The 55,077-nt window shown below is 60.8% G+C and carries 59 protein-coding genes (2 of these 59 only partly in view); 36 read left to right on the top strand and 23 right to left on the bottom strand.

Going from position 1 to position 55,077, the window contains the following annotated elements; all coding sequences use genetic code 11:
• The 4 genes from KGA98_RS02635 to pilG form a co-directional block, all read right to left on the bottom strand.
• Positions 1-1,507: the 5' portion of a methyl-accepting chemotaxis protein gene (locus KGA98_RS02635; RefSeq protein WP_411736653.1), read on the bottom strand. The gene continues 554 nt to the left of window position 1, outside the view; only the first 1,507 of its 2,061 coding nucleotides appear in the window; the start codon lies at positions 1,505-1,507; the stop codon falls past the left edge of the window.
• Positions 1,508-1,660: 153 nt separating this feature from the next.
• Entirely contained in the window at positions 1,661-2,200 is a 540-nt protein-coding gene (locus tag KGA98_RS02630; protein ID WP_223500842.1) for a chemotaxis protein CheW, read from the bottom strand.
• A gap of 10 nt (positions 2,201-2,210) precedes the next feature.
• On the bottom strand, positions 2,211-2,576 hold the full coding sequence (gene pilH, locus KGA98_RS02625; RefSeq protein WP_007897961.1) for a twitching motility response regulator PilH: 366 nt from the start codon (positions 2,574-2,576) through the stop codon (positions 2,211-2,213).
• 57 nt (positions 2,577-2,633) lie between these two features.
• On the bottom strand, positions 2,634-3,038 hold the full coding sequence (gene pilG / locus KGA98_RS02620) for a twitching motility response regulator PilG (RefSeq protein ID WP_090451937.1): 405 nt from the start codon (positions 3,036-3,038) through the stop codon (positions 2,634-2,636).
• Between the two features lie 348 nt (positions 3,039-3,386).
• Between pilG and gshB the strand changes: the two genes are divergently transcribed.
• The 7 genes from gshB to KGA98_RS02585 all read left to right on the top strand — a co-directional run bounded on the left by gshB (position 3,387) and on the right by KGA98_RS02585 (position 9,393).
• Positions 3,387-4,340, top strand: coding sequence for a glutathione synthase (gene gshB / locus KGA98_RS02615; RefSeq protein ID WP_150814825.1), 954 nt, complete (start codon positions 3,387-3,389; stop codon positions 4,338-4,340).
• A 64-nt stretch (positions 4,341-4,404) separates the two neighbouring features.
• Positions 4,405-5,304, top strand: coding sequence for an energy transducer TonB (locus tag KGA98_RS02610; protein ID WP_057712923.1), 900 nt, complete (start codon positions 4,405-4,407; stop codon positions 5,302-5,304).
• Positions 5,305-5,485: 181 nt separating this feature from the next.
• Positions 5,486-6,058, top strand: coding sequence for a YqgE/AlgH family protein (locus KGA98_RS02605; RefSeq protein WP_057712922.1), 573 nt, complete (start codon positions 5,486-5,488; stop codon positions 6,056-6,058).
• Entirely contained in the window at positions 6,058-6,495 is a 438-nt protein-coding gene (ruvX, locus tag KGA98_RS02600; protein WP_056726497.1) for a Holliday junction resolvase RuvX, read from the top strand. The genes KGA98_RS02605 and ruvX overlap by 1 nt, the downstream gene beginning before the upstream one ends.
• Positions 6,496-6,574: 79 nt before the next feature.
• Positions 6,575-7,078, top strand: a complete 504-nt coding sequence (gene pyrR, locus KGA98_RS02595; protein ID WP_057712921.1) for a bifunctional pyr operon transcriptional regulator/uracil phosphoribosyltransferase PyrR — start codon at positions 6,575-6,577, stop codon at positions 7,076-7,078.
• Between the two features lie 27 nt (positions 7,079-7,105).
• A complete protein-coding gene (locus KGA98_RS02590) occupies positions 7,106-8,125 on the top strand; it encodes an aspartate carbamoyltransferase catalytic subunit (RefSeq protein WP_046039254.1) in 1,020 nt (339 codons plus the stop codon).
• A complete protein-coding gene (locus KGA98_RS02585) occupies positions 8,122-9,393 on the top strand; it encodes a dihydroorotase (RefSeq protein ID WP_223500832.1) in 1,272 nt (423 codons plus the stop codon). The genes KGA98_RS02590 and KGA98_RS02585 overlap by 4 nt, the downstream gene beginning before the upstream one ends.
• 115 nt (positions 9,394-9,508) lie before the next feature.
• Here the strand turns inward: KGA98_RS02585 and KGA98_RS02580 are convergent, their stop codons facing one another.
• Complete coding sequence (locus KGA98_RS02580; protein ID WP_057712919.1) at positions 9,509-9,937, bottom strand: NINE protein; 429 nt, start codon at positions 9,935-9,937, stop codon at positions 9,509-9,511.
• Between the two features lie 251 nt (positions 9,938-10,188).
• Between KGA98_RS02580 and KGA98_RS02575 the strand changes: the two genes are divergently transcribed.
• Positions 10,189-10,809 carry a C40 family peptidase gene (locus KGA98_RS02575; protein ID WP_057712918.1) on the top strand — a complete coding sequence of 207 codons (621 nt, stop codon included), beginning with the start codon at positions 10,189-10,191 and terminating at the stop codon, positions 10,807-10,809.
• Positions 10,810-10,940: 131 nt separating this feature from the next.
• Here the strand turns inward: KGA98_RS02575 and KGA98_RS02570 are convergent, their stop codons facing one another.
• The gene (locus KGA98_RS02570; RefSeq protein ID WP_223500821.1) at positions 10,941-11,975 is read right to left on the bottom strand and encodes a type IV pilus twitching motility protein PilT; all 1,035 of its coding nucleotides are present in this window, start codon (positions 11,973-11,975) and stop codon (positions 10,941-10,943) included.
• A 56-nt stretch (positions 11,976-12,031) separates the two neighbouring features.
• Here KGA98_RS02570 and KGA98_RS02565 point away from each other — a divergent pair, with 56 nt between their 5' ends.
• From KGA98_RS02565 to KGA98_RS02520, 10 genes are all read left to right on the top strand, one after another.
• Positions 12,032-12,718, top strand: a complete 687-nt coding sequence (locus KGA98_RS02565; protein ID WP_057712916.1) for a YggS family pyridoxal phosphate-dependent enzyme — start codon at positions 12,032-12,034, stop codon at positions 12,716-12,718.
• Between the two features lie 35 nt (positions 12,719-12,753).
• Entirely contained in the window at positions 12,754-13,572 is an 819-nt protein-coding gene (gene proC / locus KGA98_RS02560) for a pyrroline-5-carboxylate reductase (RefSeq protein ID WP_090451947.1), read from the top strand.
• Between the two features lie 10 nt (positions 13,573-13,582).
• The gene (locus KGA98_RS02555) at positions 13,583-14,173 is read left to right on the top strand and encodes a YggT family protein (RefSeq protein WP_223500819.1); all 591 of its coding nucleotides are present in this window, start codon (positions 13,583-13,585) and stop codon (positions 14,171-14,173) included.
• Positions 14,174-14,177: 4 nt separating this feature from the next.
• Positions 14,178-14,474, top strand: coding sequence for a DUF167 domain-containing protein (locus KGA98_RS02550; protein WP_008046477.1), 297 nt, complete (start codon positions 14,178-14,180; stop codon positions 14,472-14,474).
• Positions 14,475-14,655: 181 nt separating this feature from the next.
• Positions 14,656-15,795, top strand: a complete 1,140-nt coding sequence (metX, locus tag KGA98_RS02545) for a homoserine O-succinyltransferase MetX (RefSeq protein ID WP_223500817.1) — start codon at positions 14,656-14,658, stop codon at positions 15,793-15,795.
• 7 nt (positions 15,796-15,802) lie between these two features.
• Positions 15,803-16,423, top strand: coding sequence for a methionine biosynthesis protein MetW (gene metW / locus KGA98_RS02540; protein WP_056726485.1), 621 nt, complete (start codon positions 15,803-15,805; stop codon positions 16,421-16,423).
• A gap of 26 nt (positions 16,424-16,449) precedes the next feature.
• Positions 16,450-16,884 (top strand): DUF4426 domain-containing protein, encoded by a 435-nt coding sequence (locus tag KGA98_RS02535; RefSeq protein ID WP_057712913.1) that lies wholly within the window; start codon positions 16,450-16,452, stop codon positions 16,882-16,884.
• Complete coding sequence (gene rdgB, locus KGA98_RS02530) at positions 16,881-17,477, top strand: RdgB/HAM1 family non-canonical purine NTP pyrophosphatase (protein ID WP_007987823.1); 597 nt, start codon at positions 16,881-16,883, stop codon at positions 17,475-17,477. The genes KGA98_RS02535 and rdgB overlap by 4 nt, the downstream gene beginning before the upstream one ends.
• The gene (gene hemW / locus KGA98_RS02525; RefSeq protein ID WP_223500811.1) at positions 17,474-18,679 is read left to right on the top strand and encodes a radical SAM family heme chaperone HemW; all 1,206 of its coding nucleotides are present in this window, start codon (positions 17,474-17,476) and stop codon (positions 18,677-18,679) included. The genes rdgB and hemW overlap by 4 nt, the downstream gene beginning before the upstream one ends.
• 9 nt (positions 18,680-18,688) lie before the next feature.
• Complete coding sequence (locus KGA98_RS02520; protein ID WP_007987827.1) at positions 18,689-19,012, top strand: DUF3392 domain-containing protein; 324 nt, start codon at positions 18,689-18,691, stop codon at positions 19,010-19,012.
• A 131-nt stretch (positions 19,013-19,143) separates the two neighbouring features.
• On the opposite strand, the gene trmB is transcribed toward KGA98_RS02520, so the two are convergent.
• The 4 genes from trmB to KGA98_RS02500 form a co-directional block, all read right to left on the bottom strand.
• Positions 19,144-19,869 carry a tRNA (guanosine(46)-N7)-methyltransferase TrmB gene (gene trmB, locus KGA98_RS02515; RefSeq protein WP_057712910.1) on the bottom strand — a complete coding sequence of 242 codons (726 nt, stop codon included), beginning with the start codon at positions 19,867-19,869 and terminating at the stop codon, positions 19,144-19,146.
• A gap of 9 nt (positions 19,870-19,878) precedes the next feature.
• Positions 19,879-20,673 (bottom strand): thiazole synthase, encoded by a 795-nt coding sequence (locus KGA98_RS02510; RefSeq protein WP_007975390.1) that lies wholly within the window; start codon positions 20,671-20,673, stop codon positions 19,879-19,881.
• A gap of 60 nt (positions 20,674-20,733) precedes the next feature.
• Positions 20,734-20,934 carry a sulfur carrier protein ThiS gene (thiS, locus tag KGA98_RS02505; protein ID WP_198530228.1) on the bottom strand — a complete coding sequence of 67 codons (201 nt, stop codon included), beginning with the start codon at positions 20,932-20,934 and terminating at the stop codon, positions 20,734-20,736.
• 71 nt (positions 20,935-21,005) lie between these two features.
• Positions 21,006-21,386 (bottom strand): DUF423 domain-containing protein, encoded by a 381-nt coding sequence (locus tag KGA98_RS02500; RefSeq protein ID WP_057712909.1) that lies wholly within the window; start codon positions 21,384-21,386, stop codon positions 21,006-21,008.
• Between the two features lie 74 nt (positions 21,387-21,460).
• Between KGA98_RS02500 and mtgA the strand changes: the two genes are divergently transcribed.
• Positions 21,461-22,183: a monofunctional biosynthetic peptidoglycan transglycosylase gene (mtgA, locus tag KGA98_RS02495; RefSeq protein WP_057712908.1), complete on the top strand. Its 723-nt coding sequence runs from the start codon at positions 21,461-21,463 to the stop codon at positions 22,181-22,183.
• A 162-nt stretch (positions 22,184-22,345) separates the two neighbouring features.
• On the opposite strand, the gene rpoH is transcribed toward mtgA, so the two are convergent.
• The 4 genes from rpoH to ftsY form a co-directional block, all read right to left on the bottom strand.
• Entirely contained in the window at positions 22,346-23,200 is an 855-nt protein-coding gene (rpoH, locus tag KGA98_RS02490) for an RNA polymerase sigma factor RpoH (RefSeq protein WP_007975386.1), read from the bottom strand.
• Positions 23,201-23,320: 120 nt separating this feature from the next.
• On the bottom strand, positions 23,321-24,343 hold the full coding sequence (gene ftsX, locus KGA98_RS02485) for a permease-like cell division protein FtsX (RefSeq protein WP_057712907.1): 1,023 nt from the start codon (positions 24,341-24,343) through the stop codon (positions 23,321-23,323).
• The gene (gene ftsE / locus KGA98_RS02480) at positions 24,340-25,011 is read right to left on the bottom strand and encodes a cell division ATP-binding protein FtsE (protein WP_007975383.1); all 672 of its coding nucleotides are present in this window, start codon (positions 25,009-25,011) and stop codon (positions 24,340-24,342) included. The genes ftsX and ftsE overlap by 4 nt, the downstream gene beginning before the upstream one ends.
• Entirely contained in the window at positions 25,008-26,549 is a 1,542-nt protein-coding gene (gene ftsY / locus KGA98_RS02475) for a signal recognition particle-docking protein FtsY (RefSeq protein WP_057712906.1), read from the bottom strand. Before ftsY ends, ftsE begins: the two co-directional genes overlap by 4 nt.
• Before the next feature lie 342 nt (positions 26,550-26,891).
• On the opposite strand from ftsY, the gene KGA98_RS02470 reads away from it, so the two are divergent.
• From KGA98_RS02470 to KGA98_RS02450, 5 genes are read left to right on the top strand one after another with little or no spacing between them, the layout of a single operon-like run.
• Entirely contained in the window at positions 26,892-28,247 is a 1,356-nt protein-coding gene (locus KGA98_RS02470) for a M16 family metallopeptidase (protein WP_057712905.1), read from the top strand.
• Positions 28,240-29,730: a M16 family metallopeptidase gene (locus KGA98_RS02465; protein ID WP_057712904.1), complete on the top strand. Its 1,491-nt coding sequence runs from the start codon at positions 28,240-28,242 to the stop codon at positions 29,728-29,730. Before KGA98_RS02470 ends, KGA98_RS02465 begins: the two co-directional genes overlap by 8 nt.
• A complete protein-coding gene (gene rsmD / locus KGA98_RS02460) occupies positions 29,730-30,341 on the top strand; it encodes a 16S rRNA (guanine(966)-N(2))-methyltransferase RsmD (RefSeq protein ID WP_057712903.1) in 612 nt (203 codons plus the stop codon). The genes KGA98_RS02465 and rsmD overlap by 1 nt, the downstream gene beginning before the upstream one ends.
• Before the next feature lie 56 nt (positions 30,342-30,397).
• Positions 30,398-31,396, top strand: coding sequence for a hydrolase (locus tag KGA98_RS02455; RefSeq protein WP_223500802.1), 999 nt, complete (start codon positions 30,398-30,400; stop codon positions 31,394-31,396).
• Positions 31,397-31,399: 3 nt separating this feature from the next.
• On the top strand, positions 31,400-32,239 hold the full coding sequence (locus tag KGA98_RS02450) for an AraC family transcriptional regulator (protein ID WP_223500792.1): 840 nt from the start codon (positions 31,400-31,402) through the stop codon (positions 32,237-32,239).
• A gap of 121 nt (positions 32,240-32,360) precedes the next feature.
• On the opposite strand, the gene KGA98_RS02445 is transcribed toward KGA98_RS02450, so the two are convergent.
• Together KGA98_RS02445 and KGA98_RS02440 are read right to left on the bottom strand one after the other, a co-directional pair.
• Entirely contained in the window at positions 32,361-33,215 is an 855-nt protein-coding gene (locus tag KGA98_RS02445; protein ID WP_090451962.1) for a sulfurtransferase, read from the bottom strand.
• 32 nt (positions 33,216-33,247) lie between these two features.
• Complete coding sequence (locus tag KGA98_RS02440; protein ID WP_223500790.1) at positions 33,248-33,919, bottom strand: TetR/AcrR family transcriptional regulator; 672 nt, start codon at positions 33,917-33,919, stop codon at positions 33,248-33,250.
• 145 nt (positions 33,920-34,064) lie between these two features.
• Between KGA98_RS02440 and KGA98_RS02435 the strand changes: the two genes are divergently transcribed.
• From KGA98_RS02435 to KGA98_RS02415, 5 genes are all read left to right on the top strand, one after another.
• The gene (locus KGA98_RS02435; protein ID WP_223500788.1) at positions 34,065-35,495 is read left to right on the top strand and encodes a coniferyl aldehyde dehydrogenase; all 1,431 of its coding nucleotides are present in this window, start codon (positions 34,065-34,067) and stop codon (positions 35,493-35,495) included.
• A gap of 28 nt (positions 35,496-35,523) precedes the next feature.
• On the top strand, positions 35,524-36,069 hold the full coding sequence (locus KGA98_RS02430) for a twin-arginine translocation pathway signal protein (RefSeq protein WP_150814813.1): 546 nt from the start codon (positions 35,524-35,526) through the stop codon (positions 36,067-36,069).
• 135 nt (positions 36,070-36,204) lie between these two features.
• Positions 36,205-37,800 (top strand): GMC family oxidoreductase, encoded by a 1,596-nt coding sequence (locus tag KGA98_RS02425; protein WP_223500785.1) that lies wholly within the window; start codon positions 36,205-36,207, stop codon positions 37,798-37,800.
• Positions 37,801-37,915: 115 nt separating this feature from the next.
• The gene (gene coaD, locus KGA98_RS02420; protein WP_046039203.1) at positions 37,916-38,395 is read left to right on the top strand and encodes a pantetheine-phosphate adenylyltransferase; all 480 of its coding nucleotides are present in this window, start codon (positions 37,916-37,918) and stop codon (positions 38,393-38,395) included.
• A gap of 171 nt (positions 38,396-38,566) precedes the next feature.
• Entirely contained in the window at positions 38,567-38,818 is a 252-nt protein-coding gene (locus tag KGA98_RS02415; protein ID WP_003195146.1) for a YfhL family 4Fe-4S dicluster ferredoxin, read from the top strand.
• Positions 38,819-38,944: 126 nt separating this feature from the next.
• Here KGA98_RS02415 and mutM read toward each other — a convergent pair whose 3' ends face one another.
• Both mutM and KGA98_RS02405 read right to left on the bottom strand, forming a co-directional pair.
• Positions 38,945-39,757 (bottom strand): bifunctional DNA-formamidopyrimidine glycosylase/DNA-(apurinic or apyrimidinic site) lyase, encoded by an 813-nt coding sequence (gene mutM, locus KGA98_RS02410; RefSeq protein WP_057712896.1) that lies wholly within the window; start codon positions 39,755-39,757, stop codon positions 38,945-38,947.
• Positions 39,758-39,799: 42 nt separating this feature from the next.
• Entirely contained in the window at positions 39,800-40,669 is an 870-nt protein-coding gene (locus KGA98_RS02405) for an HDOD domain-containing protein (RefSeq protein WP_218544051.1), read from the bottom strand.
• Between the two features lie 153 nt (positions 40,670-40,822).
• Between KGA98_RS02405 and KGA98_RS02400 the strand changes: the two genes are divergently transcribed.
• From KGA98_RS02400 to ilvD, 4 genes are all read left to right on the top strand, one after another.
• Positions 40,823-42,019, top strand: a complete 1,197-nt coding sequence (locus tag KGA98_RS02400; protein WP_057712894.1) for a class I SAM-dependent rRNA methyltransferase — start codon at positions 40,823-40,825, stop codon at positions 42,017-42,019.
• A 252-nt stretch (positions 42,020-42,271) separates the two neighbouring features.
• Positions 42,272-43,468, top strand: coding sequence for an MFS transporter (locus KGA98_RS02395; RefSeq protein ID WP_223500784.1), 1,197 nt, complete (start codon positions 42,272-42,274; stop codon positions 43,466-43,468).
• Between the two features lie 206 nt (positions 43,469-43,674).
• Positions 43,675-44,133, top strand: coding sequence for an REP-associated tyrosine transposase (locus KGA98_RS02390; protein WP_223500782.1), 459 nt, complete (start codon positions 43,675-43,677; stop codon positions 44,131-44,133).
• A 356-nt stretch (positions 44,134-44,489) separates the two neighbouring features.
• Positions 44,490-46,331: a dihydroxy-acid dehydratase gene (ilvD, locus tag KGA98_RS02385; RefSeq protein WP_057712890.1), complete on the top strand. Its 1,842-nt coding sequence runs from the start codon at positions 44,490-44,492 to the stop codon at positions 46,329-46,331.
• A gap of 180 nt (positions 46,332-46,511) precedes the next feature.
• Here the strand turns inward: ilvD and KGA98_RS02380 are convergent, their stop codons facing one another.
• Positions 46,512-46,799 (bottom strand): DUF6124 family protein, encoded by a 288-nt coding sequence (locus KGA98_RS02380; protein WP_057712889.1) that lies wholly within the window; start codon positions 46,797-46,799, stop codon positions 46,512-46,514.
• A 539-nt stretch (positions 46,800-47,338) separates the two neighbouring features.
• Positions 47,339-48,394, bottom strand: coding sequence for a phosphorylcholine phosphatase (locus KGA98_RS02375; RefSeq protein WP_090451974.1), 1,056 nt, complete (start codon positions 48,392-48,394; stop codon positions 47,339-47,341).
• 242 nt (positions 48,395-48,636) lie between these two features.
• Here KGA98_RS02375 and KGA98_RS02370 point away from each other — a divergent pair, with 242 nt between their 5' ends.
• On the top strand, positions 48,637-50,028 hold the full coding sequence (locus tag KGA98_RS02370; protein ID WP_223500780.1) for an L-cystine transporter: 1,392 nt from the start codon (positions 48,637-48,639) through the stop codon (positions 50,026-50,028).
• Between the two features lie 104 nt (positions 50,029-50,132).
• Here the strand turns inward: KGA98_RS02370 and KGA98_RS02365 are convergent, their stop codons facing one another.
• Positions 50,133-50,645, bottom strand: coding sequence for a dihydrofolate reductase (locus KGA98_RS02365; RefSeq protein WP_223500778.1), 513 nt, complete (start codon positions 50,643-50,645; stop codon positions 50,133-50,135).
• 85 nt (positions 50,646-50,730) lie between these two features.
• Here KGA98_RS02365 and KGA98_RS02360 point away from each other — a divergent pair, with 85 nt between their 5' ends.
• Together KGA98_RS02360 and KGA98_RS02355 are read left to right on the top strand one after the other, a co-directional pair.
• The gene (locus KGA98_RS02360; RefSeq protein ID WP_223500776.1) at positions 50,731-52,101 is read left to right on the top strand and encodes a DUF2868 domain-containing protein; all 1,371 of its coding nucleotides are present in this window, start codon (positions 50,731-50,733) and stop codon (positions 52,099-52,101) included.
• On the top strand, positions 52,094-53,458 hold the full coding sequence (locus tag KGA98_RS02355) for a GTPase/DUF3482 domain-containing protein (protein WP_223500774.1): 1,365 nt from the start codon (positions 52,094-52,096) through the stop codon (positions 53,456-53,458). Before KGA98_RS02360 ends, KGA98_RS02355 begins: the two co-directional genes overlap by 8 nt.
• A gap of 144 nt (positions 53,459-53,602) precedes the next feature.
• On the opposite strand, the gene KGA98_RS02350 is transcribed toward KGA98_RS02355, so the two are convergent.
• On the bottom strand, positions 53,603-54,160 hold the full coding sequence (locus tag KGA98_RS02350) for a phosphonate degradation HD-domain oxygenase (RefSeq protein WP_223500771.1): 558 nt from the start codon (positions 54,158-54,160) through the stop codon (positions 53,603-53,605).
• A protein-coding gene (locus tag KGA98_RS02345; RefSeq protein WP_223500769.1) for a TIGR03364 family FAD-dependent oxidoreductase crosses the window boundary here: on the bottom strand, positions 54,160-55,077 show its 3' portion. Its footprint extends 216 nt past the window's final position; only the last 918 of its 1,134 coding nucleotides appear in the window; its start codon lies off the right edge, out of view; it ends in the stop codon at positions 54,160-54,162. The genes KGA98_RS02350 and KGA98_RS02345 overlap by 1 nt, the downstream gene beginning before the upstream one ends.

The following is a 55,077-nucleotide window of genomic DNA, read 5'->3' as shown; positions in this document are numbered from 1 at the left end:
GAGAAGACTCGCCCAGGCGCTTGATGCGTTTGGCGGTGTCCTGAATCTGCTCGCGAATGTTGTCCATGCCGTGGATGGTGTTGTGCACCACCTCGTTGCCCTTGTTGGCGATTTCCACCGAGCGTTCGGCAACCGCCGAAGATTCCGCCGCGTTGGCCGACACCTGGTCGATGGACTCGGCCATGTCGTTGATCGCCATCGACGCTTCGCAAATCTGCTGGGCCTGGTGCTCCGACGCCTGGGCCAGGTGCATGGCAGTGGCCTGGGTTTCCTGCACGGCGGCGGCCACCTGGCCGGCGGTGAGGTTGATGGTCGCGACCAGATCGCGCAACTGGTCGACGGAGTAATTGATCGAGTCGGCGATGGTGCCGGTAAAGTCTTCGGTTACCGAGGCCGTCACGGTGAGGTCGCCGTCGGCCAGGTCTTCGATCTCGTCGAGCAAGCGCATGATCGCGTTCTGGTTACGCTCGTTTTTCTCGGCGGTTTCACGCAACTGACGATTGGTTTCGCGCACCATCACCAAACCGATCAGGATGATCGAAGCCAGCGCCAACAGGCCCAGCACATAGCCGCCAATGGTGTCGGTGGTTCGCCCGCCGACCATGTTTTCAAAACCGCTGGCCAGGTGTGAGGCTTCGTCGAGCAGGGTTTGCGACAGACTGAAAATGTTCGAGGCCGATTCGCGGACCTTGAACAGCTCCGGCGAGGTTTCGAGGATCTCGTCCACCGAGCCCGAGACGAACTCGAACAGCTCGGAGATTTCCGCGAGTCGCGCACGGGCGTCGCGGTCTTCGACCTGGCTGACCTTGAGCGCCGGGTCGCCCTGGAGCATGCCGTTGAGCACCTTGCCGAACTGCGTTGCGTCACGCCCGAACGCATCGGCGGCCTGCTGTGAATTTTCGTCGCCGGCCAACACCGTGTTGACCGCGCCGAGGATCCGCTCGGCCAGCAGCGATTGGCGCTGAGCCATGGCCACCTGAGCCGCCGGGGCGCCCCGCTGCAGGAGAGTCTCGACGACTTTCTCGTACTCGACCTGCAACTGCGGCACGGTTTCGGCCAGGGTCGCGGCGACCTGATGCAGCGACAGAACGGTTTGCTCGCTGGAGAGAATCGCATCGGTGTTCTTCAGCAGCCGCTCCCAGTCCTGTTGCACCGCGCGCATCTCCGGACGCACGGTGGCGGGGGCCGGCGGCAGGCCTGTGGCTGGGTCACCCTTCTTCAGAAAACCCCAGCGCCGGGCAAAATCGTTGCGCGCATCGCTAAGCAACTTGAACGCGGCAGCCTTGCCGGCGGCGGCTTCGGTGGCGTTCTTGGCGATACGCTGGGACAGCACGCGCAGTTCGCCAGCGTGGCCGATGTACTGCTTGTCGTAGATAGCCTGGGTGTTGAGGTACGCGAAGTTGGCGAACAGCAGCATGATGAAGACGATCAGCGCGATGAACAGCACGATAATCTGCGACCGGCTGCGCGACCCTTCCATTGGCTTGCCTGCTTTTGCTTTTATCATCGGTCCTCGCCTGTTAACCCACTTTTTGGCTTGCCCGCAAACCTGTGGGAGCGGGCTTGCTCGCGAAAGCGGTAGATCAGCCAATATCAATGTTGAATGGACTGCCGCCTTCGCGAGCAAGCCCGCTCCCACATTGGATCTCTGTTGTTTCTGTCACACCGCGACGTTCATGAACCCCTGAGACTGCGTCAATGCAAACGGGCTGAACACCTGCCAGCACTGCTCACGCTGAAACCGGCCTTTGACAAACGCCGCCATCGTCCCCTTCAGCTCATCTGCCGGCATCGGCTCCAGGCTGTCCTGGGCAAAGTGCTGGAGGCCGAAGACTTCATCGACCAGCAACCCGGCGAACACCTCTTCATGTTCCACCACCAACACCCGCCGCTGTCGGCGCACCGCCGAAAGCTCGTGCCCGAAAAAGCCGCACAAGTCCATGACCGGCAGCAAACGCCCGCGCAGGTTGGCGACTCCCTTGACCCAGGGTTTGACCCCCGGCAGCTGGGTGAGGCGCGGCTCATGCAAGACTTCGCTGACTTCGCTCATGGGGGCGACATACCAGTGCTCGCCCAGGCGAAAACCGATACCGCTCCAGCTGTCCCGCCGGGCCGGCTGGGACGGCAAGTCCGCCGCCAGCAACCGACAGCGCTGGTCGATTTGCAGCAGCAGTTCGAAGGCCGTCAGCGACTCGTTCATGGCCTGACGATCAACCGGCCAGCACGTTGTTCAGGGTCTTGATCAGGGTGTCTTCATCGACCGGCTTGGTCAGGTAGTCCTTGGCACCCTGGCGCGTGCCCCAGACTTTGTCGGTTTCCTGATCCTTGGTGGTGATGATGATCACCGGGATGTGCCCGGTTTCCGGGTCCTTGGTCAACTGGCGGGTGGCCTGGAAGCCATTGAGGCCTGGCATGACGATGTCCATCAGCACCGCATCGGGCTTTTCCTGGCGGGCCAGGGCCACGCCGTCGGCGCCGTTTTCGGCTTTCAACACTTCATGACCGTGCTTTTCCAGCATGCCGGTCAGTTTGTACATTTCGGTCGGCGAATCATCGACGATCAGAATACGTGCCATGGTCTTCCCCATTCTTGTCGACGCCTGGCCCGATGGCCGAGCGTCACTGTGCGTGTCCTACTGCGGCAAAACGGCGGCGAAGCCAGGAACATGGGCCTGGATCGCATCAAGCAATTCTTCCTTGCTGAAAGGCTTGGTCAAAAACTGGTCGGAGCCGACGATGCGCCCCTTGGCCTTGTCGAACAGCCCGTCCTTGGACGACAGCATAATCACTGGCGTGGACTTGAATGCGCTGTTGTTCTTGATCAGGGCGCAGGTCTGATAACCATCCAGGCGCGGCATCATGATGTCGACAAAGATGATGCCGGGATGGTTGTCGACAATCTTGGCCAGGGCATCAAAACCGTCGATGGCCGTGATGACCTCACAACCCACGTTCTTGAGCAGCGTTTCGGCGGTGCGACGGATCGTCTTCGAATCGTCGATTACCATGACCTTCAAGGCGCTGGGGTGCTGTTCCATAAAATGCTCTACCGTCGCCTTTGCGAAACAAATTGTCCGTTTGCCGGTTAACGCGGCTCGAAACCCTTGGTGCTCAAGGGCCGGCACGACATGGCAGCCTTTTTAGCACAGTCTCCAACACCAATCTATCGGCCGACCCGCAAGGTGGTTTTTCCTTGACCGGGAACACACTCAGCGCCACTCTGACGCCACTTTTATACGCTGATCTTTTGTAGGAGCGAGCTCGCTCGCGATGGCCGTCAACGATAACGCGTGCTGGCTGGATAAGCGTGTTGTTCTCGGGTTCATCGCGAGCGAGCTCGCTCCTACAGAGATCGACATAGCCCCCCAAATTTCGAGGAAACACCCATGAGCGTTCGCGTCGGGATTGTCATGGACCCTATCGCCAGCATTTCCTATAAAAAGGATAGCTCGCTGGCCATGCTGCTGGCCGCGCAAAAGCGTGGCTGGGAGCTGTTCTACATGGAACAGCGCGACCTGTATCAGGGCGAAGGCCAGGCCCGGGCCCGGATGCGCCCGCTGCAGGTTTTTGCCAACCCGGAAAAATGGTTCGAACTGGGGGCCGAAAGCGACGCGCTGCTGAGCGATCTGGACGTGATCCTGATGCGCAAGGATCCGCCGTTCGACCTGGAGTTCGTCTACTCCACCTATTTGCTGGAGCAGGCCGAGCGCGCCGGCGTGCTGGTGGTCAACAAGCCACAAAGCCTGCGCGACTGCAACGAGAAGCTGTTCGCCACGCTGTTCCCGCAGTGCACACCGCCGACCGTGGTCAGCCGCCGCGCCGACGTGTTGCGTGAGTTCGCCGCCAAACACGGCGATGTGATCCTCAAGCCCCTGGACGGCATGGGCGGCACGTCGATTTTCCGTCACCGCGCGGGCGATCCGAACCTGTCGGTTATCCTCGAAACCCTGACCGCCCTCGGCGCCCAGCAGATCATGGGCCAGGCCTACCTGCCGGCGATCAAGGATGGCGACAAGCGCATCCTGATGATCGATGGCGAGCCTGTGGATTATTGCCTGGCGCGGATTCCGGCCCAGGGCGAAACCCGTGGCAACCTCGCTGCCGGGGGGCGTGGCGAAGCCCGCCCGCTGACCGACAAGGACCGCTGGATCGCCGCGCAAGTCGGCCCGACCCTACGTGAAAAAGGCCTGCTGTTCGTTGGCCTGGACGTGATCGGCGAGCACCTGACCGAGATCAACGTCACCAGCCCGACCTGCATTCGCGAGATTGATAACGCGTTTGGCACCGACATCGGCGGCATGCTGATGGATGCCATCGATCAGAAGCTCAAGGCACGTTGATTAGCCAAACCAACATTGCGTTATCATGCGCGGCCTGTGAAAACGCGATGTTGGTTTCCTTGTCATGACACTCCCGTCCGATCTGCCTGCCGAACTCGCCCACCGTGGCGTGCGCCCGGTCGATCGCCTCGGTTTTACCCTGTTTCTGGCAGCGCTGATCCACCTGGCCTTGCTGTTGGGTGTCGGGTTTGCAGTGGTCGAGCCCAAGCAGATCAGCAAAACCCTGGAAATCACCCTCGCCACCTTCAAAAGCGAAAAAAAGCCCGAGAAAGCCGATTTCCTGGCCCAGGAGAATCAGCAAGGTAGCGGCACCCTGGATAAAAAGGCGATTCCCAAGACCACCGAGGTCGCGCCGTTCCAGGACAACAAGGTACAAAAAGTCACGCCACCGCCGGCTGCCAAGCCTGAAGTGCAGGAAGCCCCGCCCAAGGCTGCCGTGACCACCGTGGCGCCGAAGCCGAAAAAAGCCCCCGCCAAGACCGAGGAGCCCAAGACCGAGGTAAAAACCCAGGTCCAGGCGCCGACCTTCGACAGCGAGCAACTGTCCAGCGACATCGCCAGCCTGGAAGCGGAACTGGCCGCCGAACAACAGCTGTACGCCAAGCGCCCGCGCATTCACCGCTTGAGCGCGGCCTCGACCATGCGCGACAAGGGCGCCTGGTACAAGGACGAATGGCGCAAGAAAGTCGAGCGCATCGGCAACCTCAACTACCCCGACGAAGCGCGGCGCAAACAGATCTATGGCAACTTGCGCCTGATGGTGTCGATCAACCGTGATGGCTCGCTGTATGAAGTGCTGGTGCTGGAGTCTTCAGGCCAGCCGCTGCTGGACCAGGCGGCGCAACGGATCGTCCGGCTGGCGGCACCGTTTGCACCGTTTACCGGGGACTTGTCGGATATTGACCGGCTGGAGATCATCCGCACCTGGAAATTTGCCCGAGGGGATAGACTCTCAAGCAATTGATTCACAGCAAACCCCCTGTGGGAGCGGGCTTGCTCGCGAATGCGGTCGGTCAATCAATATAGATGTAGACTGACACGACGTCTTCGCGAGCAAGCCCGCTCCCACATTTGATCCGTGTCGACAGCCAAATTGCGGCATCCCCAGCTTGTCAGTTCGCCCCTCGAACGCCACACTAGCGGTCATGAAAAACGTCAGCCCCAGCTACCTCAAGCATCAATTCCTGATCGCCATGCCGCACATGGCCGACCCGAACTTTGCGCACACCTTGACCTACATCGTCGAGCACACGGCCAATGGCGCCATGGGGCTGGTGGTCAACCGTCCGCAAGATCTGAACCTGGCCGATATCCTTGAGCAATTGCGCCCGGAAATCGAACCTCCAGCGCTCTGCCAGCATGTACCGATCTTCATCGGTGGCCCGGTGCAGACCGATCGCGGTTTCGTCCTTCACCCCAAGGGCCAGAGCTTCCAGGCGACCGTTGATCTGGAAGACGAGTTGGCCCTGTCGACCTCCCAGGACGTGCTGTTCGCCATCGCTGACGGCGTCGGCCCGGCAAAAAGCCTGATCGCCCTCGGCTACGCCGGTTGGGAAGCCGGGCAACTGGAGGCCGAACTGGCGCAGAACGCCTGGCTGAACTGCCCATTCGACGCGGACATCCTGTTCAACACCAGCAGCGAACTGCGTCTGGAAGCGGCCGCCAAACACCTGGGCGTCAACCTCAGCCTGCTGACCAGCCAGGCGGGGCACGCCTGATGGCCCTGAAGCTGATTCTGGGTTTTGACTACGGCACCAAACAGATCGGCGTTGCGGTCGGCCAGGTGATTACCGGCCAGGCCCGCGAGCTGTGCACCCTGAAGGCGCAGAACGGCATTCCTGACTGGAACCAGGTCGAAGCCCTCATCAAAGAGTGGAAACCCGATGCCGTGGTGGTCGGCCTGCCGTTGAACATGGACGGTACGCCCAGCGACATGTGCGCCCGCGCGGAAAAGTTCGCCCGGCGCCTGAACGGCCGCTTCAACCTGCCCTTCTATACCCACGATGAACGTCTGACCACCTTCGAGGCCAAGGGCGAACGCCTGGCTCGTGGCGGCCAGAAAGGCAGTTACCGCGACAACCCGGTCGATGCCATCGCCGCCGCCCTGCTGCTGCAAGGCTGGCTCGACGAAAACACCGCACTGTTTGAATCCTGAAGAGCCGCTGTGCGTCTCTCTTAGCTACAACCCGAGCCACTTCCCGCACAGGCTGGCTCGGGCCCAAGAAGGAGCAACCATGAGCCTGCCCAATCCCGCCGAACTGATCAGCCAGATGGCGACCCGACTTGACGCCTATCTGGCCAAACGAGGCATCAGCGACCCGCGTTTCATCGGCATCCGTACCGGCGGCGTCTGGGTGGCCCAGGCTCTGCTCAAGGAGCTGGGCAGCAATGACCCCCTCGGCACCCTGGACGTGTCCTTCTACCGCGACGATTTCAGCCAGAACGGCCTGCACCCGCAGGTTCGCCCTTCGGCGTTGCCGTTCGAGATCGAAGGCCAGCACCTGGTGCTGATCGACGACGTGCTGATGAGCGGCCGGACCATCCGTGCCGCCATGAACGAACTGTTCGACTACGGCCGCCCGGCCAGCGTAACGCTGGTGTGCCTGCTGGACCTGGACGCCGGCGAACTGCCGATCCGCCCGAACGTGGTTGGCGCGACCCTGTCGCTGGCGGCCCACGAACGGGTAAAGCTGTCCGGTCCCGAGCTCGCGCTCGAACTGCAAGACCTCGCCCTTTAATTCGCCCTATTGAGAGTCCCCCTTGCGATGACGCCTCTAGAAACCAAGCGCCCGCTGCAGCTCAATGATCAGGGCCAGCTGCGCCACTTCCTCTCGCTCGACGGTTTGCGCCGCGAACTGTTGACGGAAATCCTCGACACTGCCGACTCCTTCCTTGAAGTCGGCGCCCGGGCCGTGAAGAAAGTCCCGTTGCTGCGCGGCAAGACCGTGTGCAACGTGTTCTTCGAGAACTCCACCCGTACCCGTACCACCTTCGAACTGGCGGCCCAGCGCCTCTCGGCGGACGTGATCACCCTCAACGTGTCGACATCGTCGGCAAGCAAGGGCGAAACCCTGCTCGACACCCTGCGCAACCTGGAAGCCATGGCTGCCGACATGTTCGTCGTGCGCCACGGCGATTCGGGTGCCGCGCACTTCATCGCCGAACATGTTTGCCCACAAGTGGCGATCATCAACGGCGGTGACGGCCGGCACGCTCACCCGACCCAGGGCATGCTCGACATGCTCACCATCCGCCGGCACAAGGGCGGGTTCGAAAACCTTTCGGTGGCCATCGTCGGCGACATCCTGCACTCGCGGGTTGCGCGCTCGAACATGCTGGCCCTGAAAACCCTGGGTTGCCCGGATATTCGCGTGATTGCGCCGAAAACCCTGCTGCCGATCGGCATCGAGCAATACGGCGTGAAGGTCTACACCGACATGACCGAAGGCCTGAAGGACGTCGACGTGGTGATCATGTTGCGCCTGCAGCGTGAACGCATGACCGGCGGCCTGTTGCCGAGCGAAGGCGAGTTCTACCGCCTGTTCGGCCTGACCACCGCGCGCCTGGCCGGCGCCAAGCCCGATGCCATCGTGATGCACCCGGGGCCGATCAACCGTGGCGTGGAAATCGAGTCTGCGGTGGCCGACGGCCCGCACTCGGTGATCCTCAACCAGGTGACCTACGGGATCGCCATTCGTATGGCGGTACTGTCCATGGCCATGAGCGGGCAGACTGCGCAACGCCAATTCGAGCAAGGCCAATTCGAGCAGGAGAAAGCCCAGTGAAGCTCAGCATTCTCGGCGCCCGCGTGATCGATCCGGCCAGCGGCCTGGATCAAGTGACCGATATCCACATTGAAGCCTGCAAAGTCGTCGCCCTTGGCGCGGCGCCAGCCGGTTTTGTCGCCGTCGACACGATTGACGCCAAAGGCCTGGTGGCCGCTCCCGGCCTGGTCGACCTCAACGTTGCCCTGCGCGAGCCGGGTTACAGCCGCAAAGGCTCGATTGTCAGCGAAACCCGCGCGGCGGCGGCTGGCGGCGTGACCAGCCTGTGCTGCCCGCCAAAGACCAAACCGGTGCTGGACACCTCGGCGGTGGCCGAACTGATCCTCGACCGTGCCCGCGAGGCCGGCAACACCAAAGTCTTCCCGATCGGCGCCCTGAGCAAAGGCCTGGACGGTGAACAGCTGGCAGAGCTCGTAGCATTGCGCGATGCCGGTTGCGTGGCCTTCGGCAACGGCCTGGAGAGTTTCCGCAACACCCGCACCCTGTGCCGCGCGCTGGACTACGCAGCGACTTTCGACCTGACGGTGATTTTCAACTCCCAGGATTACGACCTGGCCGAGGGCGGCCTGGCTCACGAAGGCCCGACCGCCAGCTTCCTTGGCCTGCCGGGCATCCCGGAAAGCGCTGAAACCGTCGCCCTGGCCCGGGATCTGCTGCTGGTTGAACAGACCGGCGTGCGCGCGCACTTCAGCCAGCTCACCAGCGCACGCGGCGTAGAGCTGATCGCCCAGGCCCAGGCCCGGGGCCTGAAGGTGACAGCGGATGTCGCCCTGTACCAGCTGATCCTGACCGACGAAGCCCTGATCGACTTCAGCAGCCTGTATCACGTCCAGCCACCGCTACGCACCCGCGCCGACCGCGACGGCCTGCGCGCAGCGGTGAAATCGGGCGTGATCTCGGCGATCTCCAGTCATCACCAACCCCATGAGCGTGACGCCAAACTGGCACCGTTCGGCGCGACCGAGCCGGGCATCAGTAGCGTTGAACTGCTATTGCCACTGGCAATGACCCTGGTCGAAGACGGCTTGCTGGACCTGCCGACGCTACTGAAACGCCTGAGCGTCGGCCCTGCAGAGGCCCTGCGCCTGCCGGCAGGCAAACTGGCGGTAGGTGGCGCGGCGGACATCGTGCTGTTCGACCCTGCGGCCTCGACCGTGGCCGGTGAAACATGGCTGTCCAAGGGCGAAAACTGCCCGTTCATTGGCCACAGCCTGCCGGGTGTGGTGCGTTATACCCTGGTGGATGGGCGGATCAGCCACCAGGCTTAAGACCGCGTCGCCTGCATTCGCGAGCAAGCCCGCTCCCACATTGGTTCTGCGATGAACACAGTATTTGTGAACACCAAAGATCAAATGTGGGAGCGGGCTTGCTCGCGAAGACGATTTAGAAGGCGCCTCTATTCTGCGCATTACGCACAGAAACCTGGTCGTTCAACGTCCAGAAGTCATACAGCACCCCGAGAAAGAACAACCCGCCCGTCAGCAGGTACAGCAACCCGCTGATCCATTTCCCCTGATACATCCGGTGCACGCCGAACACCCCGAGAAACGTCAGCAGGATCCACGCCACGTTGTATTCGACGGGGCCTGCGGTGAACCGCAGGTCCGCTTCACGGTCCATGGACGGGATCAGGAAAAGGTCGATCAGCCAACCGATCCCCAGCAAGCCGAAGGTGAAGAACCAGATCGTCCCGGTCACCGGCCTGCCGTAATAGAAGCGGTGAGCCCCGGTAAAACCGAAAATCCACAGCAGGTAACCGATCACTTTGCTGTGGGTGTCTTGCTGCTGGACAGCCTGTTGATAGGGGTTCATGAATGACCTCGATTCACACGATAGATAAATATTCTTTAATTCTTTGTGACTTTTTTACAGGCACCCGACGTATGGCAAGTGCTACCTTCACTCCCGTCAAAGCCTTGTAACACCGGACTCCTGTCCGACAATTGCACCATTTTGCCGCTTTTTTGCCACCATTGCCCCCCGGATTGAATCGACCAACGGCCTCGGAAGCGGCAAAAAAGCTGTTATAAAGTTGCGCGCTAACCTATTAAGAGCCTTGCCTAATGCGTTCATTTTTCAAGACATGGCTAACCATTTGCCTTTTGATGCCACTGGCCGCCCACGCCACCAATCGTGAGCAACGTCTTCCAAACGTTAATGGTTACACCCCAAAATCCCATGCCTCTGCTCCTTCGAGCAAAGACAAGAAATCCGCTAAATATGCTCCAAGCCTGGCCAGCAGCAAAAGCGGCCTGGTTCCACCGATGGGCACCAAGGAAAGCAGCGACGTGCTTAGCCGCGCCGTGAACGTCCTCGGCACTCCCTATCGTTGGGGCGGCAGCAGCCCAAGCAAAGGCTTCGATTGCAGCGGCCTGGTGAAATACGCGTTCAACGACGCCACGTTCGACCTGCCACGCACCTCCAACGCCATGGCCAGCGGTCATGGGGAGAAAGTCGATCGCAACGACCTGAAGCCGGGCGACCTGATTTTCTTCAACATCAAGAGTCGTCGGGTCAATCACGTTGCCATTTACCTGGGTAACGACCGCTTCATCCACGCGCCACGTCGTGGCAAGTCGGTCTCCATCGACACTTTGAAGAAACCGTACTGGGAAAACCACTACGTGGTTGCCAAGCGGGTCCTGCCGAAAGAACAGAATGCGTTGCGGGTTGTTCAGCGCTGATTTCAGCGCCCTGAATCTGCATCGAACATGATGACCCCATCGCGAGCAAGCTCGCTCCCACAGGATTAATGCAGTCCATGTGGGAGCGGGCTTGCTCGCGAAGAGGCCCTTGAAAGCACCTCAAATCTTCCTCAAAAATTATCCGGTGACCGCGCCTTCTCCCGCGCATGGTCACGACTGACCAACCCCTTGGTCACCAGGTCCTTCAAGCTCATATCCAGCGTCTGCATCCCCAACGACCCTCCCGACTGAATCGCCGAGTACATCTGCGCCACCTTGTCCTCGCGGATCAGGTTCCGGATCGCCGATGTCCCCAGCATGATCTCGTGGGCCGCGACGCGTCCGCCGCCGATTTTCTTCACCAGGGTCTGGGACACCACCGCCAGCAGCGACTCGGAGAGCATCGAGCGCACCATCGACTTCTCGTCCCCCGGAAACACATCGACCACCCGGTCGATGGTTTTCGCCGCCGACGTGGTGTGCAGCGTGCCGAACACCAGATGGCCGGTTTCGGCCGCGGTCAACGCCAGGCGAATGGTTTCCAGATCGCGCATCTCCCCCACCAGGATCACATCCGGGTCTTCCCGCAGTGCCGAACGCAAGGCGGTGGCGAAACTACGGGTATCACGATGGACTTCACGCTGATTGATCAGGCATTTGCGCGACTCGTGAACGAACTCGATGGGGTCTTCGATGGTGAGGATGTGGTGATGGCGATGGGTATTGAGGTAATCGATCATCGCCGCCAGCGTAGTGGACTTGCCGGAACCGGTCGGGCCGGTTACCAGCACCAGGCCACGGGGAGCGTCGGTCATCTTGCGGAACACGTCGCCCATGCCCAGCTCATCCATGCTCTGCACTTTCGCCGGGATGGTGCGAAACACCGCGCCCGCGCCACGGTTCTGGTTGAACACATTGACCCGAAAACGCGCCACGCCGGGCACTTCAAAGGAAAAGTCGGTTTCCAGATGCTTTTCGAAGTCCACCCGCTGGGCGTCATTCATGATGGCATGGATCAGAGTCTGCACCTGTTGGTGATCCAGGGCCGGCAGATTGATGCGTCGCACATCACCGTCGACGCGAATCATCGGCGGCAGGCCGGCGGACAAGTGCAGATCGGATGCCCCCTGTTTGGCGCTGAATGCCAGCAGCTCAGTGATATCCATAGCACCTCTCAATTCCAGTAGAATGCCGCGAACCTTCAGACCGCTGGCACCTCTTGATGTCCACCATAGCAGACAACATTCTTCAGGTTAGTTCGCGCATACATGCTGCAACACTTGCCGCGAACCGCGCCGAAAACAGCGTCCAGTTGCTGGCTGTGAGCAAGACCAAACCCGCTCAAGACCTGCGTGAAGCCTACGCCGCCGGCCTGCGCGACTTTGGCGAGAACTACCTTCAGGAAGCGCTGGGCAAGCAACTCGAACTGGCCGACCTGCCCTTGATCTGGCACTTCATCGGCCCCATTCAATCGAACAAGACTCGCGCTATCGCCGAGCACTTCGACTGGGTGCATTCCGTGGATCGCCTGAAAATCGCACAACGGCTGTCCGAACAACGTCCCGCCGATTTGCCGCCCTTGAACATCTGCATTCAGGTCAATGTCAGCGGCGAGGCCAGCAAGTCCGGCTGCACTCCGGCCGATCTGCCGGCCCTGGCCAACGCCATCTGCGCCCTGCCGCGCCTGAAACTGCGCGGGTTGATGGCAATCCCCGAGCCGACGGAAGATCGCGCCACCCAGGATGCCGCTTTCGCTACCGTGCAAAGCCTGCAAGCCAGCCTGAACCTGCCGCTCGACACACTTTCCATGGGCATGAGCCACGATCTCGAATCGGCCATCGCCCAAGGCGCCACTTGGGTGCGGATCGGTACCGCCCTGTTTGGCGCCCGCGACTACGGCCAGCCTTGAAAAATGGCTGACTCTTCTCTTTATAAGGACCTGACATGAGCAAGACACGTATTGCCTTTATCGGTGCCGGCAACATGGCCGCCAGTCTGATCGGCGGCCTGCGGGCCAAGGGTCTGGAAGCGGCACAGATCCGCGCCAGCGATCCGGGCGAAGAAACCCGTGCCCGCGTGAGCGCTGAACACGGCATAGAAACCTTTGCCGACAACGCCCAGGCCATCGACGGTGCCGACGTGGTCGTGCTGGCGGTCAAACCCCAGGCGATGAAAGCCGTGTGCGAAGCCATTCGCCCAAGCCTCAAGCCCCATCAACTGGTGGTTTCGATTGCCGCAGGCATCACCTGCGCCAGCATGAACAACTGGCTCGGCGCCCAGCCGATCGTGCGCTGCATGCCCAACACCCCGGCGCTGGTGCGTCAGGGCGCGAGCGGTCTGTTCGCAACAACCGAAGTGTCAGCCGAACAGCGTCAGCAGGCCCAGGAGTTGCTGTCCGCGGTCGGTATCGCCCTATGGCTGAATGACGAGCAGCAATTGGATGCCGTCACCGCCGTTTCCGGCTCGGGCCCGGCGTATTTCTTCCTGCTGATCGAAGCCATGACCGCCGCCGGCGTGAAACTCGGCCTGCCGGCGGACATCGCTGCGCAACTGACCTTGCAAACCGCCCTGGGCGCCGCACATATGGCGGTCTCCAGCGACGTCGACGCGGCCGAGTTGCGCCGCCGTGTCACCTCGCCTGCCGGCACCACGGAAGCTGCAATCAAGTCGTTCCAGGCCAATGGCTTTGAAGCCTTGGTCGAAAAAGCACTCGGCGCTGCCGCGCATCGCTCGGCCGAGATGGCCGAACAACTGGGTCAATAAGGAGCTTTTCATGATTGGATTGAATACCGCAGCGGTCTACGTGCTGCAAACCCTCGGCAGCCTGTACCTGCTGATCGTGCTGATGCGTTTCGTACTGCAACTGGTGCGGGCGAACTTCTACAACCCGATCTGCCAGTTCATCGTCAAGGCCACCCAGCCGCTGCTCAAGCCGCTGCGCCGGATCATCCCGAGCGTGTTCGGCCTGGACATGTCCTCGCTGGTGCTGGCGATCCTGGTGCAACTGGCGCTGATGGCCCTGACCCTGCTGCTGACCTACGGCACCATCGGCAACCCGCTGCAATTGCTGATCTGGTCGTTCATCGGCGTGACCGCGCTGTTCATGAAGATTTTCTTCTTCGCCCTGATCATCAGCGTGATCCTGTCCTGGGTCGCCCCGGGCAGCCATAACCCGGGCGCCGAACTGGTGAACGACGTCTGCGAACCGGCCCTGGCGCCGTTCCGCAAGTTCCTGCCAAGCCTGGGCGGCCTGGATCTGTCGCCGATCTTTGCGTTCCTGGCACTCAAGCTGATCGACATGCTGGTGATCAACAACCTCGCCGCCATGACCATGATGCCGCAAATCCTCCGCGTGTTGATCTGACCCGGTGAGCTGGTTTCGCTGGGACGGTGACGACCTGATTCTGGAGTGTCACCTGCAACCGGCAGCCCGCAGTGATGACTTCTGCGGGCTGCACGGCGATCGCCTGAAGATCCGCCTGACCGCGCCGCCGGTCGAGGGCAAGGCCAACGCGTATCTGATGGCGTTTCTGGCCAAGGCCTTTGGCGTGTCCAAGAGCCAGGTCAGCCTGATCAGTGGCGAGTTGAACCGGCAGAAACGGGTGCGAATCTGCTCGCCGAAGAAGTTGCCGGACTTGCCTGATCTGGTGCGTCCCGCAGGCTGACCGCGTCATCGTTCATCGCGAGCAAGCTCGCTCCCACATGGACCGCATCAATCCTGTGGGAGCGGGCTTGCTCGCGAAGGCCGCACCACGGTTCTGCTGAATGAAATCAGGCCCGATCGTTGCTTGCCGCTAACCCCAGCGGTCTTTAGACTTACGCCTCATTTCAATGAGAGCAGGGTCGATGCCAGCTGCCTTTCCCCCCGATTCTGTTGGTCTGGTGACGCCGCAAGTGGCGCACTTCAGCGAACCCCTGGCGTTGGCCTGCGGTCGCTCGCTCCCGGCCTATGACCTGATCTACGAAACCTACGGCACGCTCAACGCCACGGCGAGCAACGCCGTGCTGATCTGCCACGCCCTGTCCGGCCATCACCACGCCGCCGGCTACCACAGCGCCGACGACCGCAAACCCGGTTGGTGGGACAGCTGCATCGGTCCCGGCAAGCCGATCGACACCAGCAAGTTCTTCGTGGTCAGCCTGAACAACCTCGGCGGCTGCAACGGTTCCACCGGCCCGAGCAGTATCAACCCGGACACCGGCAAGCCGTTCGGCGCCGACTTTCCGGTATTGACCGTGGAAGACTGGGTGCACAGCCAGGCGCGCCTGGCGGACCGTCTCGGCATCGCCCAGTTCGCGGCCGTGATCGGCGGCAGCCTCGGCGGCATGCAGGCGATGCAATGGAGCATCACTTACCCTGACCGCATCCGTCACTGCCTGGCCATTGCCTCGGCACCCAAGCTGTCGGCGCAGAACATCGCGTTCAACGAAGTGGCGCGCCAGGCGATCCTCACCGACCCGGAATTCCACGGCGGTTCGTTCCAGGAACACAACGTGATCCCCAAGCGCGGCCTGATGCTGGCGCGGATGGTCGGGCACATCACCTACCTGTCCGACGACTCCATGGGCGAGAAATTCGGCCGCGGGCTCAAGAGCGAGAAGCTCAACTACGACTTCCACAGCGTCGAGTTCCAGGTGGAAAGCTACCTGCGCTATCAGGGCGAAGAGTTCTCCGGGCGCTTCGATGCCAACACCTATCTGTTGATGACCAAAGCGCTCGATTACTTCGATCCGGCGGCGAACTTCGACGATAACCTGGCGAAAACCTTTGAAGGCGCCAAGGCCAAGTTCTGCGTGATGTCGTTCACCACCGACTGGCGCTTCTCCCCTGCCCGCTCGCGGGAACTGGTGGACGCGCTGATGGCCGCGCGCAAGGACGTCTGCTACCTCGAGATCGACGCTCCGCAAGGCCACGACGCCTTCCTGATTCCGATCCCGCGCTACCTGCAGGCATTCAGCAATTACATGAACCGCATTACGTTGTGAGAAAGCCATGAGAGCTGATCTGGAAATCATCCAGGAATGGATCCCCGCCGGCAGCCGCGTGCTCGACCTCGGGTGCGGCGATGGCGAACTGCTGACCTGGCTGCGCGATAACAAGCAAGTCACCGGTTATGGCCTGGAAAACGACGCCGACAATATCGCCGAGTGCGTGGCCAAGGGCATCAACGTCATCGAACAGGACCTGGACAAGGGCCTGGGCAACTTTGCCAGCAACAGTTTCGATGTCGTGGTCATGACCCAGGCGCTGCAAGCGGTGCACTACCCGGACAGGATCCTCGAGGAAATGCTGCGCGTCGGTCGCCAGTGCATCATCACCTTCCCCAACTTCGGCCACTGGCGGTGCCGCTGGTACCTGGCGAGCAAGGGCCGCATGCCGGTTTCCGAGTTCCTGCCGTACACCTGGTACAACACGCCGAACATTCACTTCTGCACCTTCGCCGACTTTGAAGCCTTGTGTCGCGAACGTGAAGCGAAGGTCATTGATCGGCTGGCCGTGGATCAACAGCATCGGCACGGGTGGGCCAGCAAGCTATGGCCTAATCTGTTAGGTGAGATCGGTATCTACCGCGTCAGCAGTCCGGGACTTTCCGACCACAAGGTCGCGGTCTGATCCACCCTACTTCAAGGAGAACGATCATGGGTCGTCTAGCGTTGTTTCTACTCACTGCCTGCCTGAGCGTCACCGCCATGGCCGCCGACGCCATCAAGAGCGAACGCAAGGAAACCTTCGGTGACGTGACGGTACACTACAACACCTTCAACTCCACCTACCTGCTACCGGACGTTGCCAAGGCTGCCCAGCTGACCCGCAGCAAGGATCAGGGCGTGATCAACATTTCGGTGATCAAGGCCGGCACGCCGATGGCGGCCGACGTCAGCGGCACCGTCAAAGACCTGACCAGCCAAAGCTACACACTGAACTTCAAGCAGGTCACCGAGCAAGGAGCGATTTACTACATCGCCCAATACCCGGTACCGCAGCAGGAAATCCGCACTTTCAACATCAAGGTGCAGACCGGCGACAAGATCAACACCATCAATTTCAACCAAGAGCTCTTCCCTGGCCAATGATCAACTTCACGCAACTCGTACTGGCCAGCCATAACGCCGGCAAACTCAAGGAACTCCAGGCCATGCTCGGCGAGTCGGTGCATCTGCGCTCGATCGGCGAGTTCAGCAGCGTCGAGCCTGAAGAAACCGGCCTGTCGTTCGTCGAGAACGCCATCCTCAAGGCCCGCAATGCCGCGCGCATTTCCGGCCTGCCGGCGCTGGCCGACGATTCCGGGCTGGCGGTGGATTTCCTTGGCGGCGCGCCCGGTATCTACTCGGCGCGTTATGCCGATGGCAAGGGCGATGCGGCGAACAACGCCAAGCTGCTCGACGTGTTGAAAGACGTGCCTGAAGCCGAACGTGGCGCGCAGTTCGTATGCGTGCTGGCACTGGTGCGCCACGCCGATGATCCGTTGCCGATCCTCTGCGAAGGTTTGTGGCACGGGCGAATCCTGACCCAGGCCAGCGGCGAACACGGTTTTGGCTACGACCCGCTGTTCTGGGTGCCGGAGCGCGATTGCTCCAGCGCCGAGCTGAGCCCAGGCGACAAGAACCAGATCAGCCACCGCGCCCGTGCAATGGATCTGCTGCGCCAGCGTCTGGGCTTGAAATGACCCGTGAATCATCCGCGTCGCCGCTGATCTTCGGCGGCGACGCTCTATCGCCTCGGGCGGCCCTGCCTGTGCTGCCGCCGCTGGCGCTGTATATCCACATCCCGTGGTGCGTGCGCAAATGCCCTTATTGCGACTTCAACTCCCACACCGCCAGCCCCGTGCTGCCGGAAGAAGAGTACGTCGACGCATTGCTGGCCGATCTCGATCAGGACCTGCACGCCGTCTATGGTCGTGAGCTGAGCTCGATTTTCTTTGGTGGCGGCACGCCAAGCCTGTTCAGCGCTGATTCGCTGGGTCGTTTGCTCAAAGGCGTCGAACAGCGCATTCCGTTTGCCAGCGACATCGAAATCACCCTGGAAGCCAATCCGGGGACGTTCGAGCAAGACAAGTTCGTGGCGTACCGGAAACTGGGGATCAATCGCCTGTCGATCGGTATTCAGAGCTTTCAGCAAGAAAAGCTCGAGGCCCTGGGACGGATTCATAACGGTGACGAAGCCGTACGCGCCGCCGGTATGGCGCGGCAGGCCGGGTTCGACAACTTCAACCTGGACTTGATGCATGGCTTGCCGAATCAGTCCCTGGACGATGCCTTGGCCGACCTGCGCACAGCCATCGCCCTGAAACCGACTCACCTGTCGTGGTATCAACTGACCCTGGAACCGAACACAGTATTCTGGAACCAGCCACCGACTCTGCCGGAAGACGACACGCTGTGGGACATTCAGGAGGCCGGGCAAGCACTGCTGGCTGAACATGGTTACGTGCAATACGAAGTTTCGGCCTATGCCCTGCCCGGTCGCCCGGCGCGCCACAACCTCAATTACTGGAGTTTTGGCGACTTCATTGGCATCGGCGCCGGCGCCCATGGCAAGCTCAGCCATCCGGACGGGCGCATCATTCGCACCTGGAAGACCCGCCTTCCGAAGGATTACCTGAATCCGGCGAAAAGCTTTAAGGCCGGCGAGAAAGCGCTGGGCAACGATGAAATGCCGTTCGAATTCCTGATGAACGCACTGCGCCTGACTGAAGGCGTCGAATCGCGGCTGTACCCGGAACGTACCGGCATGACGCTGGAAAGCCTCGCTGAAGGCCGCCGTGAAGCCGAACAAAGCGGCCTGTTGCAGGTCGAACCTTCACGTCTGGTAGCCACCGAGCGCGGACAACTCTTCCTCAACGACTTGCTGCAGAAATTTCTGACATAAGGAAATCGAATGGATTTGGTACTCGACCTGCTTGCCACTGTGTCTCGCTGGAGCCGCAGCAACCTCTCGGAAATCGCCCTGGCCCTGGTGGGCTGCCTGCTGGTGCTGTTTGGTGCGGATTTCAAAGGCTGGGTCGAGCAACGCCTGGGCAGCATCGCCGGCGCCTTGCGTGTGCCACTGATGTCTCTGCTGTGCATGATCGGCAGCGGCGCGGCGCTGATCTACGCCACGCCGTGGGTCGTGCGCGGCTTGAGCCAGTTCAACAACTACAGCCTGGCGCCGGTGTTGCTGGTGGTGCTGGTGTTGATTGGCGTGGTCGCTGACCGCCGCTGAACTTTGGCCACACCCAAAACAACTGTGGGAGCGGGCTTGCTCGCGAAAGTGGCGTATCAGACAACATTAATGTCGACTGACACGACGCCTTCGCGAGCAAGCCCGCTCCCACATTTTTTACCGTGTAAGTGTTAAGCCAGCTTCTCGAACTTCAAATCCCACACCCCATGCCCAAGACGCTCGCCACGGCGTTCGAACTTGGTGATCGGGCGCTCGGCCGGGCGTGGTACGCACTTGCCGTCTTCGGCAAGGTTGCGGTAACCCGGCGCGACGTTCATCACTTCCAGCATGTATTCGGCGTACGGCTCCCAGTCAGTGGCCATGTGCAGAATGCCCCCAACCTTCAACTTGCTGCGCACCAACTCAGCGAAGGACGCCTGAACGATACGACGCTTGTGGTGACGGCTCTTGTGCCACGGGTCCGGGAAAAACAGCATCAGGCGATCGAGGCTGTTATCGGCCACGCAGCGGTTGAGCACTTCGATCGCATCGCAATCGTAGACCCGCAGGTTGGTCAGGCCTTGTGTCAGCACGCCATTGAGCAGCGCACCGACACCCGGACGGTGAACCTCAACGCCAATGAAATCCTGATCCGGCGCAGCCGCTGCCATTTCCAGCAGCGAATGGCCCATGCCGAAACCGATTTCCAGCGAGCGCGGTGCCGAGCGACCGAACACCTGGTCGAAATCCACCGGCGCGTCGGCCAGCGGCAGCACGAACAGCGGAGTGCCCTGCTCCAGGCCCTTTTGCTGGCCTTCGGTCATGCGCCCGGCGCGCATCACGAAACTCTTGATTCGGCGGTGTTGGCGCTCGTCGCCTTCTTCCGTCTGGATAGGCGTGTCGTTCGATTCAGTCATCAATGGCTCTTACTTGATCAGACCATCCAGCGGCGAAGAGGCGCTGGCATAGAGTTTTTTCGGCATGCGGCCGGCGAGGTAGGCCAGTCGGCCTGCGACGATCGCATGTTTCATGGCTTCAGCCATCATGACCGGCTGCTGGGCGTGGGCAATGGCCGAGTTCATCAGCACGGCATCACAACCCAGTTCCATGGCGATAGTGGCGTCGGAAGCAGTACCGACACCAGCATCCACCAGCACCGGGATCTTGGCTTCTTCGAGGATGATCTGCAGGTTATATGGATTGCAGATCCCCAAACCGGAGCCGATCAGACCGGCCAGCGGCATCACGGCGATGCAACCGATTTCCGCCAACTGACGGGCGATGATCGGGTCGTCACTGGTGTAAACCATCACGTCGAAGCCTTCCTTGACCAGCGTTTCGGCGGCCTTGAGGGTTTCGATCACGTTGGGGAACAGGGTTTTCTGATCCGCCAGCACTTCCAGCTTGACCAGGTTGTGGCCATCGAGCAGCTCACGAGCCAGGCGGCAGGTGCGCACGGCCTCGATAGCGTCATAGCAACCGGCGGTGTTCGGCAGGAAGGTGTAGCGATCCGGCGACAGCACTTCGAGCAGGTTCGGCTCGCCCTCGATCTGGCCAAGGTTGGTGCGGCGCACGGCGAAGGTGACGATCTCGGCACCCGAGGCTTCGATGGCCAGGCGGGTTTCTTCCATGTCACGGTACTTGCCGGTACCGACCAGCAAACGCGACTGGTAAGTACGACCGGCCAGGACGAAAGGCTTGTCGCTGCGAACGATGCTCATGGGAAATCCTCTGTAGGGGTGAGGTACTTGCAGAATTCTGTGGCCACTGGGGCGAGGCTGCTAGCCGCCGCCGATGGCGTGCACCACTTCGACGTTGTCGCCGTCGTTCAACGTGGTGTCTGCGTGCAGACTGCGCGGGACGATATCCAGATTGAGTTCGACCGCCACCCGGCGACCGGTCAGGTCCAGACGGGTCAGCAGGGCCGCAACGGTTTCACCGTCGGGCAGTTCAAAGGATTCGCCGTTCAACTGAATGCGCATGCCGGATGCCGCCATCATTTTTAGGGGCTGGCATTCTAGCCCGATCGTGACCTAAAGGTCAGCAATAAGCGTCAAGTGGTCAGCGGCAAGCGCCAGGCGGCGAGACCCAGGCAGAGCCAGCCCGCGAGGAAGGCCAGGCCGCCGAACGGGGTGACAATGCCAAGCTTGCTGATACCCGTCAGCGTGAGCACGTACAGGCTGCCGGAGAACAGCAGGATGCCGATGGCAAAGGATGCGCCGGCCCACGTGAGCAAACGGCCGGGAATCTGCGTGGCCAGCAGCGCCACGCCCAGCAGCGCCAGGGTGTGCACCAGTTGGTAAGTGACGCCGGTATGAAAAATCGTCAGATATTCAGGTGTCAGACGGTTTTTCAGGCCATGGGCGGCAAAGGCCCCGAGGCCGACACCGGTGAAGCCGAAAAAAGCGGCCAGCATCAGAAAGCCACGCAGCATGCAGAACTCCAGTCAGTTTCGATCCAAAGGGTCTGTATAATGGCCCGCTCAACGGGTTCGGCCAAGCCATCTCTATGCTGCGTATCTATTTCCGTCATTTCTCCAAGGCCGTGCTCTGGTTCATGGGTGGCAGCGTATTGCTGGTGCTGATCTTTCGCGTGGTGCCGCCACCGGGGACGACGCTGATGGTCGAGCGCAAGATCGAATCCTGGTTTGACGGCGAACCCATCGACCTGCAACGGACCTGGAAACCCTGGGACGAAATCTCCGATGACCTGAAAGTCGCGGTGATTGCCGGCGAAGACCAGAAATTCCCGGAGCACTGGGGCTTCGATATCGGCGCAATTCAGGCGGCGTTTGCCCATAACGAGCGCGGCGGTTCGATCCGTGGCGCCAGTACCCTCAGCCAGCAAGTCTCGAAAAACCTGTTCCTGTGGTCTGGCCGCAGCTGGCTGCGCAAAGGCCTGGAAGCCTGGTTCACCGGACTGATCGAAGTGTTCTGGCCCAAGCAACGGATTCTTGAGGTGTACCTCAACAGTGTCGAGTGGGATGACGGCGTGTTTGGCGCCGAAGCGGCGGCCCGGCATCATTTTGGCGTGAGCGCCAGGAACCTCAGCCGTCAGCAATCGAGCTTGTTGGCCGCTGTACTGCCCAACCCTCGCGTGTGGAGTGCGAGCCATCCGACCGCTTACGTGGCGCGACGCGCAGGCTGGATTCGGCGACAGATGAGCCAGTTAGGTGGCGACAGCTATCTGGTCGGGCTGAACGATTCGCGCCGGGCGCCTTGGGCCCAATAACTGATCCCAATTTTTCAGACCCTGAAAACCACTGTGGGAGCGGGCTTGCCCGCGATGACGGCCTGACATTCAACTTTTATATTGAATGTTCGGGCCTCATCGCGAGCAAGCTCGCTCCCACAGGATCAATGATCGGGGCGTTTTTTATTGCCTGCTCGCCAGTTACGCAGCGATCGACAACTTGAGCTTGTTCATCGCGCTTTTCTCAAGCTGACGAATACGCTCGGCCGACACGTTGTACTTCTGCGCCAGGTCGTGCAGCGTGGCTTTTTCTTCCGCCAGCCAGCGCTGGTAGAGGATGTCACGGCTGCGGTCGTCCAGCACTTCCAGCGCTTCGTGCAGGTTGTGGTTGGAGTTGTCGCTCCAGTCGGCATCTTCCAGTTGACGGGCCGGATCGTACCGGTGGTCTTCCAGATAGTTGGCCGGCGACTGGAACGCACTGTCGTCGTCCGCTTCGGCAGCCGGATCGAAGGCCATGTCATGGCCGGTCAGGCGGCTTTCCATCTCGCGTACTTCCCGAGGCTCTACACCCAGGCTTTCCGCTACGCGATGGACTTCTTCGTTGTTCAGCCAGGCCAGACGCTTCTTCTGGCTGCGCAGGTTGAAGAACAGCTTGCGCTGGGCCTTGGTGGTCGCGACTTTCACGATGCGCCAGTTGCGCAGGATGAACTCGTGGATTTCCGCCTTGATCCAGTGCACGGCAAAGGACACCAGGCGCACGCCCATTTCCGGGTTGAAGCGCTTCACGGCCTTCATCAGGCCGACGTTGCCTTCCTGGATCAGGTCAGCCTGAGCCAGACCGTAGCCGGAATAGCTACGGGCGATATGTACGACAAAACGCAGGTGGGCGAGCACCATCTGCCGAGCCGCCCCCAAATCCTGCTCATAATAGAGACTCTCGGCCAGTTCACGCTCCTGCTCCGGCGACAGCAATGGAATGCTGTTGACGGTGTGCACATAGGCCTCCAGGTTCGCACCCGGGACCAGAGCATATGCAGGTTGCAAAGAATTGGTCATACGAAAAAACCTCCGACTTACAAACTCGTGCAGTTCAGCACTGCGAAAATTGACCGGAAACCGAAAGACAAGTTCCCTAAAACCCATAAACGCTGAAAGGTCAATACGAGCAAAATGATACTACTTAGGCGCAAGCTCCCTCAGGTGGCGTGCGACTGCAATCCATGCACCGATATACCCCAACAGCACCGCGCCAAGCAAGAGAGACAGACCGTCGGCAACTGGCACTCCAGCCAGCGCGAAATCACTGCCGTACAAACCGGCCAGCCCCACCACCGCGTCGTTCAGCCAATCAAGGCCGAACGCCAGAACGCCCCAGGACAGAATCCCCGCACCGAAGCCATACAGCGCACCCATATACAGAAAGGGCCTGCGCACATAGCTGTCAGTGCCGCCGACCAGTTTAATCACTTCTATCTCTGTGCGGCGGTTTTCAATATGAAGACGAATGGTATTGCCTATCACCAAAAGTAATGCAGAAACCAGAAGCACGGTCAGACCGAAGACAAAACGGTCACCCAGCTTGAGGATGGCTGCCAGACGCTCGACCCAGACTAAATCAAGTTGCGCCTGTTGTACCTTCGGCAGCTCGGATAGTTTTTGTCTTAATGCTTCAAGAGCCGGCTTGTCGACTTCAGTCGGCGTCACCAGGACCACGCCCGGCAGCGGGTTCTCCGGCAACTCCTTGAGCGCCTCGCCCAGCCCGGACTGTTGCTGGAACTCTTCCAGCGCCTGATCCCGGCCAACGTATTCGGCCTCGGCGACGCCAGGCATGCCCTTGATCTGATCGCGCAGCGCTTCGCCTTCGGCCGGCTTGGCCTCAAGGTCCAGATACAGGGAAATCTGCGCCGCACGCTGCCAGGAACCACCCAGACGCTCGACGTTACTTAGCAAAAGTGACAGCCCCATGGGCAAACTCAGGGCCACCGCCATCACCATGCAGGTGAAGAAACTGCCGATAGGCTGCTTGCCCAGGCGGCGCAGGCTGTCCACCAGGCTGGCGCGATGACTTTCGATCCAGGCGCGGAACAACGTGGCAAAGTCCGGCCCGTCGTCATCGTCGTGTTTTTTCTTTTGCGGTTGCGGATCGGCGGCCTTCGGGGCCACACGCTCGGAAACCTTGGGGCTACGCGTTGCACTCATACCGCGGCCTCCCCGTCACCGATCAATCGACCGCGTTGCAAGGTCAGCATGCGATGGCGCATGCGGGCGATCAGGGCCAGGTCGTGACTGGCGATCAGCACGCTGGTACCCAGGCGATTGATGTCTTCGAACACACCCATGATCTCGGCGGCCAGGCGCGGGTCGAGGTTACCGGTCGGCTCATCCGCCAGCAGCAAGGCCGGACGGTGAACGATGGCGCGGGCGATGCCGACGCGCTGCTGCTGACCGGTGGACAGGTCACCCGGGTACAGATCGGTTTTATCCGACAGCGCCACGCGCTCCAGTGCCGAGTCCACGCGCTTGGCGATCTCGGCCTTGGACAGCCCCAGGATCTGCAAAGGCAACGCGACGTTATTGAACACCGTGCGATCGAACAGCAACTGGTGATTCTGGAACACCACGCCGATCTGCCGACGCAAGAAAGGAATCTGCGCGTTGCTGATGGTGCTCAGGTCTTGCCCGGCGAGCAGCAACTTGCCGCTGGTCGGGCGTTCCATCGCCAGCAACAGGCGCAACAGCGTGGATTTACCGGCGCCGGAATGGCCGGTGACAAACAAGAACTCGCCACGACGGACTCGAAAGCTCAGCTCATGCAAGCCGACGTGACCGTTCGGGTAGCGCTTACCGACCTGTTCGAAACGAATCATGAACGCTCCCGCTCGGCAAACAATGCCTGGACAAAGGGTTCTGCTTCAAAGGTACGCAAATCGTCGATGCCTTCGCCGACGCCAATGTAGCGGATCGGCAGGCCGAATTGCTTGGCCAGGGCGAAAATCACCCCGCCTTTGGCGGTGCCGTCGAGCTTGGTCAGCGCCAGGCCGGTCAGTTCGACGGTCTGGTTGAATTGCTTGGCCTGGTTGATGGCGTTCTGGCCGGTCCCGGCGTCAAGCACCAACAGCACTTCGTGAGGTGCGTCGGCGTCGAGCTTGCCGATCACCCGGCGAACCTTTTTCAGTTCTTCCATCAGGTTGTCTTTGGTGTGCAGACGGCCGGCGGTGTCGGCGATCAGCACATCGATGCCACGGGCCTTGGCGGCCTGCACGGCGTCGAAGATCACCGAGGCCGAGTCAGCGCCAGTGTGCTGCGCGATCACCGGGATTTTGTTGCGCTCACCCCATACCTGCAATTGCTCCACCGCCGCGGCACGGAAGGTGTCGCCGGCGGCGAGCATGACTTTCTTGCCCTCCAGCTGCAGTTTCTTCGCCAGCTTGCCGATGGTGGTGGTCTTGCCGGCACCGTTGACGCCGACGACCAGAATCACGAACGGCTTGTTTTGCGAGGCGATTTTCAGCGGCTGCTCGACAGGCTTGAGCATCGCTGCCAGCTCGGCTTGCAGGGATTTGTACAGGGCATCGGCATCGGCCAGCTCCTTGCGCGCAACCTTCTGCGTCAGGCGCTGAATGATCACCGAGGTGGCTTCGACACCCACGTCGGCGGTCAGCAAACGGGTTTCGAGGTCTTCGAGCAACTCGTCATCAATGACCTTTTTGCCCAGGAACAGGCTGGCCATGCCTTCGCCGATACTGGCGCTGGTCTTGGACAGGCCCTGCTTGAGGCGGGCGAAGAAACCGGCTTTGGTTTCTTCGGTGCGTACCGGCTCGACCGGGGCTTCGACGGGCGCCGCGATCGGCTCAGGAATCGGAGCGGGTGCCGGTGCTTGAGCAACCGGAGCAACCGGAGCAACCGGAGCAACCGGAGCAACCGGAGCAACGAATACCGGAACCTCTGGCTGGCTGACAACGGGCACAGGCTCGGCCACGACGACTGGCTCAACAATCGGTTCGACCACAGGCGCGTGAACCGGGGCTGGCGTAAACGCTGCCGGAGCCGGAATCGGTGGTGTCACGTGAGGAGCCAGGTCATTTTCGACCAATGCCACGGGTTCTTCGGCCACTGGCAGGGTCAACCACGGTTCGGCCGCCGGGGCCGGAGGCTGTTCGGTGACGATTTCGCTGACTGGTTGGGGAACGGCTTCAACCTTGGGTTGCAGCGACGGCTCGGCAATCGGCAGAACAACCGGCGCGGGCGTTTCTTCTATTACCGGGACCGGCGTCGGCGCTGGTTCAGGAATGGCTGGTGGCTGTTCGACGACGGGTTCCTGCGGCTTTTTGCGCAGCCATCCGAACAGGCTTTTCTTCTCGCCAGCCGCAGCTGGGGTCTTCTTGTCGTCGTTGGAACCAAACATGGAGGACGGCTATCTCACGGTAGCGACGCGCCAATGGCGCCCCGGCAAATAAATATTCGATGCAGAACAGACTGCGATTGACCCAGCTTGTTCACGCGCAACATTTTGTCGAGGTGCGAACGGCACCTCACGGAAACGTTTTTACGAAGGACTAAAGCAGCAAAATCGGCGAAAAAGCAGAGTTTAGTTGATAAATTCCAACCTTCTGCTGCAAACCCATACAACCTGATCAAACGCAAAGGCCTGATAGGCGTGGCCGCCAGTAAAACGGATCAGTATCCTAGCACCCTCTCGCCCGCTGACGCTAAGAACAAGCGGGCAGCCCCAAAGGTTTGAAAACGAATGAATGCTCTTGCCCGCCGCGCCGCAGGCCTGCTGCTCAGCACAGTTTGCCTGCCCCTTTCGGCTCTGGCTGCCGACCCGCAACCCACCCACGAATTCACCCTCGACAATGGCCTGAAGGTGGTCGTGCGTGAAGACCACCGTGCACCCGTGGTGGTTTCCCAGGTCTGGTACAAGGTCGGCTCCAGCTACGAGACACCGGGTAATACCGGCCTGTCCCACGCCCTGGAACACATGATGTTCAAAGGCAGCGAGAAAGTCGGCCCCGGCGAAGCCTCGCTGATCCTGCGCGACCTCGGCGCCGAAGAGAACGCATTCACCAGCGATGATTTCACCGCCTATTACCAGGTGCTGGCCCGGGATCGCCTGGGCGTGGCCTTCGAACTGGAAGCCGACCGCATGGCCAGCCTGCGCCTGCCGCCCGACGAGTTCGCCAAGGAAATCGAGGTCATCAAGGAAGAGCGTCGCCTGCGCACCGACGACAAGCCGATGGCCAAGGCCTACGAGCGTTTCAAGGCCATGGCTTATCCGGCAAGCGGCTATCACACGCCTACCATCGGCTGGATGGCCGACCTTGAGCGGATGAAAGTCGAAGAGCTGCGCCACTGGTACGAAACCTGGTACGTGCCCAACAACGCCACGCTGGTGGTGGTTGGCGATGTCACCCCGGACGAAGTCAAAACCCTGGCCCAACGCTATTTCGGCCCGATCGCCAAGCGTGAAGTGCCCGCCGCGAAAAAACCGCTGGAACTGGCCGAACCGGGCGAGCGCCAGATCACCCTGCACGTGCAGACCCAACTGCCTAGCCTGATGCTGGCCTTCAACGTGCCGAGCATCGCCACAGCCGAAGACAAGCGCCTGGTCAATGCCCTGCGCCTGATCTCGGCACTGCTCGACGGCGGCTACAGCGGACGCATCCCGACGCAACTGGAGCGCGGAGAAGAACTGGTGTCCGGTGGCTCGTCGAGTTACGACGCCTATACCCGTGGCGACAGTCTCTTCACCCTGTCGGCATCGCCAAACTCGCAGAAACACAAGACCATCGCCCAGGCGCAAGCCGGTTTGTGGAAGCTGCTCGACCAGCTGAAAACCACGGCGCCAACCGCTGAAGAGCTGGAGCGCGTACGCGCACAAGTCATCGCCGGCCTGGTCTTCGAGCGCGACTCGATCACCAGTCAGGCCACCGCCATCGGCCAACTGGAAACAGTCGGCCTGTCATGGAAACTGATGGACACCGAACTGGCCGATCTGGAAAGCGTCACGCCGGAAGATATCCAGAAAGCCGCCAAGCTGTATTTCACTCGCGAACGTCTCAGCGTCGCCCATGTACTGCCTCTGGAGACGACTCATGAGTGAGCGTAAACCCTCCCGCCTGGCCCTGATCGGCCTGATCGCCGTCACCGTTATCGGTTCCGCAGCGTTCTATTTGTCGCGCTCTGTCGAAACCAATGCCAGCGAAGCCCTCGACAAGGCCAAGGCCAGTCAGAAACTGCAGTCGCTGACCGAACTCAACGGCAAGGCACCGAACCACCGCAAGCTGGACGTGCAGACCTGGAACACCGCCGAAGGCACCAAGGTGCTGTTTGTCGAAGCCCATGAGCTGCCGATGTTCGACATGCGCCTGATCTTCGCTGCCGGTAGCAGCCAGGACGGCGATGCACCGGGCGTGGCGGTGTTGACCAACGCCATGCTCAACGAAGGCGTGGCCGGTAAAGACGTCGGTGCCATTGCCCGGGGCTTCGAAGGCCTGGGCGCCGATTTCGGCAACGGCGCGTTCAAGGACATGGCAATCGCTTCGCTGCGTAGCCTGAGTGCCAAGGACAAGCGCGAGCCGGCCCTGAAGCTGTTCGCCGAAGTCATCGGCAAGCCGACTTTCCCTGCCGATTCGCTGGCCCGCATCAAGAACCAGATGCTTGCCGGTTTCGAATACCAGAAACAGAACCCCGGCAAACTGGCGAGCCTGGAGCTGATGAACCGCTTGTACGGTGATCACCCGTATGCACACGCCAGCGACGGCACGGCGAAAACCGTACCGGCGATTACCCAGGCACAGCTGCGTGCTTTCCACGAGAAAGCCTACGCAGCCGGTAACGTGGTGATCGCACTGGTCGGCGACCTGTCCCGCACGGAAGCCGAAGCGATTGCCGCCCAGGTTTCCGGCGCCCTGCCCAAAGGCCCGGCCTTGCCGAAAATTGCGCAACCCGCTGAGCCCAAGGCCAGCGTCGGCCATATCGAGTTCCCGTCCAAGCAGACCAACCTGATGCTCGCGCAATTGGGCATCGATCGCGATGACCCGGACTACGCGGCATTGTCCATGGGTAACCAGATTCTCGGTGGCGGCGGCTTCGGCACCCGCTTGATGAGCGAAGTGCGCGAGAAGCGTGGCCTGACTTACGGCGTGTATTCGGGCTTTACGCCGATGCAGGCGCGTGGCCCGTTCATGATCAACCTGCAAACCCGCGCCGAGATGAGCGAGGGCACCCTGAAACTGGTGCAGGATGTGCTGGCCGACTACCTTAAAACCGGCCCGACCGAAAAAGAGCTCGACGACGCCAAGCGTGAACTGGCCGGCAGCTTCCCGCTGTCCACCGCCAGCAACGCCGATATCGTCGGCCAACTGGGCGCCATCGGCTTTTACAACTTGCCGTTGAGTCACCTGGAGGACTTCATGCAACAGTCCCAGTCCCTGACCGTCGAGCAGGTCAAAGCCGCCATGAACAAACACCTGAGCACGAACAAGATGGTCATCGTCAGCGCTGGCCCGACCGTGCCGCAAAAGCCGTTACCGGCCCCTACTGATAAACCTTCCGAGCAGCCGCTCGGGGTTCCGGAGCATTAATGGCTACTCATTCGAAAAAACCTGCCCGCAACGTCCACAACGGCGTGAACCAGCTGCGCATCATCGGCGGCGAATGGCGCAGCCGGAAGCTGAGCTTCCCCGACGCCCCGGGCCTGCGTCCGACGCCGGACCGCGTGCGTGAAACCCTGTTCAACTGGCTCGCGCCTTACGTGCCGGGCGCCAAGGTGCTCGACCCGTTCACCGGCAGCGGCGCGCTGTTCCTCGAAGCCCTGTCCCGTGGCGCGGCCATGGGCCAGGCGCTGGACGCCAGCAGCATCGCGGTGTCCAGCCTGAAGGAACACCTGGGCACATTGCGCTGCACCAACGGCCAGGTCCAGACCGCCGACGCCCTGCGCTACCTGGAAACCCAGACCGCAACGGCCTACGACCTGGTGTTCCTCGATCCACCGTTCAACCAGAACCTGCTGCCCGCCGTTTGCAAGTTGCTCGAAGAGCGCCAATGGCTGGCCGAAGACGCCTGGGTGTACACCGAAAGCGAGTCGGCGCCGTCGACCCTGGGCCTGCCGCAGAACTGGCGCCTGCACCGGGAGCAGAAATCCGGGCGCGTCTACTACTCGTTGTGGCAACGTATGGCAGAGATCGTCGGTTAACCGACCGACCTGAAAAAGGTGCGTACCCGCTACGCACCGCTGCATCGAGAATGATCGTGTCTCATCCGCCAGAACGCTTCACCCCCGCCTTCGGCCTCGGTAATCCGCACTTGCAAACCTTGTGGGGGCCGCTGTGGCGTAAAACCGTGCACATCGGTCGCGAACGCGAGCGTCTTTGGCTTGAAGACGGCGATTTTCTCGATCTCGACTGGCACGGCCCGCACAGCGCCGACGCACCGTTGGTGCTGGTATTGCACGGGCTCACCGGGTCCTCGAATTCGCCTTATGTCGCCGGCATGCAAAAAGCCCTGGGTGACCGAGGCTGGGCGAGCGTCGCACTGAACTGGCGCGGCTGTTCGGGCGAACCCAACCTGTTGCCGCGCAGCTACCATTCCGGCGCCAGCGAAGACCTGGCCGAAACCATCAGGCACTTGCGGGCCAAACGGCCTCTCGCGCCACTGTATGCGGTGGGTTACTCCCTGGGCGGTAATGTCCTGCTCAAGCATTTGGGCGAAACCGGCAGCGACAGCGGCGTGACAGGCGCCGTGGCGGTGTCGGTGCCGTTCCGCCTGGACCAGTGCGCCGACCGTATCGGGCAAGGCTTCTCCAAGGTTTACCAGGCGCATTTCATGCGCGAGATGGTCGCCTACATCAAGAACAAGCAGCGGCAATTCCAGCATGACGGACGCGAGGAGGGCCTGGCAGCCCTGGCGGCCCTCGGATCCCTGGAAAACATGCGCACGTTCTGGGACTTCGACGGACGCGTCACTGCACCCCTGCACGGTTTCGCCGATGCCGAGGATTACTATCGCCGTGCCTCCAGCCGCTATTTCCTTGGCAAAATTCGTACGCCGACCTTGATGATTCAGGCCGCCGACGACCCCTTCGTGTTTCCCCACAGCCTGCCGCAGGTCGATGAGTTGTCCGCTTGCACGCAATTCGAACTGCAAGCCAATGGCGGGCATGTCGGCTTCGTCGACGGTACGCTCAGGCAACCGGGTTACTACCTGGAACGACGCATCCCCGAGTGGCTGGCCGCCATAGGGCGCTCTTGAATCATGGACGCTGACCAAGGCGAATCAATCCACTTCTGGCAAACCCCGCCACTGGCCGGGGTCGAGTTATTGTCCGCCCGCTACATCGACCATCGTTTCGCCCCACATGTGCATGACGGCTATGTGATCGGCATGATCATGGCCGGCGCCCAGCGTTATCGCTATCGCGGCGCCGAACACCTGGCGGGCAGCGGCACGCTGGTGCTGATCAACCCTGATGAACTGCACACCGGTCACAAAGGCACCGAGGATGGCTGGCTTTACCGGGCGTTCTATCCGGACAGCGGGCAGATGACCTCGCTGCTGGCCGAACTCGAACTGCCAACCCACCACTTGCCGGCCTTCGGTGCCACGCTGTATCGCGACCAGGATCTGGTGAACGGCTTCTGCCAACTTCACCGCTTGCTGGAAAGCCCCGCCAGCGCATTGCAGCAACAAACGGTCTGGCGTGAACTGGTGCTGTCGCTGTTGCAGCGTCATGCGGCGGTGCCTGATGCCGGCAAACCCGGCAAGGAACACCGTGCCGTGAGCCTGGCCAAGGAATTGCTGCACTCGCAATTGGCAGCTCCGCCTTCACTGGAAGCGCTGGCGACGGCGGTCAATCTCTCGCCATTCCATTTCGCCCGGGTGTTCCGCCGGGCCACCGGTATGCCGCCGCACACCTGGCTGATGCAACAGCGCATCGCCCGGGCGCGGGTGTTGCTGCAAAGTGGTTGTCTGCCGCTGGAAGTCGCGATGCAACTGGGGTTTGCCGACCAGAGCCATCTGAGCCGGCAGTTCAAGCAGGTGTATGGGGTTGGACCGGGGGCGTATCGCACAGCCCGGCAGTTACCCGGATCCTGATAGCGACGAAACACCAATGTGGGAGCGGGCTTGCTCGCGAAAGCGGTGGTTCAGTCAACATCTACTTTGACTGTCACACCGCTTTCGCGAGCAAGCCCGCTCCCACAGGGTTATGTGGTGTTTATTCGCCGGTGGCAATGCCCCGCGCAGGCTCGTTGATCCACTCGCTCCACGACCCGGCATACAACGAACCCAACGGATAACCGGCCAGACACAACGCAAACAGGTTGTGGCACGCCGTCACGCCGGAACCGCAGTACGCCACCAGATCATTTGGCGAACGATCGCCCAGTTTCGCGGCAAAACGCTGCTTGAGCTGATCGGCCGGCAGGAAGCGCCCGTCGCTGCCCAGGTTCTCGGTAAACGCAGCACACTGGGCGCCGGGGATGTGCCCGGCAATCGGATCGATCGGTTCCACCTCACCCTTGAAGCGCGGCAGTGCGCGGGCATCGAGCAGGGTCAGTTCCGGCCGTGCAAGGCGCTTTTGCAACTGCTCGGCACTGATCAGCAACGCCGTATCAGGACTGCCGGTGAAGGAGCCACAGGGAATCGCCGGCGCATCCAGGCTCAGCGGCAAACCGGCCGCGTGCCAGGCCTTCAGACCGCCATCAAGGATGAACACACCGTCGCGCTTGCCCAACCATGCCAGCAACCACCAGGCCCGCGCCGCATAGGCCCCCGGACCGTCGTCATACAGAACCACTTCGCTATCGGCATTGATGCCAAAGGCTTGCAGGCGCTCGATCAGTTGCGCCGGCTCGGGTAACGGATGACGCCCGGTCACGCCCTTGACCACGGCGCCACTCAGGTCACGCTCGAGGTCGGCATAGCTCGAACCGGCGATGTGCCCTTCGGCATAGCTGCGCTGACCGTAATCCGGGTCTTCGAGGGCAAAACGACAATCCAGAATCACCAACCCCGGCTGGTCCTTTTTCAGATCCAGGGCTTGCGGGCTGATCAGTTGCGCAATGGGCATAGCGGGCTCCTGTGATTAACTCGGCCTTGATCCTACTGTACTTCTTCCAGTGCCTGGGCGAGGGGCACGTAAAACTCTTCGAACAAGGCACTGACCGCATCCCGGGCCTCATCCGTGACGAACCCGGCCTCCAGCACCAGCACCTGATACACCCCGCGTTTAATGGCCTGCTCGCTCAAGTGGCTGGAGTTCTCCCGCGTGGTACACAGGAAGCGCACCCAGGACGTGAGGATGATCCAGGCATTGAGCGTCAGGGACTCGATCTGCACCTTGTCCATCTTCAGGATGCCGGCGGCGACGAAACCTTCGTAGATCGCCCCCCCCTGTATCAGGCAGCGCTGGGAGAAACGTCGATAGCGGTCGGCCAGGTCTGGATCACTGTCGAGCAAATGTTCGAGATCGCGATGCAGAAACCGGTAGCGCCACATCGCCGACAGCAGCTCCTTGAGGTAGAAGCGTTTGTCTTCCACCGTGGCGGCACGGCCCTGGGGCGGGCGCAGGAAGCTGTCCACCAGGCTTTCGTACTCGCTGAACAGCACGGCGATGATCGCCTGCTTGTTCGGGAAGTGGTAGTACAGGTTGCCCGGGGAAATTTCCATATGGGCAGCGATGTGGTTGGTGCTGATGCTGCGCTCGCCCTGCTGGTTGAACAGCTCCAGGCTGTTCTGCACGATGCGCTCGCTGGTTTTGATCCGTGGGGCCATGGCTTGAGCTTTAATTCAGAGTGCGTTGACGGGCATCTTAGATCTATCCGCGAGCGGATAAAACAAAGCTGTTCCAGGATGTCATTTGACTTTTTAGAGCATAGACTCTAGAAAGTGCTTCATTACAATAAATCCGGAGCCGACCATGACTGCTGAAATTTCCTACCTGCAGAACCTACAGCAGCCGCTGGAAGAGCTTCAGGCCCTGTTCGACGCCCAGCGTGCCGCGTACGCCGCCAACCCGATGCCACCGGCCGCGCAGCGCCAGCAATGGCTCAAGGCGCTAAAGGATTTGTTGAACAATGAACGCCAGGCCCTGATCGATGCGATCAGCCAGGACTTCAGCCATCGCAGCGCCGATGAAACCCTGCTCGCGGAACTGATGCCCAGCCTGCACGGCATCCATTACGCCAGCAAACACCTCAAGGGCTGGATGCGAGCCTCGCGACGCAAGGTGGGCGCCGCTTTCCAGCCGGCTTCGGCCAAAGTGGTTTACCAACCGCTGGGCGTGGTCGGGGTCATCGTGCCGTGGAACTACCCGCTGTATCTGGCCATCGGTCCGTTGGTCGGCGCGCTGTCGGCGGGCAATCGGGTGATGCTCAAGCTCAGTGAGTCGACCCCCGCGACCGGCCTGCTGATGAAGCAACTGCTGGCGCGAATCTTCCCCGAAGACCTGGTTTGCGTGGTCCTGGGCGAGGCTGATATGGGCGTGGCGTTTTCACGCCTGCCGTTCGATCACCTGCTGTTCACTGGCGCCACCAGCATCGGCAAACACGTCATGCGCGCCGCCGCGGAAAACCTGACCCCGGTGACCCTGGAACTGGGCGGCAAATCCCCGGCCATCGTTTCCCGGGATGTGCCGCTCAAGGACGCCGCCGAGCGCATCGCCTTCGGCAAGACCCTGAATGCCGGCCAGACCTGCGTGGCCCCGGACTATGTGCTGGTGCCGGAGAATCGCGTCGGAGCTTTCGTCGAAGCCTATCGCACAGCCGTCCGTGGGTTTTATCCGACGCTGGCCGACAACCCGGACTACACCGCGATCATCAATGAGCGACAACTGGCGCGTCTCAACGGTTACGTCAGTGACGCCACCAGCAAGGGTGCGTTGCTGATGCCGCTGTTCGACCAGGGCCAGGGCCGCCGCATGAGCCATAGCCTGCTGCTCAATGTCACGGACGAGATGACGGTGATGCAGGACGAAATCTTCGGGCCGCTGCTGCCGATCGTGCCGTACAAGGATCTGGAGCAGGCATTTGCCTACATCAACCAGCGCCCTCGCCCACTGGCGCTGTATTACTTCGGCTACGACAAGCGCGAACAACAGCGCGTGCTGCACGAAACCCATTCCGGCGGCGTGTGCCTGAACGACACCCTGCTGCACGTCGCCCAGGACGACATGCCGTTTGGTGGCATTGGTGCCTCGGGCATGGGCCACTATCACGGACATGAAGGGTTCCTGACCTTCAGCAAAGCCAAGGGCGTGTTGATCAAACAACGGTTCAACGCCGCGAAGTTGATCTATCCGCCGTACGGCAAGTCGATTCAGAAGCTGATCCAGAAGCTGTTCATCCGCTAACGATAATCACCGTCGGGTAATAACAATAATGACCCCCAGCCTGTCCGATACACCCGCGCTGTCACGGCGCGGGTTGCTTAAATTCAGCCTCGGCGCCACAGCTTTCCTCGCCACCGCCGGACTCGGAGCCAGCCTCAGCGGCTGTTCGTCGAGCGTCCCGGCCAATGGCTTCGTCACGTTACGCAGCGGCGACCTGCTGTTTTTGCGGGCGTTGATCCCGGTCATGCTCGAAGGTGCCGTGACCGCAGAACGGATGCCCGAGGCTGTCGATGGCACGCTGAAAAGCCTGGATTACAGCCTGGCCCACCTGTCGCCGGAAATGCTCAAGCTGACTCAACAACTGTTCGATGTGCTGGGAATGGCCGTGACCCGCGGACCGCTGACCGGGATCTGGGGCAGTTGGGAAAACGCCAGTGCCAACGACATCCGAGCTTTTCTCGATCGCTGGGAAAACAGCTCGTTGAGCCTGTTGCGCATGGGCCACAGCTCCTTGCTGCAACTGGTGATGATGGCCTGGTACGGCCGCAAGGAATCGTGGGCGCATTGCGGGTATCCCGGGCCGCCAACCGTCTGATACCGAGTCGCCTCCATCGCGAGCAAGCTCGCTCCTACAGGAGACCGAGTAACCCCTTGTGGGAGCGGGCTTGCTCGCGAAGGCGTCAGCCGCCCCACCACTGCATCCAAACCATAACGACAAGAGAACTCCAAGATGCCCGTACCCGATCCGTTCCGCGAAGGCATGGCCCGAGGCTGGAAAACCTACAACGGCTCGCAACTGACTCAGGACCTTACACTCGAAGCGGACGTGGCGATCATCGGCAGCGGTGCCGGCGGCGGCACCACCGCCGAAATCCTCAGCGCAGCCGGCTACAAGGTACTGCTGATCGAGGAAGGCCCCCTCAAGACCAGCAGCGACTTCAAGCTGCTCGAAGACGAGGCCTACGCCAACCTTTATCAGGAAGGCATTGGCCGCATGAGCAAGGACGGCGCGATCACCATCCTCCAGGGCCGGGCGGTGGGCGGTACCACGCTGATCAACTGGACCTCCAGTTTCCGCACCCCGGAGCCGACCCTGGAACACTGGGCCAAAGAGCACAACGTCAAGGGCCACAGCCCGGCGGAAATGGCGCCGTGGTTCGAGAAAATGGAGCAACGCCTGGGCGTCGCGCCGTGGATGGTGCCGCCCAACGCCAACAACGATGTGATCCGCAAGGGCTGCGAAGCACTGAATTACTCATGGCACGTCATCCCGCGCAACGTTCGCGGCTGCTGGAACCTCGGATACTGCGGCATGGGCTGCCCGACCAACGCCAAGCAATCGATGATGGTCACCACCATTCCGGCGACACTGGAAAAAGGCGGCGAGCTGCTTTACCTGGCCCGCGCCGAAAAACTCACGATCAGTGGCGACAAGGTCACCGGCCTGCAATGTTCGGCGATGGATGAACGCTGCGTCGCACCGACCGGACGCACCATCACGGTCAAGGCGCGGCATTTCGTGCTGGCCGGTGGCGGCATCAACAGCCCGGCCTTGCTGATGCGTTCCGGGGCACCCGACCCGCACAAGCGCCTGGGCAAACGCACATTCCTGCACCCGGTAAACATGTCCGCCGCGTTGTTCGACGAAGTGGTCAACCCCTTCTACGGCGCGCCGCAGTCGATCTATTCCGACCATTTCCAATGGCAGGACGGCACCACGGGCAAAATGTCCTACAAACTGGAAGTCCCGCCTCTGCACCCGGCGCTGGCCACAACATTGCTCGGTGGTTTCGGTCAGGAAAACTCGCAACACATGGCCAATCTGGCCCATACCCACGCCATGCTGGCGTTGCTGCGGGACGGTTTTCACCCGGACAGCCCCGGTGGCAGCGTCGAATTGCGCAGCGATGACACGCCGGTGCTGGACTATCAGCTATCACCCTACGCCTGGGATGGATTGCGCCGGGCGTTCCATACCATGGCCGAGATACAGTTTGCCGGTGGCGCCAAGGCCGTGATGCCGATGCACTCCGACGCCCGCTACGTGAAGACCCTCGCCGAAGCGCGCACGCTGATCGACGGCCTGAGCCTGGAGTTGTATCGCACACGCCTGGGCAGCGCCCATGTGATGGGCGGTTGCGCCATGGGTGAAGACCCGACAATCGCAGTGACCGACAGCCTCGGCCAGCATCATCAACTGGGCAATCTGTCGATCCACGACGGCTCGCTGTTCCCCACCAGCATTGGCGCCAATCCGCAGCTGTCGGTCTACGGACTGACGGCGCAACTGGCGACATCCCTGGCGATGCGTTTAAAAAATCCATGAAAATGACGATAATTCCCATCGCCTATAGTGCTTTCTTACCCAACAGGCGACTTGGCCGACCGGGAAGGCTGCGATACCATCCGACTCCCCAACGGATTCCCGCCAGGACGACGCGATGAACCGAGTGTTGTACCCAGGTACCTTCGACCCTATTACCAAGGGCCATGGCGATCTGGTCGAACGCGCCTCGCGCCTGTTCGATCACGTGATCATCGCCGTCGCCGCGAGCCCGAAGAAAAACCCGCTGTTTCCTCTGGAACAACGGGTAGAACTGGCGCGCGAGGTGACTAAACATCTGCCGAACGTTGAAGTCGTCGGCTTCTCGACGCTGCTGGCGCACTTTGCCAAAGAGAAGAATGCCAACGTGTTCCTGCGTGGTTTGCGCGCGGTGTCGGACTTCGAATACGAATTCCAGCTGGCCAACATGAACCGCCAGTTGGCGCCGGACGTGGAAAGCCTGTTCCTGACCCCGTCCGAGCGTTATTCGTTCATTTCCTCGACGCTGGTCCGTGAAATTGCTGCCCTGGGCGGCGATATCACCAAGTTCGTGCACCCTGTGGTGGCGGACGCCCTGACCGAACGCTTCAAGAAGTAAACTGTAGGAGCGAGCCTGCTCGCGATGGACGTCAACGATAACGCGGGAAACCTGACACCCCGCGGCGTTCTCAGGTTTTTCGCGAGCAAGCTCGCTCCCACAGCGCCAATGCGGCACAATTAGACGCATTGGTTTATTGCGCCCGGGCCTGCCGCCCCGGCTGGAGTTAGCATGTCCCTGATCATCACCGACGATTGCATCAACTGCGACGTCTGCGAACCCGAGTGCCCGAACGCCGCCATTTCCCAAGGCGAAGAGATCTACGTGATCGACCCGAACCTGTGCACCCAGTGTGTCGGCCACTACGACGAACCGCAGTGCCAGCAAGTCTGCCCGGTGGATTGCATTCCACTGGACGAAGCTCATCCGGAGACTGAAGAACAGTTGATGGAGAAGTACCGGAAAATTACCGGCAAGGCTTAAGTCATTCGGCGACTTTCAGGCCGCCTTCGCGAGCAAGCCCGCTCCCACATCTGGAATGCGTTCCCCCTGTGGGAGCGAGCTTGCTCGCGATGACGTCATCAGCCTCACTGAAAATCTGACTGACTGTCAGCTCTGGCAGCGCGGGCAAAAAACGCTGGCACGCTGCCCGAGTTTCACTTCCCGCAGGCCCGTGCCACAGACCTTGCAGTGCTCACCACCACGGCCGTACACGAACAGTTCCTGCTGGAAATAACCAGGCTGACCGTCGCCACCGATAAAGTCCCGCAGCGTGGTACCGCCGCGCTCGATAGCGGCCGCCAGGATGCGCTTGATCTCGATGGCCAGCTTCAAGTAACGCGCACGGGAAATGCTCTTGGCTTCGCGGCGCGGGTCGATCCCGGCAGCGAACAACGCTTCGGTCGCGTAGATATTGCCGACGCCCACCACTACCGCGTTATCCATGATGAACGGCTTGACCGCCATCGAACGTCCACGGGACAGCTGGAACAGGCGCTCGCCGTCGAACAGGTCGGTCAGTGGTTCCGGCCCCAGGCGGATCAGCAATTCGTGATTGAGCGGGTCGAGGCTCCAGAGCATTGCGCCGAAACGCCGTGGGTCGGTGTAACGCAGGGCCAGGCCCGACTCCAGTTCGATGTCCACATGCTCATGCTTGGCCGCCGGCAGCCCGGCCTCCACCAGACGCAAATTGCCTGACATGCCCAGATGGCTGATCAAGGTGCCGACTTCGGCATTGATCAGCAGGTACTTGGCGCGACGCTCCACCAGTACGATGCGCTGCCCGGACAACCGCACATCAAGGTCCTCGGGAATTGGCCAGCGCAAGCGGCGTTCACGCACGATCACCCGGCTGACCCGCTGGCCTTCCAGGAACGGCGCGATACCGCGACGGGTGGTTTCGACTTCTGGCAATTCAGGCATGGTGCTCTCGGATCAGGCGCATGGCCTGGAAGGTTCCGACACTCAGCGATGAGTGCCGAGGTCGCGGATCGTCTGTTTGAGGGTCTCGAAGTCGTAGTCCGAGAGGCCGACATAATCGAGCACCAGCGGTGCGATGCTGCTCCACTCGTGATCTTCGGCCTGATTGCCCAGCACCCGGTACGACGCGCAAATATGCTCGGCCATCTTCAGGATCGCCAGCAGGTTCTTCAACGAACTGTTGCGCGAAGATTCATCGCTGAATATCGCCAGGGCATTGTGGTGATTGGCGATCGCAGCACTCACATGCTCCGGCAGACGCCAGGACTTGGCCGTGTAATACCCGACCACCGAGTGATTGGTATTGAACACCTGATTCTCCGTGTCCACCACCCGGCATTCGGCGCTGGCGTTGGCATAGGCCTGCTCCAGAACGCCCATGTAGTCGGGGAAACGCTGTAGCATCAAGGGCACGCCGCAGTCGTGGAACAGGCCCAGGGCATACGCTTCATCGCCATTTTCAATACCGATGCGCTTGGCCAGGGTCAGACAGGTCATGGCCACGTCCTGAGCGGTGTCCCAGAAACGGTTCAGGGTGACGATGGTGTCGTCATTCATCTCGCCCTTGATCGACTGCGCATTGATCAGGTTGATGATCGAGCGGCTGCCCAGCAGATTCACCGCGCGCTGGATCGAAGCAATCTTGTTGCTCAGCCCGTAATACGGCGAATTGACGATCTTCAGCAGGGAACCGGAAAGTCCCGGATCCTGGGATATCAGCTTGGCGATGACTTCCAGATCCGGGTCGGGCATGTACTGCTCCATCTGCAAATCCACCATGATTTGCGGCTGGGCCGGTACGCTGATGCCCTGCAGGGCTTGTTGGATCTGTTCGGAAGTCAGCTCTTGGGACATGTGTGCACACTCTGGGTCAGACGTCGATTCTAACCTTTATGAAGTTGGATCCGACATACCAAATCGCAAGACAACCCTCGCCACATGTCCACTTGCAGGCCAATCCGGGGCCTCAACACGCTATACTCCCGCTCTTTTTTCCGGAGCGACGACATGTCCCTGCCTAGCCTGCGCCTCAAAGCCAACGCCGACCGTCGTCTGCGCAACGGTCACTTGTGGGTCTACAGCAACGAAATCGATGTAGCCGCTACGCCTTTGCACGGTTTCAAGGCCGGCGACCAGGCAATCCTCGAAGCCGCCGGCGGCAAGCCGCTGGGCATCGTCGCCATGAGCCCGAACAACCTGATCTGCGCCCGTTTGCTGTCGCGCGACATCAAGCTGCCGCTGGACAAATCGCTGCTGGTGCACCGCCTGAACGTGGCCCTGTCCCTGCGCGAGCGCCTGTTCGACAAGCCGTTCTATCGCCTGGTCTACGGCGATTCCGACCTGCTGCCAGGCCTGGTGGTTGACCGTTTCGGCGACATCCTGGTGGTGCAGATCGCATCGGCGACCATGGAAGCCCATAAAGACGACGTGATCGCGGCGCTGACCCAAGTGCTCAAGCCAAGCGGCATTCTGTTCAAGAACGACTCCGCTGCCCGTGACGCCGAAGGCCTCAACCGCTACGTCGAAACCGTGTTCGGCCTGGTGCCGGAGTGGGTTGCCCTCGAAGAGAACGGCGTGAAGTTCGAAGCCCCGGTCATCCAGGGTCAGAAAACCGGCTGGTTCTACGACCACCGCATGAACCGCGCACGCCTGGCGCCTTATGCCAAGGGCAAGCGCGTACTGGACCTCTACAGCTACATCGGCGGTTGGGGCGTACAGGCTGCCGCATTCGGCGCCAGTGAAGTGTTCTGCGTCGATGCGTCGGCCTTCGCCCTCGACGGCGTCGAGCGCAACGCCGCGCTGAACGGCTTCGCCGAAAAGATGACCTGCATCGAAGGCGACGTGTTCGAAGCCCTCAAAGAGCTGAAAGCCAGCGAAGAACGCTTCGACGTGATCGTGGCCGACCCGCCGGCGTTCATCAAACGCAAGAAAGACATGAAAAACGGCGAAGGCGCCTACCGCCGCCTGAACGAGCAAGCCATGCGCCTGCTCACCAAGGACGGCATCCTGGTCAGCGCATCGTGCTCGATGCACCTGCCGGAAGACGACCTGCAGAACATCCTGCTGACCAGCGCCCGCCACCTGGACCGCAACATCCAGATGCTAGAGCGCGGCGGCCAGGGCCCGGATCATCCGGTGCATCCGGCCATCCCGGAAACCCGCTATATCAAGAGCATTACTTGCCGGTTGCTGCCAAACAGCTAACAACACAGACCACTGTAGGAGCGAGCTTGCTCGCGATGGTCGTCAACGATAACGCGGGGAACCTGATGCCCCGCGGCGTTCTCGGGTTCATCGCGAGCAAGCTCGATCCTACGGGGTTATTTCCTTCGGGATAATCCCGCATCAAAACGGGAAACTCCCTACAGCGCTTTTGATTGTATTCCCTGCGTCCCAGACTAGTATCGGTTTCTGGTTTCAAGCATGACCGCTTGATCACTCCGGAAAACAAAAACAATGTCTGAGTCCTCTTACCCAGCTCTAAGTGGCGACCTGAAACGCCAACGGGCCTCCCGCTTTATCCTCATTACCAATATTTCGTTAATCAGTTTTTTCCCGCTGAATATCCTCCTGCCTTCTTTTCCTGCCTTGGCCGAGGAATTCAACACTTCAACCGCAGAAATCGCCCTGTCCACCAGCCTGTTCACGCTGGTTTTTGCGATTTCTCAATTAATAACCGGCCCGCTCTCAGATAAGTGGGGGCGTAAGAAAGTTCTTCTTGGTTGCATCGTTGTTTCTACGCTTGGCTCGATAGGGTGCGTGCTGGCTACGGACTATCCGGGCTTCCTGCTATTTCGCGCCATCCAGGCAATCGGATGTGGTTTCTTTGTGCTGGGTCATGCACTGGTGGAAGACTTGTTCGAAGAACAGGATCGGGCCCGAGTGCGAATTTACTACATGACACTGAGCGGCTCCTTTGTTGCACTGTCGCCGCTATTGGGATCATGGTTGCAAACCACGTTCGATTGGCAGGGAAGCTTTTATGGTTTTGCGCTCATGGCGCTCGGCATGTTCATCCATGCCCAAGCAATACTGCCCTCCAAAGCAGTCAGCCATCAAAAAACACCTGTTTCCGTTCTACGCACGCTGAAATCCATTGTTGGAAATCGAGACTTCATTCGCTACTGGTGGATTGCCGCGTTAGTGTTTGCTTGTTATTTTGCATTGATCAGCGTGACGCCGTTGATTTTCATGGATGAGTTCAAGTTATCCGAGTACCAGTACGCGCTGGTGCTTATGGTGTATGGGTTGGCCTATTTCCTTGGCGGGATAGTTGCCAGCGCCGTACAGAAACATATCTCCCTCACGCTGCAAATCAACATCGGGCTTGGATTGCTGGGTGTCGCTGGTGTGTTATTAGCATTGATCGTCAATTATGAAGCGATGACAACTATCACCCTGCTCATACCGATGCTGATCAGTGCTCTGGCAGTCACCCTGGTGCGACCTGCCGCTATTTCCGCAGCGATGTTGCTGTTCTCAAGCAGCGCCGGAACGGCAGCCTCTGCGGGCAATAGCATTATGTTCATCACCGCCGCGCTCAGCAGTGCTGCGCTCGCACAAACCGGGGACAATTTGCTGATGACCATCGCGGTTAGCTTCATCGCCTTCAGCCTTTTGGGGTTGCTGACGAATGCCAGGATAGGGCACTGACTGCAGGAGCAGCCTGTCGACGCTTGGTTGCTCGTGATGGTCGTCAACGATAACGCGGGATACCTGGCACCCCGTGGTGTTCTCGGGTTCATCGCGAGCGAGCTCGCTCCTACAGGGTGCACGACACATCCAAATCCACTGTCGAAGCGACAACCTCCCACCCCACGCCTACCGTTTCCCTTCTAACCACAGAAGAGGACAACGGAATGTCCAACACCCCGAAAGCCCATCGCTTACGCACAGGCCGCCGCTCGGAATCCGGTCGCATCTATCTCCTGACAGCAGTCACCCATGAACGGCAACCGATCTTCAATGATTTGTACGTTGGACGCTTGGTAGTGAGCGAATTCAGAAGAGCTCATGAAGCCGGCAATGCCACCTCAATAGCCTGGGTTGTCATGCCGGATCACTTTCATTGGCTGGTTGAATTGCACAACGGTGATTTGCCGAAACTGATGCAAGCGGCCAAATCAAGAAGTGCTCGCGCCATCAACCAGCAAAGAGGTCGCCACGAAACGCTATGGCAAAAGGGTTACTTCGACCGGGCCCTGCGTCGCGAGGAAGACCTGAAATCAGCCGCCCGATACATCATCGCCAACCCTTTGCGGACCGGGCTCGTGACTCGGGTTGGAGACTACCCGCTGTGGGATGCCATGTGGCTCTGATGCACAACGCTAATCCCTGTAGGAGCGAGCTCGCTCGCGATGGTGGTCAACGATGACGCGGGAAGCCTGGCACCCCGCAGCGTTCTCGGGTTCGTCGCGAGCAAGCTCGCTCCTACAAGGGTGGTCGCCGAACGTCTTGTGAATGCTTGCAGCCATTCCCTCCAGCCGCCAGCCGTGTAGAATCGCGAACATTCATCGCCAGTCATCCCCGGCGGGTTTATGAGCTCAAGCTGAAGCGCGCGGCGATCCCGCAAAGTTATCGGCAACTTCCGGACACGCGGCCATTTCTGAGTGTTCCAGACGTCAATAGAAGCTCACTTCCCTTTTGATACCTGATTAGCCGCCCGGAGTGCTTCATGCCTGATTACCGCTCGAAAACATCCACCCACGGCCGCAACATGGCCGGCGCCCGCGCACTGTGGCGCGCCACGGGGATGAAAGATGACGACTTCAAGAAGCCGATCATCGCCATTGCCAACTCCTTCACCCAGTTCGTACCGGGCCACGTCCACCTCAAGGACCTGGGCCAACTGGTCGCCCGCGAGATCGAACGCGCTGGCGGTGTGGCAAAAGAATTCAACACCATCGCCGTGGACGACGGCATCGCCATGGGCCACGACGGCATGCTGTATTCGCTGCCGAGCCGCGAGATCATCGCCGACTCCGTCGAGTACATGGTCAACGCCCACTGCGCCGACGCCATCGTGTGCATCTCCAACTGCGACAAGATCACCCCTGGCATGCTGATGGCGTCCCTGCGCCTGAACATCCCGGTGATCTTCGTCTCCGGCGGCCCGATGGAAGCCGGCAAGACCAAACTCGCCTCCCACGGCCTCGACCTGGTCGACGCCATGGTGATCGCCGCCGACTCCAGCGCTTCTGACGAGAAAGTCGCCGAGTACGAGCGTAGCGCCTGCCCGACCTGCGGTTCGTGCTCCGGCATGTTCACCGCCAACTCGATGAACTGCCTGGTCGAAGCGCTGGGTCTGGCATTGCCGGGCAACGGTTCGACCCTGGCCACCCACAGCGACCGTGAGCAGCTGTTCCTGCAGGCCGGCCGCACCATCGTCGAGCTGTGCAAGCGTTACTACGGCGAGAACGACCAGTCGGTACTGCCGCGCAACATCGCCAACTTCCAGGCGTTCGAAAACGCCATGACCCTGGACATCGCCATGGGCGGTTCCACCAACACCATCCTGCACCTGCTGGCCGCCGCCCAGGAAGCCGAGATCGATTTCGACCTGCGCGACATCGACCGTCTTTCTCGCAACGTGCCGCAACTGTGCAAGGTCGCACCGAACATCCAGAAGTACCACATGGAAGACGTGCACCGTGCCGGCGGGATCTTCAGCATCCTCGGTTCGCTGGCCCGTGGTGGCTTGCTGCACACCCAGCTACCGACCGTGCACAGCCGCAGCATGGAAGAAGCCATCGCCAAGTGGGACATCACCCAGACCAACGACGAAGCCGTGCATCACTTCTTCAAGGCCGGTCCTGCGGGCATCCCGACGCAAACCGCGTTCAGCCAGTCGACCCGTTGGGAAACCCTGGACGACGACCGTGAAAACGGCTGCATCCGCAGTGTCGAGCACGCTTACTCGCAAGAAGGCGGCCTGGCCGTGCTCTACGGCAACATCGCGCTGGATGGCTGCGTGGTGAAAACCGCTGGCGTCGACGAATCGATCCATGTGTTCGAAGGCAACGCGAAGATCTTCGAAAGCCAGGACAGCGCCGTGCGCGGCATCCTCGCGGACGAAGTGAAAGAAGGCGACATCGTCATCATTCGCTACGAAGGCCCGAAAGGCGGCCCGGGCATGCAGGAAATGCTCTACCCGACTTCGTACCTGAAATCCAAAGGCCTGGGCAAAGCCTGCGCCCTGCTCACCGACGGCCGTTTCTCCGGCGGTACTTCCGGTCTGTCCATCGGTCACGCTTCGCCTGAAGCGGCTGCCGGCGGCGCAATCGGCCTGGTGCAGGACGGCGACAAAGTGCTGATCGACATTCCGAACCGCTCGATCAACCTGTTGGTCAGCGACGAAGAACTGGCCGCACGCCGAGTGGAGCAGGACAAGAAAGGCTGGAAACCGGTGGAAGTGCGTCCACGTAAAGTGACCACCGCGCTGAAAGCCTACGCCCTGCTGGCCACCAGCGCCGACAAGGGTGCTGTGCGTAACAAGGCGATGCTTGACGGGCTGTAAGGCTTAATCGTCGGACAAAAAATGCCCCGCCAAGTGCGGGGCATTTTTGTTTCTGCCGGTCACCTTTCACCTGTAGGAGCGAGCCTGCTCGCGATGGACTGGAGAACGCCGCTGGGTGTCAGGTTTCCAACGTTATCGTTAACGACCATCGCGAGCAGGCTCGCTCCTACAAGGGCAGAACTATTCCTGTGGATCGAGATTATCGAGAGCCTGGTTCACCGCCAGCTCGCCCAGCATGATGACCTGCGCAATCCCCAGCATCGTGCTGCGTTGAGAGCCTTCCAGCAGGCCGGCAAAATCGTTGGCCATGACATTGGCCGAGGCGAGTGATTCGCAGGCGTGGGCCAACAGGGTTTCGGTGTCGAGGCCGGGCGCGATCAGGAATGTTCGGCTGGGTTTGCGCGGGGTGGCGTTGATGTGGGCGGAGAGGTTGTTTGATTCGGGAGGATCGGGGGTAATTTTCAGCATTGATAAAACTCCTTACACCATAAGACAAGGAGCCATCACCCTCGCTACCAAACGAAGGTGGCGGCCATGCGCAGGTTGGTAGACCGGGGTGTAAGGAAACCGGCGCGCCCGAAAGCGCCCTGTGCATGACCACCATAAAAAGCAGAGACGCAAGAACGTCTGCAAATCATGATGCTTTGCACCCTACACAGCCGGGCTACCAAACCCGATCACTGATGTTCAGCGACAGGTAGACGGTAGAGTCCAGGAGCAAGGCGCACAAGCCGGCGGATTCTGGCGTAGTCGTAGTCCCTTACGCAAGAATGCGTAGGTTGCGACTGTCAGGAGATGGCGATCAAACAGAGGCTTTCATTGCACCGACTGGCCTCATCGCGAGCAAGCTCGCTCCCACAATGGATCTGCGTTGAACACTGGATTGGGGAACAACACCGATCAAACTGTAGGAGCGAGCTTGCTCGCGATGAACGCAAGGACACCGCGTCAAATCAGACAGCACGCGTCATCGTTAACGACCATCGCGAGCAGGCTCGCTCCTACAATTACTGGATTTCTTCAGGCTTGACGATCACCCAGTTCTTGTCGGCAGTCACCGTCATCCCTTCCTTGGCCTGGGCCGCGGCATTCTTGGCCATCATGCCGTTAATCTGGGTCATGTACTTGTCCTTGCGGTTGACCCACAGGTGGATGCCACCCTTGGCCACGTCAACACTGTGGAACAACATGTAACCATCACTGGTCGGGGTATCGCCGCCGACCAGCACCGGTTTTTTCCACTCGTCGATGTAGGTCAGGATTGCCGCGTGCTTGCCGGCCATCCAGGTCGCCGGGGTCCACAGGTACGGGGTCAGTTCAAGGCCGAGGTTGGCCTTCTCGTCATATTTGCCTGCAGTAATCTGCTTGCGCGCGGTGGTCAGTTCGCCCGTCTTCGGGTCCTTGAGCAGCAACGACACGCCAATCACGTTCTGCGGCTTTACGTTGTAGCCATACTTCGGATCGGCCGCGACCATGCGCACCAGTTCTTCGGAGGCGGCGGTCATCACGTAGACCTCGATGCCGTTCTCCATCAGTTTGTTGTACAGCTCTTGCTGGCCCGTGAAGATTTTCGGCGGGTTGACGTCGAGCTTCTTGACCACATCGCCTTCGTAATAAGTGGCCGGCACCGGTTTGCCCGACGCCATCATCTCGTCGACGTAGCCCTTGAGCTCCTTGAGCGTAAAGCCGGAGAACACCTGGGCGACCCATGGATAGCAAACCATGTCGTCGAGTTCACAGAGGCGGTAGTAGTAGCTGAACAGGCTTTCCTTGTGGTCGGCGGTGTCCTTGAACGGCATCAGTTTCAGGGAGGGATCGAGCTTGTCGCGGGTGATCAGGCCCTTGTTCTCCATGAACGGCAGCAACGACTCTTCCAGGTCATAGCGGTAACTGGTGTTGTCCATGTCAAACACCGCGTAGTTACCTTTGTTGGCGTTGGCCGCGATCATCGCGTCCAGTGCCTTGGCCTGATCGGCTGGCCAGTGTTTCAGATCCGTTGCGAAAACCTGGCCGGCAAGGCCCAGGCAAAGTGCTGCAGCCAGTAATTTCGGTGCGAACTTCATCGGCGTTTCTCCCTGAATGTGAAAGGTATCGACGCTAACAAATAAGTGTGACAGTCCTCGTCTGTCAGCGACCGCCTGCGTCCCTTTCGCGCCAGTTGCATTTCTGACAGCGACACTCGCTTATTCCAAAAACGACGGACACCATACGTTTTTGATATTAATTCATTAGTTTTCAAGCTGTTAGGCTTGCCGGTTCGCAGTTGCCCCGGAAGGCAGCTGGCAAAAGTCTAATGGGAGTTCCAATGAATCTGCCGCTGATTCTCAATCTGCTGGTGTTCCTCGCCCTGCTCCTGAGCCTGGCGCAAACCCGCCACACCACTTGGAGCCTGGCGAAAAAAGTCCTGCTCGCACTGGTGCTGGGCGTGGCATTCGGTGTGGCCTTGCACACTGTTTACGGTGCCGGTAATCCGGTGCTGAAAGCCTCGATCGGCTGGTTCGATCTGGTGGGCAACGGCTATGTGCAATTGCTGCAAATGATCGTGATCCCGCTGGTGTTCGCCTCGATCCTCAGCGCCGTGGCCCGCCTGCACAACGCCTCATCGCTGGGCAAGATCAGCTTCCTGACCATCGGCACGCTGCTGTTCACCACGGCCATCGCGGCGTTGATCGGCATCGGCCTGACCAACCTGTTCGGCTTGACCGCCGAAGGCCTGGTGGCCGGCACCCAGGAAATGGCGCGCCTGCAAACCATCCAGACCGATTACGCCGGCAAGGTCGCCGACCTGAATGTGCCGCAGCTGTTGCTGTCGTTCATTCCGCAAAACCCGTTCGCCGACCTGGCGCGAGCCAAGCCGACGTCGATCATCAGTGTGGTGATTTTCGCTGCGTTCCTGGGTGTCGCGGCGCTACAACTGCTCAAGGATGATGCCGAGAAAGGTCAGAAAGTGATCAACGCCATCGAAACCCTGCAAGCCTGGGTAATGCGCCTGGTGCGCCTGGTGATGAAGCTGACCCCGTACGGCGTGCTGGCGCTGATGACCAAAGTGGTCGCCGGTTCCAACCTGCAAGACATCATCAAGCTCGGCAGTTTTGTCGTGGTGTCTTACATCGGCCTTGGCCTGATGTTTGTGGTGCATGGCGTGCTGGTGTCGGCCGCCGGGATCAATCCGCTGCGCTTCTTCCGCAAGATCTGGCCGGTGCTGACGTTTGCCTTCACCAGCCGCTCCAGCGCTGCGACGATTCCGTTGAGCATCGAAGCGCAGACCAGTCGTTTGGGCATCCCGCAGTCCATCGCCAGTTTCGCCGCTTCGTTGGGCGCGACCATCGGCCAGAACGGTTGTGCCGGCCTGTACCCGGCGATGTTGGCGGTGATGGTGGCGCCGACTGTGGGCATCAACCCGCTGGACCCGCTGTGGATCGCGACACTGGTGGCGATTGTGACCCTGAGCTCGGCCGGTGTGGCCGGAGTGGGTGGCGGTGCGACGTTTGCGGCGCTGATCGTGCTGCCGGCGATGGGCTTGCCGGTGTCACTGGTGGCGTTGCTGATTTCGGTCGAGCCACTGATTGATATGGGGCGTACGGCATTGAACGTCAGTGGTTCGATGACGGCGGGGGCGATTACCAGTCAGGTAATGCAGCAGACTGATAAAGAATTGCTGGATGCGGATGAGCATTCGGCGTTGGCTCAGGCTTAAGTTCTTTAGCGACTGAGCGGGCCTCTTCGCGAGCAAGCCCGCTCCCACATTGGATCTGTGAGCGACACAAATCCCCTGTGGGAGCGGGCTTGCTCGCGAAGCTTCTAGGCTTTTTCCCAGACTTCGAAGCTGTACGCCGGTTTGTCACCTTCGGCCGGGTTCGGCACATTCGAAACCAGCTTCCACTGGCCCAAATCAAACTCCGGAAACCACGCATCCCCTTCCGGGCTCAGCGCCACGCGGGTCAGGTATAACCGATCAGCCTGCGCCAGCCCTTGCGCATACAACTGCGCGCCACCAATCAGCATCAACTCATCAACGCCCTGTTCCTTCGCCCATGCTTCGGCGCGGACAATGGCGGCTTCCAGCGACGGATAAACCTCCGCGCCTTCGAGCTGCAGATCCGTCTGACGGCTGACCACGATGTTCAAGCGGCCCGGCAACGGACGACCGAGTGAGTCCCAGGTCTTGCGCCCCATGATGATCGGCTTGCCCAAGGTGGTGGCCTTGAAATATTTGAAGTCCCCCGGCAAGTGCCAGGGCATGCTGTTGTCGACGCCGATCACACGGTTTTCACCGAGGGCTGCGATCAGGCTGAGGGGGAGTGATTTAGTCATGCCGGCGAGGATACCAGAGCCTCGCTTTCGCCGATAAGCGCCACAGCGGTTATGCTCACAGATCAATTAAGCGACGGGATGCCGCGTGACTGAACTCAATACCCTCTGGCTGACAGAAACCATCCGACTGCGCGAAGAACACGCAGGCCCCCTGGAAGACCTTGAAGCCAACCGGCTGGCCCGCAGCGTCGGCGGTGATTTGCCGTCGCGCATTGAACGCCGGGCCCTGTGGCTGGCTGAACGTGATGGCTTGGTTACGGCCCTCAAACACTGGCTGCAAGGCGCACGACTGGCGCTGATCGTAATGGCGGTGCTGGCGGTGATCAGCGGCGCCGGCCTGGCCTTTGCTGCAATGGGCGATGGCCTGCACCCGGTGAATGTGTTCTGGGCCTTGGGCAGCCTGCTCGGGCTCAACCTGATCCTGTTGCTGAGTTGGACCCTGGGCCTGGCGTTTACCGGAGAACACGGCGCCAGCCTCGGGCGACTGTGGCTGTGGCTAAGTGAAAAGCTCGCCCGGGACGCCAAGGCCGCGCAACTGGCCCCCGCCTTGCTCCTGTTGTTGCAACGGCAGAAGCTCAATCGCTGGGCCATCGGCGTATTGGTCAACGGCCTGTGGTTGCTGGCGATGATCAGCGCCTTGGTCATTCTGCTGACACTGATGGCAACCCGGCGCTACGGCTTCGTCTGGGAAACCACCATCCTCAGTGCCGACACCTTTATTGCCGTAACCCAGGCGCTTGGCGCCCTGCCGGCCCTGCTCGGTTTCAGCGTGCCCACCGAGCAGATGATCCGTGCCAGCGGCGACGCCGCACTGAGTATCGAAAGCGCCCGCCAGGCCTGGGCAGCATGGCTGGTTGGCGTTCTGCTGGTCTATGGGATTTTGCCGCGCCTGCTGCTCGCACTGTTTTGCCTGTGGCGCTGGAAATCCGGGCAAACGACGCTCCGCCTGGATTTGAACCTGCCCGGCTACGCACAGCTTCGCGAACGCTTGATGCCCACCAGCGAGCGTCTCGGCATCAGCGATGCGGCGCCTGAGCAACTGCATCGCGTGGAAAGTGGCGTCAGCGAACAACAAAGTGATGGTGCTCTATTGGTCGCCATCGAGCTGGACGACGACCGCCCGTGGCCACCGCAATTGCCGAAAAACGTGAGCAACGCTGGCATCCTCGACAGCCGCGAATCGCGACACAAACTCCTCGAACAATTGACCCGCTTTCCCCCGGCACGCCTGGCCATTGCGTGCGATCCACGGCGCTCGCCGGATCGCGGCAGCCTGGCCCTGATTGCCGAACTGGCCCGCAGCGCCAGCGCCACCCGAGTGTGGTTGTTGCAGGCGCCCCCCGGTGAAGCACTGGACGCGGAACGCCTCGGCGACTGGCACGTGGCGCTGCAACAGCTTGAGCTGCCGTTTGCCGATTGTGCACCGATGAACTGGCTGGAGACGGGTCATGACTAATCCCCTGAAACTCGCCGTGGTCGGCCACACCAACGTCGGTAAAACCTCACTACTGCGCACCCTGACCCGCGACGTCGGCTTCGGTGAAGTGTCCCATCGTCCCAGCACCACGCGGCATGTCGAGGGCGCACGGTTGTCGGTGGACGGCGAGCCCTTGCTCGATCTCTACGACACCCCGGGCCTGGAAGACGCCATCGCCCTGCTCGATTACCTCGAACGCCTGGAGCGGCCTGGCGAACGCCTCGACGGCCCGGCGCGGCTGGCGCGTTTCCTGGATGGCAGCGAAGCCAGGCAACGCTTCGAACAGGAGGCCAAAGTGCTGCGCCAGTTGCTGGCGTCGGACGCCGGGCTCTACGTGATCGACGCCAGGGAACCGGTGCTGGCCAAGTATCGCGACGAGCTGGAAGTGCTGGCCGGTTGCGGCAAGCCCTTGCTGCCGGTGCTGAATTTCGTCAGCAGCGCCAACCACCGCGAACCGGCCTGGCGTGAAGCGCTGGCGCGGCTGGGCTTGCATGCCTTGGTGCGCTTCGACAGTGTCGCGCCGCCGGAGGATGGCGAGCGTCGACTCTATGAAAGTCTCGCCTTGTTACTGGAAACTGCCCGGCCGCAACTCGAACGCCTGATTGCCGATCAGCAAGCCCAGCGTCTGGCTCGCCAACAAAGCGCAGAGCGATTGATTGCCGAATTATTGATCGATTGCGCGGCCTGCCGACGCAGTGTGGTCAGTGAAGCCGAGCAGGAACAACAGGCGATCAGCGAACTGCGCAAAGCCGTGCGCCAGCGCGAGCAGCGTTGCGTCGAGGCCCTGCTCAAGCTGTACGCCTTCCGACCACAGGATGCCGCCGCCAGTGATTTGCCATTACTCGACGGTCGTTGGGGCGACGATTTGTTCAACCCGGAAACCCTGAAACAACTGGGCGTTCGGGTCGGTGGTGGTATCGCAGCGGGTGCCGCTGCCGGGGCCGGGGTCGATTTGCTGGTGGGCGGCATCACGCTAGGCGCGGCGGCGTTGGCCGGTGCGATTGCCGGCGGCGCGCTGCAAACCGCCCGCAGTTATGGCAGTCGCTTGCTCGGCAAGCTCAAGGGCCAGCGCGAACTGACGGTGGATGACAACGTGCTGCGCCTGTTGGCGTTGCGCCAGCGGCAATTGCTGCAAGCGCTCAATGCCCGTGGGCACGCGGCGATGGACAGCATTCAGGTGGCCACGCCACAGGATAAAACCTGGCGCGAAGGCAAACTGCCCGAAGCGCTGAACAAGGCGCGGGCGCATCCGCAGTGGTCGTCGCTCAATCCTCATTCAAAATTGAATCAGGGGGAGCGGCAGGAGCAGGTTGAGGCCTTGGCGCAGCAGCTTTAGTGGCTTAACTGATGATGCGTGGTGTCAACGCTGGCCTCTTCGCGGGCAAGCCCGCTCCCACAGGGTTTTGTGCTGGAGCATCCGGACACAGATCCAATGTGGGAGCGGGCTTGCTCGCGAAGGCAGCCACTCGGTGCCGAGGCTTTATGCAGCCAACAGCCGCACCGCTTTGCCCTTCAACACCGCCAGATCAATCACCGGCACATGCATCTCCTTCGCCAGCTCATCCCACTGGCGCATGCGCAAGCTCACGGCACACAGCGGGTCCTGCTCGAACGCCTCAGCCTCTTCAGCCGTCATCACCCCGCCCTGATATTCCAGGGTTCGACGACTGGCTTCACTCAAGCGCTCGTAGTATCCCGCCTCCTTGAGCGTCAGGTAACGCTTGGCCTGCACGTGGTATTCGACCAGCCGAGCCATACGCTCGCTGAAGCCGGCACGGCGCAGATAATCCGCGCCCAGACGCTCATGGCTGACAACGCCGAAGCCGCCCATGTTCTCCGCGCTTTCGCCACAGATATGCCCGATGTCATGAAAGAACGCCGCCAGCACCACTTCATCGTCGAAGCCTTCGGCCATGGCCAGTTCCGCCGCCTGGGACATGTGCTCGATCTGCGAAACCGGTTCACCGATGTAATCGCTGTCGCCAAAACGCTCGTACAGACTGAATACTTCGGCGACGACTTGTTCATTGCGCCCCATCAGATTTCCCCCAACACAGCTGCGATGTTTCGTTCAGCCATCGCCGGCCCGACGCTCATGCCGACACCGGTGTGCATCAACGCCACGCTCAGGCCTTTTGCCGGGCGCAGGAACGAAAACGGTCCCGGCCCCCGTGAACCATAGACCCCCTGCCAGCGTTCGACCACTTGCACCTTGCAGCCCAGGGTCTGCTCAGCCAGCTCGATCATCCAGTCGTCGACCTGCTCGGCATTGAAGGGTGACGGATCGCTGCCGTAATGGTGCGAATCACCAATGATCAATTCGCCATAGGGTGTCGGGCTGATCAGCAGGTGGATACCGTTTTCGTGCAGGTGCGGCGCGTACTGCAGGATTTCTGCCTGTACCGCCGCGGCCTCCGGCAAGTCGGCGAAGGCGCCGTAGTGCACGCAGCTCAAACCGGTGAGCAACGCGTGTTGCAGGTTGAGGTGGATTTGTGGTCGGGCGCGAAGCATTTGCAGGCGGCAAATTTGCGGCTCGAGTTCAGCGATCTGTTCGGCCAGTAACGTCTGATAATCGTGGCCGGAGCAGACAATGATCTGCTCGGCACTGAAGCTGCCGGCGGTGCTGTGCAGGCGACCCGGTTCGATATCGCGGACCAGGGTGGAGAAGTGAAACTTGACACCCAGGTCGCGGCGCAGGAAGTCGATCAGCGCCGGAATCGCTTCGCGCGAATACAGTTGCTGGTCGTCCATGCCGTGCAACGCCGCACGATGATGGCGGAACTGGCCGCCATACAAATCGTGCAATGCGGCACCGCGCAACAGGTCGACACGGTAACCGTGCTCCACCGCGCGGCCGTCGCAGAAGGCTTGCAGCAGCTGTTCTTCCGCCTCGGTGCGGGCGAACAGGTACGAGCCATTGCGCTTGAGTTGCAGGCCGGCGAGCTGGGCCCAATC

The sequence above is a fragment of the Pseudomonas sp. BF-R-24 genome (assembly GCF_019947335.1).
In the GTDB taxonomy this organism is placed as follows: Bacteria; Pseudomonadota; Gammaproteobacteria; order Pseudomonadales; family Pseudomonadaceae; genus Aquipseudomonas; species Aquipseudomonas jessenii.
The sequence above is the reverse complement of the archived record's forward strand: the minus strand, read 5'-3'. Positions and strand labels throughout refer to the sequence as shown.

Bases quoted from the DNA above. Each gene is read 5' to 3' on its own strand.
- KGA98_RS02565 (WP_057712916.1), top strand. From the start codon at position 12,032: ATGTCCACCATAGCAGACAACATTCTTCAGGTTAGTTCGCGCATACAT.
- KGA98_RS02350 (WP_223500771.1), bottom strand. From the start codon at position 54,160: ATGGGGCGCAATGAACAAGTCGTCGCCGAAGTATTCAGTCTGTACGAG.
- KGA98_RS02395 (WP_223500784.1), top strand. From the start codon at position 42,272: ATGTCTGAGTCCTCTTACCCAGCTCTAAGTGGCGACCTGAAACGCCAA.
- KGA98_RS02405 (WP_218544051.1), bottom strand. From the start codon at position 40,669: ATGTCCCAAGAGCTGACTTCCGAACAGATCCAACAAGCCCTGCAGGGC.
- trmB (WP_057712910.1), bottom strand. From the start codon at position 19,869: ATGACTGAATCGAACGACACGCCTATCCAGACGGAAGAAGGCGACGAG.
- KGA98_RS02575 (WP_057712918.1), top strand. From the start codon at position 10,189: ATGCGTTCATTTTTCAAGACATGGCTAACCATTTGCCTTTTGATGCCA.
- KGA98_RS02415 (WP_003195146.1), top strand. From the start codon at position 38,567: ATGTCCCTGATCATCACCGACGATTGCATCAACTGCGACGTCTGCGAA.
- rdgB (WP_007987823.1), top strand. From the start codon at position 16,881: ATGATCAACTTCACGCAACTCGTACTGGCCAGCCATAACGCCGGCAAA.
- KGA98_RS02630 (WP_223500842.1), bottom strand. From the start codon at position 2,200: ATGAACGAGTCGCTGACGGCCTTCGAACTGCTGCTGCAAATCGACCAG.
- coaD (WP_046039203.1), top strand. From the start codon at position 37,916: ATGAACCGAGTGTTGTACCCAGGTACCTTCGACCCTATTACCAAGGGC.
- KGA98_RS02590 (WP_046039254.1), top strand. From the start codon at position 7,106: ATGACGCCTCTAGAAACCAAGCGCCCGCTGCAGCTCAATGATCAGGGC.
- pilH (WP_007897961.1), bottom strand. From the start codon at position 2,576: ATGGCACGTATTCTGATCGTCGATGATTCGCCGACCGAAATGTACAAA.
- rpoH (WP_007975386.1), bottom strand. From the start codon at position 23,200: ATGACCAATTCTTTGCAACCTGCATATGCTCTGGTCCCGGGTGCGAAC.
- KGA98_RS02375 (WP_090451974.1), bottom strand. From the start codon at position 48,394: ATGAAGTTCGCACCGAAATTACTGGCTGCAGCACTTTGCCTGGGCCTT.
- KGA98_RS02535 (WP_057712913.1), top strand. From the start codon at position 16,450: ATGGGTCGTCTAGCGTTGTTTCTACTCACTGCCTGCCTGAGCGTCACC.
- KGA98_RS02400 (WP_057712894.1), top strand. From the start codon at position 40,823: ATGTCCCTGCCTAGCCTGCGCCTCAAAGCCAACGCCGACCGTCGTCTG.
- proC (WP_090451947.1), top strand. From the start codon at position 12,754: ATGAGCAAGACACGTATTGCCTTTATCGGTGCCGGCAACATGGCCGCC.
- KGA98_RS02510 (WP_007975390.1), bottom strand. From the start codon at position 20,673: ATGAGCATCGTTCGCAGCGACAAGCCTTTCGTCCTGGCCGGTCGTACT.
- KGA98_RS02365 (WP_223500778.1), bottom strand. From the start codon at position 50,645: ATGACTAAATCACTCCCCCTCAGCCTGATCGCAGCCCTCGGTGAAAAC.
- KGA98_RS02555 (WP_223500819.1), top strand. From the start codon at position 13,583: ATGATTGGATTGAATACCGCAGCGGTCTACGTGCTGCAAACCCTCGGC.
- mtgA (WP_057712908.1), top strand. From the start codon at position 21,461: ATGCTGCGTATCTATTTCCGTCATTTCTCCAAGGCCGTGCTCTGGTTC.
- KGA98_RS02470 (WP_057712905.1), top strand. From the start codon at position 26,892: ATGAATGCTCTTGCCCGCCGCGCCGCAGGCCTGCTGCTCAGCACAGTT.
- gshB (WP_150814825.1), top strand. From the start codon at position 3,387: ATGAGCGTTCGCGTCGGGATTGTCATGGACCCTATCGCCAGCATTTCC.
- hemW (WP_223500811.1), top strand. From the start codon at position 17,474: ATGACCCGTGAATCATCCGCGTCGCCGCTGATCTTCGGCGGCGACGCT.
- KGA98_RS02520 (WP_007987827.1), top strand. From the start codon at position 18,689: ATGGATTTGGTACTCGACCTGCTTGCCACTGTGTCTCGCTGGAGCCGC.
- KGA98_RS02370 (WP_223500780.1), top strand. From the start codon at position 48,637: ATGAATCTGCCGCTGATTCTCAATCTGCTGGTGTTCCTCGCCCTGCTC.
- thiS (WP_198530228.1), bottom strand. From the start codon at position 20,934: ATGCGCATTCAGTTGAACGGCGAATCCTTTGAACTGCCCGACGGTGAA.
- metW (WP_056726485.1), top strand. From the start codon at position 15,803: ATGAGAGCTGATCTGGAAATCATCCAGGAATGGATCCCCGCCGGCAGC.
- ftsE (WP_007975383.1), bottom strand. From the start codon at position 25,011: ATGATTCGTTTCGAACAGGTCGGTAAGCGCTACCCGAACGGTCACGTC.
- rsmD (WP_057712903.1), top strand. From the start codon at position 29,730: ATGGCTACTCATTCGAAAAAACCTGCCCGCAACGTCCACAACGGCGTG.
- KGA98_RS02435 (WP_223500788.1), top strand. From the start codon at position 34,065: ATGACTGCTGAAATTTCCTACCTGCAGAACCTACAGCAGCCGCTGGAA.
- ilvD (WP_057712890.1), top strand. From the start codon at position 44,490: ATGCCTGATTACCGCTCGAAAACATCCACCCACGGCCGCAACATGGCC.
- KGA98_RS02380 (WP_057712889.1), bottom strand. From the start codon at position 46,799: ATGCTGAAAATTACCCCCGATCCTCCCGAATCAAACAACCTCTCCGCC.
- pilG (WP_090451937.1), bottom strand. From the start codon at position 3,038: ATGGAACAGCACCCCAGCGCCTTGAAGGTCATGGTAATCGACGATTCG.
- KGA98_RS02425 (WP_223500785.1), top strand. From the start codon at position 36,205: ATGCCCGTACCCGATCCGTTCCGCGAAGGCATGGCCCGAGGCTGGAAA.
- metX (WP_223500817.1), top strand. From the start codon at position 14,656: ATGCCAGCTGCCTTTCCCCCCGATTCTGTTGGTCTGGTGACGCCGCAA.
- KGA98_RS02500 (WP_057712909.1), bottom strand. From the start codon at position 21,386: ATGCTGCGTGGCTTTCTGATGCTGGCCGCTTTTTTCGGCTTCACCGGT.
- ruvX (WP_056726497.1), top strand. From the start codon at position 6,058: ATGGCCCTGAAGCTGATTCTGGGTTTTGACTACGGCACCAAACAGATC.
- mutM (WP_057712896.1), bottom strand. From the start codon at position 39,757: ATGCCTGAATTGCCAGAAGTCGAAACCACCCGTCGCGGTATCGCGCCG.
- ftsY (WP_057712906.1), bottom strand. From the start codon at position 26,549: ATGTTTGGTTCCAACGACGACAAGAAGACCCCAGCTGCGGCTGGCGAG.
- KGA98_RS02450 (WP_223500792.1), top strand. From the start codon at position 31,400: ATGGACGCTGACCAAGGCGAATCAATCCACTTCTGGCAAACCCCGCCA.
- ftsX (WP_057712907.1), bottom strand. From the start codon at position 24,343: ATGAGTGCAACGCGTAGCCCCAAGGTTTCCGAGCGTGTGGCCCCGAAG.
- KGA98_RS02580 (WP_057712919.1), bottom strand. From the start codon at position 9,937: ATGAACCCCTATCAACAGGCTGTCCAGCAGCAAGACACCCACAGCAAA.
- KGA98_RS02355 (WP_223500774.1), top strand. From the start codon at position 52,094: ATGACTAATCCCCTGAAACTCGCCGTGGTCGGCCACACCAACGTCGGT.
- pyrR (WP_057712921.1), top strand. From the start codon at position 6,575: ATGAGCCTGCCCAATCCCGCCGAACTGATCAGCCAGATGGCGACCCGA.
- KGA98_RS02570 (WP_223500821.1), bottom strand. From the start codon at position 11,975: ATGGATATCACTGAGCTGCTGGCATTCAGCGCCAAACAGGGGGCATCC.
- KGA98_RS02390 (WP_223500782.1), top strand. From the start codon at position 43,675: ATGTCCAACACCCCGAAAGCCCATCGCTTACGCACAGGCCGCCGCTCG.
- KGA98_RS02610 (WP_057712923.1), top strand. From the start codon at position 4,405: ATGACACTCCCGTCCGATCTGCCTGCCGAACTCGCCCACCGTGGCGTG.
- KGA98_RS02445 (WP_090451962.1), bottom strand. From the start codon at position 33,215: ATGCCCATTGCGCAACTGATCAGCCCGCAAGCCCTGGATCTGAAAAAG.
- KGA98_RS02430 (WP_150814813.1), top strand. From the start codon at position 35,524: ATGACCCCCAGCCTGTCCGATACACCCGCGCTGTCACGGCGCGGGTTG.
- KGA98_RS02465 (WP_057712904.1), top strand. From the start codon at position 28,240: ATGAGTGAGCGTAAACCCTCCCGCCTGGCCCTGATCGGCCTGATCGCC.
- KGA98_RS02605 (WP_057712922.1), top strand. From the start codon at position 5,486: ATGAAAAACGTCAGCCCCAGCTACCTCAAGCATCAATTCCTGATCGCC.
- KGA98_RS02440 (WP_223500790.1), bottom strand. From the start codon at position 33,919: ATGGCCCCACGGATCAAAACCAGCGAGCGCATCGTGCAGAACAGCCTG.